Genomic DNA, 43,249 nt, shown 5'->3' on the forward strand with positions numbered 1-43,249 from the left:
ACACGCGGTGTGACAATAAGTGAATGACTATTACGTTGCAGGGCATTTCCCTGCAACGCGTTATTTCATCGAGGCAGAAATGATGTAACCAAACATTATTTATTTTACATTTAGAATTATCCGCACCGATAAATACCGGTCCTTTCCGGGAAAAATAACCAGTACGAAATCAACCAGATAACTATTTCATTATGCTCTGATGAATTTTTCGCTGCGCTTCACTGTCCAAGTTCAATCCCCTTTCGTACGTACCTTAAAATAAGCTTAAGAAGCTCCCGCAAACCCCGCCATCTTATTTACATAGCGTTTAGCTTTCTGTGCCTAAAATCCGCCAAATCGACCATGATGAGATAGCACTCGTGAATACATTATTGATAACAGGCGTGACCGGGTTTCTTGGCGGGGCAGTATTAGAAAAAATCCTTAATGGCAATGAAGCAATGCATTTGCTGCTGCTGGTTCGGGCGGATAACGCCGCAGCCGGTATTGAGCGCGTTAAGTCTAATATGCGTAAATTTAACCTCAGCGAAGAGACATTGCAGCGACTGACCGCTGAGCAGGTTCTGCTTGGCGATCTGGGCGAACCGGAGGGATTTCTTGACGATCCGCGACTGGAGTCGGTCACGCATGTGCTGAACTGCGCCGCGGTCGCCTCATTCGGTAATAACCCACTGGTGTGGAAAGTGAATGTCGAAGGCACGCTGACTTTTGCCCGCCGCATGTCTCAGGTCACAGGATTACAACGTTTTCTGCATGTAGGTACGGCAATGTCATGCACACCGGAGCCCGACTCCCTGGTGCCGGAAAGCGCAGAATTTCGCGAGAATGCTGAACACCTGGTCACCTATACCCGCTCGAAGTCCACCATCGAACAGTTGATGCGTACAGAATGCCCGCAGTTGCCGCTGGTCATTGCGCGCCCGTCTATCGTCGTCGGTCACACCAGCCATGGTTGCCAGCCTTCCACCAGTATTTTCTGGGTGTTTAGCATGGGGCTGATGCTGCAAAAATTTATCTGCTCGCTGGAAGATCGCATCGATGTTATCCCTGTCGATTATTGCGCCGATGCGCTGCTGATGCTGCTTAAAGGCCAGATTGCTAACGGCGAAGTAGTGCACATTTCCGCAGGGGAAGAGAACAGCGTGCGCTTTGCGGATATCGACCGCGCGATGGCAAACGCACTGGAGAAAGCCCCGGTTGGCGATAAGTACGCCCAGGTGAGCTATGAAACCTTAGTGAAAATGCGCCGCGAGCTGAAAAATATCTTCGGGCCGTGTAATGAACGCCTGATGCTGAAAGCCATGCGTCTGTATGGTGCTTTTGCCGGTCTGAACGTGCGTTTCAGCAATGATAAGCTGCTGAGCCTGGGGATGCCGAAACCGCCGCGCTTTACCGATTATATCGCCCGCTGTGTACAGACGACGCACGGTCTGTCTATTCCGCAACAGATGGAAGTCGATTTCAAATAATCGCGGTCAAAAAGCCAAAAAAAATGCCAGTCAATCGACTGGCATTTTTCATTTAAGGCTGAGGCAATTATGCCTGGCCTTTGATCTCTTTACGACCGTTGTACGGAGCTTGTTCGCCCAGCGCTTCTTCGATACGAATCAGCTGGTTGTATTTAGCAACGCGGTCAGAACGGCTCATAGAACCGGTTTTGATCTGGCCAGCCGCAGTACCTACCGCCAGGTCAGCGATGGTTGCGTCTTCAGTTTCGCCAGAACGGTGAGAAATGACAGCGGTGTAGCCTGCGTCTTTCGCCATTTTGATTGCAGCCAGAGTTTCGGTCAGAGAACCGATCTGGTTGAATTTGATCAGAATGGAGTTAACGATGCCTTTCTCGATACCTTCTTTCAGGATTTTGGTGTTGGTTACGAACAGATCGTCGCCAACCAGCTGGATTTTGTCGCCCAGCACTTTAGTCTGGTATGCGAAGCCAGCCCAGTCAGATTCGTCCAGACCATCTTCGATGGACACGATCGGATACTGTTTGGTCAGATCTTCCAGGAAGTGGGTGAACTCTTCAGAGGTGAACGCTTTGTTGCCTTCGCCAGCCAGAACGTATTTACCGTCTTTGTAGAACTCAGACGCTGCGCAGTCCATCGCCAGGGTGATATCTTTACCCAGCTCGTAACCTGCTGCTTTAACCGCTTCAGCGATAACAGCCAGCGCTTCTGCGTTGGAACCCAGGTTCGGCGCATAGCCGCCTTCGTCACCCACAGCAGTGTTCATGCCTTTGGATTTCAGCACTTTAGCCAGGTTGTGGAACACTTCTGAACCCATACGTACTGCTTCTTTCAGGGATTTCGCGCCAACCGGCTGAATCATGAATTCCTGAATGTCGACGTTGTTGTCAGCGTGCTCACCACCGTTGATGATGTTCATCATCGGAACCGGCATGGAGTATTTGCCCGGAGTGCCGTTCAGTTCAGCGATGTGTGCGTACAGCGGCAGGCCTTTAGAAGCAGCAGCAGCTTTAGCAGCAGCCAGAGAAACAGCCAGGATTGCGTTCGCGCCGAAGTTGGATTTGTTTTCGGTGCCGTCCAGGTCGATCATGATCTTGTCGATGCCAGCCTGATCTTTGGCGTCTTTGCCAAGGATAGCCTGAGCAATCGGGCCGTTAACCGCGCCAACCGCTTTCAGTACGCCTTTACCCATGAAACGGGATTTGTCGCCATCACGCAGTTCCAGCGCTTCGCGGGAACCCGTGGAAGCACCTGACGGCGCAGCAGCCAGACCGACGAAACCACCTTCCAGGTGTACTTCGGCTTCAACAGTCGGGTTACCACGGGAGTCGATGATTTCACGACCGATGACTTTAACGATTTTGGACATTAGGTTTTCCTCAGTACAAGTTAAACTAAAACTCCAGACAAACAACGCGTACCCTGGGGTACGCGTTGCTGTTGTAACTTTTTTTACTTCGCCTGACGCTTCTGGTACTCGCTGGCGGCTTTCACAAAGCCTGCAAACAGCGGATGCCCATCACGCGGCGTAGATGTAAATTCCGGATGGAACTGACAAGCGACGAACCACGGATGATTCGGCACCTCGATGATCTCGACCAACTGATCATCACCGGAACGGCCCGCAACGCGCAGACCTGCAGCTTCAATTTGTTTCAACAGCATGTTGTTGACTTCGTAACGATGGCGATGACGCTCGACGATAGTCGGCTCACCGTACAGCTGGCGAACCAGGCTGCCATCGTCAAGCTGGCACTGCTGTGCGCCGAGGCGCATGGTGCCACCGAGATCGCTCTTCTCCGAACGGACTTCGACGTTGCCGTCTTCATCACGCCATTCGGTAATAAGCGCCACAACCGGGTACTTACAGTCTGGCACAAATTCCGTCGAGTTGGCGTTCTCCATCCCGACCACATTACGAGCAAATTCAATCAACGCCACCTGCATACCCAGGCAAATACCCAGGTAAGGAATCTGGTTTTCACGCGCATAGCGTGCGGTGGCGATCTTGCCTTCCACACCGCGGTAGCCGAAGCCGCCAGGAATGAGGATAGCATCCAGACCTTTCAGAATTTCGACACCGCGCGTTTCCACATCCTGCGAATCAATCAGCTTGATGTTGACGGTCACGCGGTTTTTCAGGCCACCGTGTTTCAGTGCTTCAATCACCGATTTGTAGGCGTCCGGCAGTTCAATATACTTGCCGACCATACCGATGGTGACTTCCCCTGACGGATTCGCTTCTTCGTAGATCACCTGTTCCCATTCGGCCAGGTTTGCTTCCGGACAGTGCAAGCTGAATCGTTTACAAATATAATCGTCCAGCCCCTGGGATTTCAACAGGCCCGGGATTTTATAAATGGAATCGACGTCTTTCAGAGAAATCACAGCTTTTTCTGGAACGTTACAGAACAAAGCAATTTTCGCACGTTCGTTAGCAGGAACCGCGCGATCGGAACGGCAAATCAGAATATCCGGCTGGATGCCGATAGACAGCAGCTCTTTTACAGAATGCTGTGTTGGTTTGGTTTTGACTTCCCCGGAAGCCGCCATGTACGGCACCAGCGTCAGGTGCATGTAGAGTGTGCGCTCACGGCCCACTTCTACTGCCATCTGACGAATGGCTTCGAGGAACGGCAGTGATTCGATATCGCCAACGGTGCCGCCGATTTCCACCAGCGCCACGTCATGGCCTTCACCGCCTGCGATGATGCGTTCTTTAATCGCATTGGTGATATGCGGAATAACCTGTACGGTCGCGCCCAGATAGTCGCCACGACGTTCTTTACGCAGAACCTCGGAGTAGATGCGGCCAGTAGTGAAGTTGTTACGACGGGTCATCTTGGTGCGAATGAAGCGCTCGTAGTGACCCAAATCCAGATCGGTTTCAGCGCCATCTTCGGTAACGAACACTTCGCCATGCTGGATAGGACTCATTGTACCCGGATCGACGTTGATATACGGATCGAGTTTCATCATGGTGACGTTGAGGCCACGGGCTTCAAGAATGGCTGCCAGGGAGGCTGCGGCAATGCCTTTACCCAGAGAGGATACGACCCCGCCGGTCACAAAAATATAGTTCGTTGTCATGCTGAACCTGAGAAGTTAGGTTTAAAAGACGATGGAATAACCAGGACGGGAAAGCAGTATACCCGATCATGGCTTGTGCCACAAACTTTCATTAACCCTCTCCTTCGTTCTTCAGGCCGCATCTGCGTTGGCTTCTTTCGCTTACCCCGTTCACGGAGTCTTTCTCTGTGCCCGGGGATTCGCTCAGTTGCCGCCTTGCTGCGACCCGAATGACTCGAAGAGGCGATTCTCAAGGCGTTTCAACAAATATAAGGAGTGTGAAAATAGCCACTTTCAGGTAAATGTTTTTGACGTAAATCAAGCGCTTGTTATTTTAAAAATCACACAAATAGCGCTTACTGGAACAAATCCGTTAAAGATCATATTCCTGGCGTTTTACCTGCTGCCAGACATTTTCCATTGTTTCCAGATCCACGCCTGTCATTTCCAGCCCGCGCTCGCGGACAATACGCTCAACTTCGCGGAAACGGCGCTCAAACTTGAGGTTGGCTTTTTGCAGCGCGGTTTCGGCTTTTACCCCAAGATGACGGGAAAGATTGACCGTGGCGAACAACAAATCGCCCATTTCCTCTTCCAGTTTTGCCTCGTCCACAACGGCCTGTTTCGCCTCGTGCATCACTTCATCAATCTCTTCGTAGACTTTGTCGAGCACCGGACCGAGGGTCGTCCAGTCAAAACCGACGGTAGAGCAGCGTTTCTGGATTTTATGCGCGCGCATCAACGCCGGCAGGCTGTGGGGAATATCATCCAGCGCCGAATGTTGCGCCTTTTCCGCCCGCTCTTCGCTTTTGATTTGCTCCCAGCGAGTCAGCACTTCCGTGCTGGTTTCCGCATGCGCATCGCCAAAGATATGCGGGTGGCGGCGCTCCAGTTTGTCGCTGATAGCGGCGCAAATGTCGTTAAAATCAAAACGCCCCTCTTCCTGCGCCATTTGCGCGTAAAACACCACCTGGAACAGCAGGTCGCCCAGTTCACCGCGTAAATCGTCAAAATCCTCGCGGGAAATGGCGTCCAGCACTTCATACGTCTCTTCCAGCGTGTACGGCGCGATGGTGGCGAAGGTTTGTTCTTTGTCCCACGGGCAGCCGGTTTCCGGGTCGCGCAGGCGTTGCATAATCCCGAGCAAACGGTCGATTTGAGTCATGAGAAATCCCTGATCATAAAACGTTGCTCCTCTCCCCGCAGGGAGAGGATTTGAGTGAAGAGAAAATCAGCCGCCGTGCAGACGACGGGCGTCGATCACATCCGGCACCTGGTTAAGTTTACCCAGCACGCGGCCCAGTACCTGCAGGTTATAGATTTCGATATTCATGTCGATGGTGGCCAGTTGCTGCTTGGTGTCGCTGCGGCTGGCGACCCCCAGCACGTTCACCTTCTCGTTGGCGAGGATGGTGGTGATATCTCGCAGTAAGCCGCTGCGATCGTTGGCGGTAACGCGCACCACCAGCGAGTAGCCAGCCGAGTAGCTTTCGCCCCAGACGGCCTCCACGATGCGCTCCGGCGCGACCGTGCGCAGCTCTTCAAGCTGATCGCAGTCGGCGCGGTGAATCGAGATCCCGCGCCCCTGGGTGATAAAACCAACGATCTCATCCCCCGGGATCGGCTGGCAGCACCGTGCAATGTGGTGCATCAGATTACCCACGCCTTCCACCACCACGCGGCCGTTATCTTTACTGCGGGTTTGCGGCGTATAGGTTTTCTGCTGCAGTTGCTTCAGTGCAGCGGCATCCTGCTCAGCAGCGCTCGGTTTATTGAACTGCGATTGCAGGAAATTCACCATCTGGTTAAGACGGATATCCCCACCGCCAATCGCCGCCAGCAACTCTTCCATTTCATTAAAGTTGTAGCGCGGCAGCAGATGTTTTTCCGCCTCTTTCAGACTGATGCCCAGATGCGCCAGCTCATCGTCGAGGATCTGCCGCCCGGCCAGGATGTTTTTGTCGCGATCCTGTTTACGGAACCAGGCGTGGATCTTCGAACGCCCGCGACTGGTGGTCACATAGCCGAGGTTCGGGTTCAGCCAGTCGCGGCTCGGGTTCGGCTGCTTCTGAGTGATGATTTCAATCTGATCACCCATCTGCAACTGGTACGTAAAGGGCACAATGCGCCCGCCAATTTTCGCGCCGATGCAGCGGTGACCCACGTCGCTGTGAATATGGTAAGCGAAGTCCAGCGGCGTGGAGCCTGCCGGTAAGTCCACCACATCCCCTTTCGGCGTAAACACATACACCCGATCGTCGAACACCTGGCTGCGCACTTCGTCGAGCATCTCGCCGGAATCGGCCATCTCTTCTTGCCAGGCGATCAGTTTACGCAGCCAGGCAATACGGTCTTCATGAGCGGAACGTGGGCTGCCTGCAACCGCCGTCCCCTCTTTGTACTTCCAGTGTGCCGCCACGCCCAGTTCAGCGTCTTCATGCATCTGACGGGTACGGATCTGGATCTCCACCGTTTTTCCGCCCGGCCCCAGCACCACGGTATGGATCGACTGATAGCCGTTCGGTTTCGGGTTGGCGACATAGTCGTCAAACTCATCCGGCAAATGGCGGTAATGGGTGTGGACAATCCCTAACGCCGCGTAACAATCCTGCAGGCGTTCGGCGACAATACGCACGGCGCGCACATCAAACAGCTCGTCAAAGGCGAGGTGTTTCTTCTGCATTTTGCGCCAGATACTGTAAATGTGCTTCGGACGGCCATACACCTCAGCTTTAACGCCTTCGGTTTTCATCTCCGAACGCAAATGGCCGACGAACTCGTCAATATAGTGTTCACGATCGATACGCCGCTCGTGCAGCAGTTTGGCGATGCGTTTGTATTCCGCCGGGTGCAAATAGCGGAAGCAGTAATCTTCCAGCTCCCATTTCAGTTGCCCGATCCCGAGGCGGTTCGCCAGTGGCGCATAGATATTCGTACACTCTTTGGCCGCCAGTACGCGTTCATCTTCCGGCGCATCTTTCACTTCGCGCAGGTGCGCGATACGTTCAGCCAGCTTGATAACCACGCAGCGGAAATCATCCACCATCGCCAGCAGCATACGGCGGACGTTATCCACCTGTTCGGAGGAGACGGAATCGGTGTGGGTGGCTTTCAACTGGCGAATGGCGGCCATATCGCGTACGCCATGAATCAGGTTAACGACGGAAGCGCCCACGCTTTCACGCAACACCTCTTCGCTGACCACTTCGGCATCTGCCAGCGGGAACAGGAGCGCCGCACGCAATGTGTCCGTATCCATGCTCAGCATGGAGAGGATTTCAACCATCTCGATACCGCGCGACAGCAGTATTTCCGCATTGGGATGCCCTTGCGTCTGGCGCAGACAATATTCCCAGGTTTCGGTTAAGCGTTCACACGACGGCTGACTGGTGATCCCCAGACTCGCGATCCATTTTCCCGGATCGAATTCACCCGCTTTGTTCAAATGCGCACTGCGTACCGCAACCATTGTCCTCTCCTTTCAGGGACCGGGCCTGTCGAACTCGACAAGCCGAAATTAATCATTTGTGATTCACAAACAACACCATCGATTCCAGGTGGCCTGTGTGCGGGAACATGTCCAGCATCGCCAACTGCTGAATCTGGTAACCCGCCTGTAAAAGCGCTTCACTGTCGCGGGCAAGGGTGGCGGGATTACAGGAAACGTACACCACCCGCTGCGGCGACAATTTTATAATATGTTGCATCACGCCTGCAGCACCTGCGCGCGCCGGATCGAGCAACACTTTGTCAAAACCCTGTCTGGCCCACGGCTGTGTTGTGACATCGTCCTCCAGATTTTCATGAAAGAATGTCACATTGTGCAAGCCATTCTGTTGCGCGTTTTGCTGCGCTTTCGCCACCAGCCCGGCAACGCCTTCTACGCCGACGACGCTGCCCGCCCGTTTCGCCAGCGGCAGCGTGAAATTGCCCATTCCGCAGAACAGATCCAGTACGCGATCGCCTGGCTGCACATCCAGCCACGCCAGCGCACGGGCGACCATCTGTTGGTTCACACCGTCGTTCACCTGGATAAAATCCCGCGGACTGAACGTTAAGCGTAGCCCTTCCGAGCTGTACCAGGGAACTTCTCCACGCACATGTTCCAGTATCTCGCTTTGCGGCGCCAGATACAGCGCCAGGTCATGAGAATGCGAAAACTGTTCCAGTTTTTCTTTATCATCAGCCGCTAACGGGCCGGTATGGCGCAAAACCATCAGCGGACCGTTGTCTGCGTCAACCAGTTCAACATGCCCAAGATGACGCACCGCTTTCAATTGCGCCAGACATTCACGCAGCGGCGTGAGCAATGCTTCAAGGCGGTGCACCAACACCGGGCAACGCGTGATAGCGACGATGTCACTGTCGCCGGCTTTACGAAAGCCCATCGCCAGCTGCTGTGTTTTTGGCTGCCAGCTCAGGCTTAAGCGTGCGCGTCGGCGATACCCCCACGGCTGAGCGGCAATCACCTCTTCGACATCGTGTTTCATCAAACGTGCCAACGCAGCGCTTTTACTGCGCTGTTGCAGTGCAACGCTGGCATGCTGCTGCTGGCAACCCCCGCAAACGCCAAAATGCGGGCATGCGGGCGCAACACGCTCCGGGCTGTCGTTCAGGCGGCGTTTTACCTCACCGCGCGCAAATTGCCGTTTGTCCTCTTTCAGGTCGATTTCTGCCGTCTCGCCAGGCAAAAGTCCGGGAACAAACAACGCCTTACCATTATGGCGCGCAACCCCCTGCCCAAAGGGATCAAGGTCGTTTACGGTTACCGTTAGTGTTTGACGAGTCGTCACGCGTCGTTTTGCAGAGTAGAATTGCGCCATTGCCTGGAAATATCTCATTACCGATTAATGACCTTATTCTCCCATAACGGAATTCCATGACCAACTACAGCTTGCGCGCACGCATGATGATTCTGATCCTGGCCCCCACCGTACTAATCGGTGTGCTGCTCAGCATCTTTTTTGTTGTTCACCGCTACAACGACTTACAGCGTCAGCTGGAAGATGCCGGCGCCAGCATTATTGAACCGCTGGCGGTCTCCAGCGAATACAGTATGGCATTGCAGGACAGAGAGGCTATTGGTCAGCTTATTAGCGTTCTGCACCGCCGTCATTCGGATATTGTGCGGGCCATCTCTATTTATGACGGCAAGAACGATGTGTTTGTTTCATCGAATTTCCAGCTCGATGGCGACGACCTGAAACTGGCGGAGGGGCAACCTTTCCCGCGCAAATTAAGCGTGACCCGCCGCGGCGATGTGATGGTACTGCGCACGCCAATCCTTTCTGAAGGCTACGCGCCAGCGAATACCTCGCTTCCGGCCGATAAAATTACCGGCAATATGCTCGGTTATGTCGCGCTGGAGCTGGATCTGAAATCCGTGCGCTTACAGCAGTACAAAGAGATTTTTATCTCCAGCCTGATGATCTTGTTCTGTATCGGCATTGCACTGATTTTCGGCTGGCGTCTGATGCGCGATGTCACCAGTCCGATCCGTAATATGGTGAACACCGTAGACCGTATTCGTCGCGGGCAGCTGGATAGCCGTGTCGAAGGCTTTATGCTCGGCGAACTGGATATGTTGAAAAACGGCATCAACTCGATGGCCATGTCGCTGGCGGCCTACCACGAAGAGATGCAGCACAATATTGATCAGTCCACCTCCGATCTGCGAGAAACGCTGGAGCAGATGGAGATCCAGAACGTTGAGCTGGACCTGGCCAAAAAACGTGCGCAGGAAGCCGCGCGCATCAAGTCAGAGTTCCTAGCCAACATGTCTCATGAGCTGCGTACACCGCTGAATGGGGTGATTGGCTTTACCCGCCTGACGCTGAAGTCGGAGCTGAACCCGACACAACGCGATCACCTGCTCACGATTGAGCGCTCGGCCAACAACCTGCTGGCCATCATCAACGACGTGCTCGACTTCTCCAAACTGGAAGCGGGCAAACTGATCCTTGAGAGCATCCCTTTCCCGCTGCGCAATACGCTGGATGAAGTGGTGATCCTGCTGGCGCACTCCGCCCACGATAAAGGGCTGGAGCTGACGCTGAATATCAAAAACGATGTGCCGGATAACGTAATTGGCGATCCGCTGCGTTTACAGCAGGTCATTACCAATCTGGTGGGAAATGCCATCAAGTTCACCGAAAATGGCAACATTGATGTGGTCGTGGAGAAACGCGCGATCAGCAATAACAAAGTGCAGGTTGAGGTGCAGATCCGGGATACCGGCATCGGTATCCCGGAACGTGACCAGTCGCGTTTGTTCCAGGCGTTTCGTCAGGCCGACGCCAGTATTTCCCGTCGCCATGGCGGTACCGGTCTGGGGCTGGTGATCACGCAGAAACTGGTTAATGAGATGGGTGGCGATATTTCGTTCCACAGCCAGCCGAACCGCGGCTCCACCTTCTGGTTCCATATCAATCTCGATCTCAACCCGAATGCCATTACCGAAGCACCTGCAACAGGCTGCCTGGCGGGCAAACGGCTGGCCTATGTTGAACCCAACGCCACCGCAGCGCAAAGTACGCTGGATGTACTGAGCGAAACGCCGCTGGAGGTGATTTACAGTCCGTCTTTCTCCGCATTGCCGCAGGATCATTACGATATTTTGCTGATGGCGATTCCGGTCACCGTTCGCGAACCGCTAAGTATGCAGCATGACCGCCTCGCGCGGGCGGCGGCCATGACGGATTATCTCTTGCTGGCGCTCCCTTGCCATGCGCAAGTGAACGCGGAAGAGCTCAAGCAGGATGGCGCAGCGGCTTGTCTGCTGAAACCGCTGACGCCCACGCGTCTGCTGCCTGCGCTCACGGAATATTGCCGTTCCACACGCTTAGCCCAAACCTTTGTACCTGACGAAAGCAAGCTGCCGATGTCGGTGATGGCGGTAGATGACAACCCGGCAAACCTGAAATTAATCGGCGCGCTGCTTGAGGATCAGGTTCAGCACGTTGAGCTATGCGACAGCGGTATACAAGCCCTTGAGCGCGCCAGACAGTTGCAATTCGATCTGATCCTGATGGATATCCAGATGCCGGATATGGACGGCATCCGCGCCTGTGAGCTGATCCGCCAGTTACCCCACCAGCAGCAAACGCCGGTGATTGCCGTAACCGCGCATGCCATGGCGGGGCAAAAAGAGAAATTACTGAGCGCCGGCATGAACGACTATCTGGCGAAACCGATTGAAGAAGACAAGCTGCACAACCTGCTGCTGCGCTATAAACCCGGCCCGGACATCAGCACCTGGTTAACGCCGCCGGAGCCAGAGACGCCCCATGCAGAACCGGTGGTCAATGCGGATGTGACGCTCGACTGGCCGTTGGCCTTGCGCCAGGCGGCGGGTAAAACCGATCTGGCGCGCGAGATGCTGCAAATGCTGGTGGAGTTTCTGCCGGAAATCCGCAATCAGGTGGAAGAGCAACTGGTGGGAGAGTCGCCTCAGGGGCTGTCGGAAGGGATCCATAAACTGCATGGCAGCTGCGGTTATAGCGGCGTTCCGCGCCTGAAAAACCTCTGTCAGCTTATCGAGCATCAGCTTCGCAGCGGCGTACCGGCCGAGGAGCTGGAGCCGGAGTTTCTTGAACTACTGGATGAAATGGACAATGTGGTGCGCGAGGCGCGCAGATTGATTGGGTAGTGAGGTTGCCGGATCGGCGTTTTCGCGCCCTCCGGCAAACAAAGGCTACAATGTCTGACCCGCTTTCAGCACCGCCGCCACGTTACGCGCCGTCATGCGCACGTTTTCTCTGGCATTGGCCAGCGCATCGTCCAACGAACAGATCCGGTAGATGACGCTGAAAACCGCATCAATACCGTGACTGTGCACCACACCCACATCGGCGGTCAGGCTACCGGCGATACCAATGACCGGGATCCGGTAACGTTTTGCGACTTTCGCCACCCCCACCGGCACTTTGCCGTGCACGGTCTGGCTGTCTATCCGCCCCTCCCCGGTGATCACCAGGTCCGCATCCGCAACGTACTTATCCAGCTCAAGCGCATCGGTAACGATCTCAATTCCGTGACGCAGTTCCGCACCGCAAAACGCGTACAGTGCCGCGCCCATTCCCCCGGCTGCGCCGCCGCCAGCCAGATTCAAGACATCCAGATCCAGATCGCGGGCGATGATCTTCGCATAACGCCCCAGCGCATCGTCCAGCCGGGTGATCATCTCAGGCGTGGCCCCTTTCTGGGGACCAAATACCGCCGACGCGCCCTCTTTGCCGGTGAGTGGGTTGGTCACGTCGCAAGCCACTTCGATACGGCACTCCGCCAGGCGTTTATCCAGTTCGCTGATATCAATACGTTCCAGCGTCTCCAGCGCCGCGCCGCCCAAAGCAATCTGCTCGCCCTGGCCGTTCAGCAATTTTGCGCCCAGCGCCTGCACCATCCCTGCACCACCGTCATTCGTGGCGCTACCGCCAATGCCAATGATGATGTGTTTCACGCCCGCATCCAACGCGTGGCGGATCAATTCGCCGGTTCCCCAGGAGGTGGTCACCAACGGATCGCGTTTCGCCGGAGGCACTTTTTCCAGCCCGCTGGCCGCCGCCATTTCAATAAAGGCAGATTTTTCATCGCCGGAAAGACCATAAAAACCGTTAGCCTGCTCGCCAAGTGGGCCCTTCACCGTCACGTTAACGATGCGCCCTTCGGTCGCGGCAACCATGGCTTCAACTGTCCCTTCTCCGCCATCTGCAACCGGTATTTTTACATATTCCGCTGAGGGAAAAATCTCGCGAAAGCCACTCTCTATGGCGGTCGCTACATCCAGAGCACTCAAACTTTCTTTATAAGAGTCAGGTGCGATAACAATTTTCATAAGCCATCCTTACGCATATTCACTGCCGCAAGCATACACCCGGAAGCCTGAGGAAAATGCCAGCCCCCGCAAGGACTGGCGATCCCCGTTAACGCACCATGCACGGACGTTTGTTATCAAACTTCCAGTCCGGGATCAGGTACTGCATCCCCATGGCATCATCACGCGCGCCGAGGCCGTGTTTCTGGTACAGCTCATTCGCTTTCATCACCTGGTCCATATCCAGCTCAACGCCCAGACCCGGTTTCTGTGGTACCTGCACCATGCCGCCTTTGATTTCAAACGGCGCTTTGGTCAGACGCTGGTTGCCTTCCTGCCAGATCCAGTGTGTATCGATAGCGGTGATTTTGCCCGGCGCTGCCGCTGCAACATGGGTAAACATCGCCAGCGAAATATCGAAGTGGTTATTGGAGTGTGAGCCCCAGGTCAGGCCGAACTCGTGGCACATCTGGGCGACGCGTACAGACCCCTGCATGGTCCAGAAATGCGGATCCGCCAGCGGAATATCCACAGATTGCAGCGACAGGGTGTGCCCCATCTGACGCCAGTCGGTAGCAATCATGTTGGTGGCGGTCGGCAGACCGGTTGCGCGGCGGAATTCCGCCATCACTTCACGCCCGGAGAAGCCCTGCTCCGCGCCACACGGATCTTCCGCATAGGCCAGCACGCCTTTCAGGTGCTTACCGATTTTAATGGCTTCATCCAGCGACCAGGCGCCGTTTGGATCCAGCGTCACACGCGCCTGTGGGAAGCGTTTCGCCAGCGCGGAAATGGCTTCCGCTTCTTCCATGCCAGCCAGTACGCCACCTTTCAGTTTGAAATCGTTAAAGCCGTATTTCTCGTAAGCGGCTTCCGCCAGGCGCACAACCCGATCCGGGGTCATCGCGGCTTCATGGCGTACACGATACCAGTCGCATTTGTCATCCGGCTGGCTCTGGTAAGGCAGCGGCGTTTTTTTGCTGTCGCCAACGAAGAACAGGTAGCCAAGCATTTCCACTTCGCTGCGCTGCTGGCCTTCGCCGAGCAGAGAAGCCACGTTCACGCCAAGGTGCTGCCCGAGCAGGTCGAGCATCGCCGCTTCAATACCGGTCACCACGTGGATGGTGGTGCGCAGGTCAAAGGTTTGCAGGCCACGGCCACCGGCATCGCGATCGGCAAAGGTGCTGCGAACGGTATTGAGCACGTTTTTGTACTCACCCAGCGTTTTCCCGACCACCAGTGGAATGGCGTCTTCCAGCGTTTTACGGATTTTCTCGCCGCCGGGAATTTCACCCACGCCCGTATGTCCTGAGTTGTCTTTGATCACCACGATATTGCGGGTGAAGAACGGGGCGTGTGCGCCGCTCAGGTTCATCAGCATGCTGTCATGACCGGCAACCGGAATAACCTGCATGGAGGAGACAACGGGAGTAGAAGTATGTGTGCTCATTTTTTATCCTTTTGGTCTATCAATGACGTCCAAAAACGGGGCGTTTTTTGTCAAACGTCCAGCCAGGGATGAGGTACTGCATTGGGCCTGCGTCATTGCGCGCGCCGCCAGGCAGTTTTTTGTATGCTGCGTGCGCTTTCTCGATTTGCTGCCAGTCGATTTCCACACCCAGGCCAGGCGCATCCGGTACGGCGATTTTGCCCTGGCGGATTTGCAGCGGTTCTTTAGTCAGGCGGGCATCGCCCTCCTGCCAGATCCAGTGCGTGTCGATGGCGGTCGGCGTCCCCGGCGCGGCGGCACCAACATGGGTGAACATCGCCAGAGAGATATCGAAATGGTTGTTGGAGTGGCAACCCCAGGTTAATCCCCAGTCGTCGCAAAGCTGGGCCACGCGCACCGCGCCAGAGAGCGTCCAGAAGTGCGGATCGGCCAGCGGAATGTCCACCGCATTCAGCATTACTGAATGCCCCATTTCACGCCAGTTGGTGGCGATCATATTGGTGGCAACCGGCAAACCGGTGGCGCGGCGGAATTCCGCCATCACTTCACGCCCGGAGAAGCCCTGCTCCGCACCGCATGGATCTTCTGCATAGGTCAGCACATCATTCAGGCCTTTGCACAGGCTGATAGCTTCGTCGAGCAACCAGGCGCCGTTGGGATCGACGGTGATACGCGCATCCGGGAACCGTTTTTTCAGCGCCCGTACGGTGTCGATCTCTTTTTCACCCGGCAGAACACCGCCTTTCAGTTTGAAATCTTTAAAGCCGTAACGATCCTGCGATGCTTCCGCCAGACGCACCACCGCGTCGCTGTTCATCGCTTCCTGATGGCGCAGGCGATACCACTCGTGGCTGCCCGGCGTGGCGTCGAGGTACGGCAGATCGGTTTTGGTACGATCGCCGATATAGAACAGGTAACCCAGCACCGTTACCGCATCGCGCTGTTTTCCCGGACCGAGCAGTTCGCATACCGGCACATTCAGCGCCTTACCTAACAGGTCGAGCAGTGCAGCTTCCAGCGCCGCTACGGCGTTAACACGCAGTTCAAACGTCCACGCGCCTTTACCGAAGGTATCGAAGTCTGCGGCCTGGTTGCCCTTATGCACACGCTGAACCACTTTGTTCAGTCGCGCCACTTCCTGCCCCACCACCATCGGCGTGGCATCAACCAGGGTTTTATAGATAACCTCGCCGCCAGGGGCTTCACCGACGCCGGTGTTACCGGCGTTATCGGTGAGGACCACAATATTGCGGGTAAAATATGCGTTATGCGCGCCGCCGATGTTCATCAGCATGCTGTCATGCCCGGCTACGGGAATGACTTTCATCTCTGTGATAATGGGGCTTGCTTGTGTGTTCATCATTAACGTCCTGTCACAGGTTTCAGTACAATACGTTTGATATCACCGACCACCACCAGGTAGCTCAGTACCGCCACCAGCGCATGGATCCCAACATAAATCAGCGCGCCATTGAACGAACCGGTGGTGCCCACGATGTAGCCAATCGCAATCGGCGTAACAATGCCGGAAATGTTACCGAACATATTGAACAGACCGCCGCTCAGGCCGCTGATCTCTTTCGGCGCAGTATCCGCCATCACTGCCCAGCCCAGCGCACCGATGCCCTTGCCGAAGAACGCCAGCGACATAAAGGCGATAATCAGCATTTCTGAATCAGTGTAGTTACAGAACACCATGCTCATCGAGAGCAGCATACCCAGTACGATTGGCGTTTTGCGGGCAAGGTTCAGCGAGCCATAGCGACGCATTAACCAGTCAGAAATGATCCCGCCAAGTACCCCGCCGGTGAAACCGCAAATCGCCGGAATCGATGCAATAAAGCCAGCTTTCAGAATCGACATCCCCCGCGCCTGCACCAGATACACCGGGAACCAGGTGATAAAGAAGTATGTCAGGGCGTTAATGCAGTACTGACCCAGATACACGCCGATCATCATGCGCGACCCCAGCAACTGTTTGATCTGTCCCCATTTCTCAGAGAACGGAACACTCTCTTTGTTGCTTTTCTGATCCATATTGATCAGCGCGCCGCCTTCAGCAATGTACTCCAGCTCTTTCTTGTTCACGCCTGGGTGTTGGTTCGGCTCGTGGATCATTTTCTGCCACAGCAGGCTTATCAAAATGCCCAGACCGCCCATAAAGAAGAACACATGTGACCAGCCCACTTCATGTGTCAGCCAGCCCATGATCGGCGCGAAAATAACGGTGGCAAAGTATTGCGCAGAGTTAAAAATCGCCACTGCCGTGCCCCTTTCCTGCGCCGGGAACCAGGCCGCAACGATGCGACTGTTGCCAGGGAAGGAAGGCGATTCCGCCAGGCCCACCATAAAGCGCAGGGTGAAGAGCGCAACGATGATGCCAAAGCCGTTGAAGACGTCGACGAAACCCTGTAACAGGGTAAACAGCGACCAGGTGAAGATAGACCAGAAATAGACGCGTTTAGAGCCAAAGCGGTCCAGCAACCAGCCGCCCGGGATCTGACCAATCACATAGGCCCATGAAAACGCAGAGAAGACGTACCCCATTCCGACCGGGTCCAAACCAATGGCTTTGGACATCTCCGAACCGGCAATCGACAACGTGGCGCGGTCGCCGTAGTTGAAGGATGTGACGATAAACAGCATCACCACTATCCAGTAGCGTGCGTTCGTGCGCTTTTCAGCGCCGCTCGCCGCCTGGCTAAATGTACTCATGGTTGTACTCCCGAAGCATAAATGTTCATGTACATTCATCCTGTACGGCACAACCTGTAGGGGTAGACAGGATGATGTAGTTGTGTTTTTTGCAGTTTCCCTGCCTGGGTCGCTATCCCCTGCGGACTGCATTTTTTTAACTGGCGAGAAAAGTATAAAAAGCGCCTTACCAACACTCACCGTGCAACAACACAACATTCGTTACCCTGCACCCGGCGGTTTATTGCATTAGCCCAGGCGCGTGGGGAGTACCTCACGGAAATGAAAACCAATAGCCGCCGCAGAAGGGCAAAAGCCGGGCGGTTTTAAATAATGTGAAACAGGTCGCTTGACCCCGTGGAGATGCACTTTTTATCCCTGCAAATTCGCCGGGCATTAAGGGCAATTGCCAGAAGCTTACTCGATTCAGTCGGAACATAATGGGCGGTCGCTATCGTCATGCGGATTGCATCACGGCGAACCATCAAGACAGGTTCAAAAGGGGTTTCCCTCCCTGTAGGGGGGAGGGAAAATTCTTATTTGAGGAGGGTCGCCCAGTGTTCGACCCACGGGTTGGAGACGCTTTCCGGTTCCGGATCTTCGCTGGCATCAATCAATAACATGTCGCCAATGCGCTGAGCGCCCTGCTCCTGCAACAGCGCATCGAACTGCTTACCGCCGCCACAGAAATGGGTATATGTGCTGTCGCCCAGGGCAATCACGCCATAACGTAGTGCCGGCTGATAGCCTACGGTATCACGCAGATAGTGAAAGAGCGGCGCGATGCTGTCCGGTAAATCCCCCTGCCCGGTTGTCGATGTCACCACCAGCGCATACCGATCTTTGTTGCCGTCCCAATCTGCGACGTCGGGATCTTCAAACACGGTAGCTTTATGACCGTGCGCCGTGAGGATCGCCTGCGCTTCTTCCGCCACTAACAGCGAATTACCGTACATGGTGCCAACAAAAATTCCGATCTCCGCCATGCTCTTCACTCCTTGGGTGATGTCTGATTTTCCTCATCGTGACCGCTCAGACTGGAGAACTCAACCCTTTCATTATCAGGGAGAAGTCCTTGCCAGCCGAACTGCGACAATGCGCGCATCCAGACATCATCCAGCCCGGCGCGCAGCGTTAATGCTTCGCCGGTAAACGGATGCGTTAGCGTCAACTGACTGGCGTGCAGCATTAACCGGTTGCAACCGAAGTGCTCCGCTGCGCTGCGGTTTTGCCGCAAATCCCCGTGCTTGCTGTCACCGATAATCGGATGGCGCAGATGCGCTAAATGGCGACGCAACTGATGTTTACGGCCGGTTTTCGGCTCAAGTTCAACCAGCCCATAGCGGGTGGTCGGGAACTTGCCGGTGGCAACGGGCATCTCGGTGGTCGCCAGCCCGCGATAATGCGTCACCGCAGGTTGCGGGCCTTTATCGGTGCGGGCGAATTTATCCGCAACTTTATCGAGTTCTTCAACCAATGGATAATCAAGCAACGCTTCCTCCATCAGCCAGCCGCGCACCACCGCGTGATAACGCTTCTGGATCTGGTGTTGCTCAAACTGCTGTGCAAGCAGACGACCCGCTTCACTGGATAATCCCATTAGCAAAACGCCGGAAGTCGGCCTGTCGAGACGGTGCGCGGTGAAAACGTGCTGACCGATTTGGTCACGCACCGTTTGCATCACCACGACTTTTTCGTCGCGATCCAGCCAGCTACGGTGCACCAGCCAACCCGATGGCTTGTTGACCGCAACCAGCCATTCATCCTGGTAAATAATCTCCAGCATCAGTTACCGTCGCCGGTAAACAGTGCATCGAGCTGCTGTAAATGCAACAGCACTCTCTCGCGGTGAGGATGGGCCGCGTCCAGCGCCATTTCATAATAGGGCGCAACGGCGAAAGCCTGAGGAAGCGGCTGCCCGCTATCCAGCAGCGCGTGCATACGCGGGATCAACACCCATTGCAGCCATTCGAATGGCTCGAGCGTATCCATACAAAAAGGTTGAGTGCTTTCAAAAGCGCTGGCTTGCGGAACCGTAGTTTGCCAAAGCTGGCGTTCGCGCAGCAGGGCTTCGAGAAGCTCAAGCTGCTGACGCACGCGAAGATGAAGCGTCATAAAAACCCCGAAATAAAACAGACTGGCGCGCAGGATACCAAAGAGATGAGCAAATAAAAAAAGGGAGCACTGTAAAACAGTGCTCCCGGTTCGTTTTGCAGCAATCCAGCTACCTATTGTGCTCCCTGCTCGTCCGTGACAACTTTTCCTGCGGTCTCCTGACCTGTTCATCCTTAAACATCGCATCATGCTCACACCACCCCGATGTGACATAGCTTTATCCTTAAAGCGTGTCCTTGATCATCCTGATCCGCCGACCATCCCTACCGGCTCACGTTCTCCGTCCTGGAGGTGTCCCTTAACGCGTTCCTGCGTTTTCCTCTCGCTTCATCATGAAGCCTTCCTTGCAGCACCCTCCGGTGTGTCCATGAAGCAACATCATCCTGATGTACGCTTCGTTGTCAGACTCCGTGTCGACAGAGATAGAATCACCCATTCTGTTTCGTCTTACAAGAAGACTTAATGCAAATAATCTTTTGAATGAAAGCATGCAACATCAAGAATTACTAATTAAATTATTAATTAATAATGGATTTATTAGAAATGTCGTAAAGATGTTAAGGAATTAGAACAGGCGATCTCCTACAGGTCATGTAAGAGATCTCTTACAACAAGAGTAGTATAGTGGATTACACAACGGGTTCGAGATGGTTCAGAAATGCGGCAAGATCCGGCGCCAGAACAACCCGCTGACGCGTTCCCAGCGTCTCTTTAATGACTTCCCCGCTCAGATTGCACAGCGAAATCACATCCAGCTCACTGTCGAGCGTGGCAATAAAAAGTGTAGGAGAAAGCTTCAATCTTCTCTGCGTGAGCAGATGACCAATCAGGTTTTCCTGCACACGCCGGAAGTCATCTTCACTCCAGGTTTGCAGTAAGGTCAGGGTCTCAGAAGCAAAACGCGCCGTCATATCACCGGCAAATTGTGTGGTATAGAACGCGTGGAGCGCAGGTTGTACCACAATATCCATCGCCTGTTCAACGGGGTTTACATTTCGTTCGGGCAGGAACGGTTTAGGCTGCCAGAAAACGCTATTATCAGTTGAAGAAATAATGCACGGCGAAGGCACGCCATAAAGCGCTTCACTCTCAGGCCAACTGCCGCGTTGCGCATGCCATGCATCGCAATAACGTTGGGTAAAGGCTTCCAGAGCCAGAGCCGTTTCTTTTTCCACCGATTTCTCTCTTCACATAAGCCAGGATACACTTTGCGGCATAGTCTACCTGCAAAATGGCGATGAAACATGTCTTCTTATGATAACCATCAGGCGCTCTCTGGCCTGACGCTGGGCAAAACCACCTCTTACCGCGACACCTACGACGCCACGCTGCTTCAGGGCGTTCCCCGGTCATTAAACCGCGATCCACTCGGGCTAACGGCCAATAATCTGCCGTTTCGCGGAGCAGATATCTGGACGCTGTATGAACTCTCCTGGCTGAATGCTAAAGGCCTGCCGCAGGTCGCCGTAGGCCACGTGGAGCTGGACTACGCCAGCCTGAACCTGGTGGAATCAAAGAGCTTCAAACTCTATCTCAACAGCTTTAACCAGACGCGTTTCGCCAGTTGGGACGATGTGCGCGCCACGCTGGAGCGCGATCTGAGCGCCTGCGCGCAGGGCCAGGTTACCGTTGCGCTCTATCGCCTTGATGAACTTGAAGGCCAGCCTGTCGCCCATTTTCACGGCACCTGCATCGACGATCAGGATATTGACGTAGATAACTACGCTTTTGATGCGGCGTTACTCACCGATGCCGCCAGTGGAAAAGTGGTGGAAGAGACGCTGGTCAGCCATCTGTTGAAATCTAACTGCTTGATCACCCACCAGCCGGACTGGGGATCGGTGCAGATCCAGTATCGAGGGCCGAAGATCGACCGTGAAAAACTGCTGCGCTATCTGGTCTCATTCCGCCATCACAACGAATTCCACGAACAATGCGTCGAGCGCATTTTTACCGACATTCAGCGTTTCTGCCAGCCGGAAAAACTGAGCGTTTATGCGCGTTACACGCGTCGCGGCGGGCTGGATATCAATCCATGGCGCACCAATACCGATTTCGTTCCGGCAACGGGTCGCCTGGTGCGCCAGTAAAACTTCGCGCGCGGGTTGTTAAACGTCATAAGCCAGGGCTATTGTAATCAAGAGGGAATATAAAATTTTCGTCCCGTAAGGAGTTCACTTGATTACACATATTAGCCCGCTTGGCTCCATGGATATGCTGTCGCAGCTGGAAGTCGATATGCTTAAACGCACGGCCAGCAGCGACTTGTACCAACTGTTTCGTAACTGTTCGCTCGCTGTGCTGAACTCAGGGAGCCTGACGGACAACAGCAAAGAGCTGCTTTCTCGCTACGAAAGTTTTGATATCAACGTGTTACGCCGTGAACGCGGCGTAAAGCTGGAACTGATAAACCCACCGGAAGAGGCCTTTGTTGACGGGCGGATTATCCGTTCGTTGCAGGCTAACCTGTTCGCCGTGCTGCGCGATATTCTGTTCGTCAACGGGCAGATTAATAACGCCGGGCGTTTCCAGCATCTGGATCTGGAAAGCTCCATCCACATCACCAACCTGGTCTTTTCTATTTTACGTAACGCCCGTGCGCTGCACGTGGGCGAAGCGCCGAGTATGGTGGTCTGCTGGGGCGGTCACTCAATCAATGAAACCGAATACCTCTACGCCCGCCGTGTGGGAACCCAGCTTGGTCTGCGCGAACTGAATATCTGCACCGGCTGCGGGCCAGGCGCCATGGAAGCGCCAATGAAAGGCGCCGCCGTAGGCCACGCGCAACAACGCTATAAAGAAGGTCGCTTTATCGGGATGACCGAACCGTCGATCATCGCCGCCGAGCCGCCAAACCCGCTGGTCAACGAATTGATCATCATGCCGGACATTGAAAAACGGCTGGAAGCCTTTGTCCGTATCGCGCATGGCATCATCATCTTCCCGGGCGGCGTGGGCACAGCAGAAGAGTTGCTCTATCTGTTGGGGATCCTGATGAATCCGGCCAACAAAGATCAGGTGCTGCCGCTGATCCTGACCGGGCCGAAAGAGAGTGCGGATTACTTCCGCGTACTGGATGAATTCATTGTCAATACGCTGGGTGAAGCCGCGCGCCGCCACTACACCATCATTATTAATGATGCCGCTGAAGTGGCCCGCCAGATGAAAAAAGCGATGCCGCTGGTGAAAGAGAACCGCCGCAATACCGGCGATGCCTACAGTTTCAACTGGTCAATACGTGTTGCGCCGGACCTGCAAGTACCGTTCGAGCCAACCCATGAAAATATGGCGAATCTCAAACTTTATCCGGATCAACCGGTAGAAGTGCTGGCAGCGGATCTGCGTCGCGCTTTCTCCGGCATTGTGGCGGGTAACGTGAAAGAGATGGGTATCCGGGCGATTGAAGAGTTCGGACCCTATAAAATTCATGGTGATAGCGAAATGATGCGCCGCATGGACGATCTGCTGCAAGGTTTTGTCGCCCAACACCGTATGAAATTGCCAGGCTCCGCCTACATCCCCTGCTACGAAATCTGCTCCTGATCGTGAAGGGCGACCAATAAGTCGCCCTTATACCTAAAACACCTCTTTTCAGTAACGCCGTTTACTCCACCAATAATTAATACAATCCAATTGCTTTTATCGTCGATAAATCACTGTAATTGATGCGGTTAACAGCGATTTTATCCTCTTTCAACTCTGTGGGTTTGATCGCAAATCTTGCCAGTGATAGCCTTCGCGCCCATAAATCTCACATCATGATCGTTAAGCAGCGATATGGTCTAAATATACACACATAAAAAGTAGATTATTGCAATTGCGATCCCGATCACTGATAGAGTCATAACATAAATGTATCTTTCCGCCGCAAATAATTGCGGAAAGAAATTATAAAAAAACCGTGATTGACCGGATTTAATATTACCGCTGGCGTTTCGGGCATGGTTTTTACCCGTAATGGCAGCATTTTGCTTTTCCCAGGAGATTTATCAATGGAAACGACTCAAACCAGCACGTTGGCCTCGACCGAAACGCGCAGTTCATGGCGTAAGACCGACACCATGTGGATGCTGGGCCTCTACGGCACCGCCATCGGCGCGGGTGTATTATTCCTGCCAATTAACGCCGGCGTTGGCGGACTTATCCCGCTGATCATCATGGCGATCATTGCCTTCCCTATGACCTTCTTCGCACACCGCGGCCTGACCCGTTTTGTGCTGTCCGGTAAAAACCCGGGCGAAGACATCACCGAAGTGGTGGAAGAACACTTTGGTATTGGCGCAGGTAAACTGATTACCCTGCTCTACTTCTTTGCTATCTACCCGATCCTGCTGGTTTATAGCGTGGCGATCACCAATACCGTCGACAGCTTTATGACCCACCAGTTGGGCATGACGCCGCCGCCGCGCGCGATTCTCTCCCTGATCCTGATTGTCGGCATGATGACTATCGTGCGTTTTGGCGAGCAGATGATCGTAAAAGCGATGAGTATTCTGGTGTTCCCGTTTGTTATCGCCCTGATGCTGCTGGCGGTATACCTGATCCCGCAGTGGAACGGCGCCGCACTGGAAACCATGTCTTTCAGCAGCGCGTCTGCAACCGGTCACGGCCTGTGGATGACCCTGTGGCTGGCCATTCCGGTTATGGTGTTCTCGTTTAACCACTCACCGATCATCTCCTCTTTTGCCGTGGCGAAACGTGAAGAGTACGGCGTAGAAGCAGAACGTAAATGCTCCCGCATTCTGGCGTTCGCGCACATCATGATGGTGCTGACCGTGATGTTCTTCGTGTTCAGCTGCGTGCTGAGCCTCTCTCCGGCAGATCTGGCCTCCGCGAAAGAGCAGAACATTTCTATCCTCTCTTACCTGGCGAACCACTTTAATGTGGAACTGATTGCCTGGATGGCGCCGATCATTGCGATGATCGCCATCACCAAATCCTTCCTCGGCCACTATCTGGGCGCGCGTGAAGGTTTCAACGGTATGGTTATTAAGTCTCTGCGCAGCAAAGGCAAAACCATCGAAATCAACAAGCTGAACCGCATTACCGCGCTGTTTATGCTGGTGACCACCTGGGCGGTGGCCACGCTGAACCCGAGCATCCTGGGCATGATCGAAACCCTGGGCGGCCCGATCATCGCGATGATCCTGTTCCTGATGCCGATGTACGCCATCGCCAAAGTACCGGCTATGCGTAAATACAGCGGCAGCATCAGCAACATCTTCATTGTTATCATGGGTCTTATCGCTATCTCCGCGATCTTCTTCTCCCTGTTCAGCTAATCTTTTCGCGCCGTCCGTCATGGACGGCGCGTTCCTCTTTGCAATGGATAATGCGTTATGATCAGCGTATTCGACATTTTTAAAATCGGTATTGGTCCCTCCAGTTCACACACCGTGGGCCCAATGAAAGCCGGTAAACAATTCACAGACGACCTGATTGCCCGCAACATGTTGCATGATGTAACCCGCGTGGTCGTGGACGTTTACGGTTCTCTCTCCCTGACAGGGAAAGGCCACCACACCGATATCGCCATTATTATGGGCCTGGCGGGTAACCTGCCGGACAGCGTCGATATCGACACCATTCCGGGATTTATTCAGGATGTTAATACCCATGGCCGTCTGCTGCTGGCAAACGGTGAACATGAAGTGGAGTTCCCGGTCGATCAGTGCATGAACTTCCATGCCGATAACCTCTCTCTGCATGAAAACGGTATGCGCATCACTGCACTGGCGGGCGATAACGTCCTCTACAGCCAGACGTACTACTCCATCGGCGGCGGCTTTATCGTCGATGAAGAGCACTTCGGCCAGACCAACAGTGCACCGGTCGCGGTTCCGTACCCCTACAAAACCGCAGCAGATTTACAGCAGCACTGCCGCGATACCGGCTTGTCGCTCTCCGGCCTGATGATGCAAAACGAACTGGCGCTGCATAGCAAACAAGAGCTGGAACAGCACCTTGCCCGCGTGTGGGATGTGATGAGCGGCGGGATTGAGCGCGGCATCGTCACCGAAGGCGTGTTGCCGGGTAAATTGCGTGTACCGCGCCGTGCCGCAGCACTGCGCCGCATGCTGGTCAGCAGCGACAAAACCACCACCGATCCGATGGCGGTCGTTGACTGGATCAATATGTTCGCCCTGGCGGTTAACGAAGAGAACGCCGCCGGTGGCCGCGTGGTTACCGCCCCGACCAATGGTGCCTGTGGGATTGTTCCTGCAGTGCTGGCTTACTATGACAAGTTTATCCGCCAGGTGAACGCCAACTCGCTGGCACGTTACCTGCTGGTCGCCAGCGCGATAGGCTCGCTGTATAAAATGAACGCGTCCATTTCCGGTGCGGAAGTGGGCTGTCAGGGCGAAGTGGGCGTTGCCTGCTCAATGGCGGCGGCAGGTCTGGCGGAACTGCTCGGTGGCAGCCCGGCACAGGTTTGCATCGCAGCGGAGATCGGGATGGAGCACAACCTCGGTTTGACCTGCGACCCGGTAGCCGGACAGGTGCAGGTGCCCTGCATCGAGCGTAACGCCATTGCTTCCGTGAAAGCGGTCAACGCGGCCCGTATGGCGCTGCGCCGCACCAGTGAACCGCGCGTCTGTCTCGATAAAGTCATCGAAACCATGTATGAAACCGGTAAAGATATGAATGCCAAATACCGCGAAACTTCACGCGGTGGCCTGGCCATGAAGATCGTTACCTGCGACTAACCCCCGCACAGGATGCCTCGTTTTGCGAGGCATCTTCCTGATTGTTCCCCGTTTCATAGCCTCGCAGTGCCTGCGATGTTACCCTTAGCGCACGATTTCAAGGAGGGTATCTGTGGCTCATCTGTTAATTGTCGACGCACTCAATCTGATCCGCCGGATCCATGCGGTACAGGGATCGCCCTGCGTGGATACCTGTCTGCATGCGCTGGAGCAATTGATTGTGCACAGTCAGCCCACTCATGCGGTGGCGGTATTCGATGATGAAGCCCGCGCGCAGAGCTGGCGTCACCAGCGATTGCCGGATTACAAAGCAGGCCGCCCGCCGATGCCGGACACATTACACAACGAGATGCCCGCATTGCGCGCCGCCTTTGAACAACGCGGTATTCGTTGCTGGGCGACGCCGGGTAACGAAGCGGACGATCTTGCCGCTACGCTGGCAGTAAAAATGGCGCAAGCCGGGCAACAGGCGACCATCGTTTCCACCGACAAGGGTTACTGCCAGCTACTCTCACCGACAATCCGCATCCGCGACTATTTCCAGAAACGCTGGCTGGATGCGCCCTTCATTGCGCAGGAGTATGGCGTCACGCCACAGCAGTTACCGGATTACTGGGGGCTGGCGGGCATCAGCAGCTCGAAAGTACCGGGGGTCGCCGGGATTGGCCCGAAGAGCGCCACTCAGCTACTCACTGCCTTTCCTACTCTCGAAGCCCTGTATGACAATCTGCATGAGGTGCCGGAGAAGTGGCGGCAGAAGTTGCAGGCACACAAAGAGATGGCGTTTATCTGCCGGGACGTGGCGCGGCTGCAAACCGATTTACAGCTGGATGGCAACCTGCAACAGCTACGACTGACACGTCAACCGGGCCCACCGGGTGGCGGGCCTTAGCGGATTATTGCCCTCTGAACGGATGATGTTTCACCCAGTGTTCAGCAATATCCTGGCGTCGGCAGATCCACACATCATCATGGCTCTGCACATAATCAAGAAACCGCTGTAACGCGCGAAAGCGCCCCGGTCGCCCCAGCAAACGGCAATGCATGCCAATCGACATCATCTTTGGTGCGGTTTCGCCCTCTTCATACAGCACATCAAAGCTGTCTTTCAGATAGGTGTAAAACTGCTCGGCGGTGTTGAACCCCTGCGCGGTGGCAAAGCGCATATCGTTGGCATCCAGCGTATAGGGCACGATCAGGTGCGGCTTGCCCGCCTCTGTCGTCCAGAACGGTAGATCATCGCCGTAATAATCGCTGTCATAGAGAAAGTCCCCTTGCTCCACCACCAGCTTGCGGGTGTTCGGACTGTCGCGCCCGGTATACCAGCCAAGCGGCTTTTTGCCGAACAGGGCGTGCAGGATCTCAATGGCCTGCTGCATATGCTGACGCTCAGTCTGGATATCCAGATCCTGATAATGGATCCAGCGCCAGCCGTGACTAACGACATCGTAATCGGCTTCTTTTATCGCATCGACGATAGCCGGGTTACGCGCCAGCGCCATTGCCACGCCGAAGACCGTTAGCGGCAGACCGCGTTTCTGAAACTCCTGATGGATACGCCAGAAACCCGCGCGCGACCCGTACTCATAGAGCGAATCCATCGACATATGACGCGCCGGGTAGCTGGCCGCGCCAATAATGTCAGACAAAAACTGCTCCGAGCCGCTGTCGCCGTGCAGCACATGGTTTTCGCCGCCTTCTTCGAAATTAAGGACAAACTGAACCGCAATACGCGCTCCACCCGGCCACTGTGCGTGAGGCGGTTTTCCCGCGTAACCTGCCATATCGCGCGGATAATCGGCGGTAAAGTGCCAGAAAGGTTTGTCCGTTGCTGATTGCATACTGATTTCGACCTCTTTATTCAGTGCCGCTTTCAGCAAAGCTGTTCGAAATATCCTGAAAGCGGCTTTTTATTGGGATACGCGAGATCGCCGTATTTACTGGTGCCAAGCCCAAGAGCGAGGAGAGATTCCACCATCTTCACCGCTGCGGTGACGCCATCAATCACCGGAATACCCAGTTCCTGGGTTAGCGCCCCCGCAAGATCGGCCATACCGCCGCAACCCAGCACGATTGCGCCGCTGTTATCCTCGCGTTTTGCTTGTATACAACGCTCGCGTACCTTTTGTTGAGCAAGACCCGTGCCATCTTCCAGCGCCAGCACCGGTAAATCGATCGCATGCAGCGCTGCGCAGTGGTGTTCAAAGCCATACTGGCGCAATAAATGGCGGGCAATGATCACCGTGCGCGGCAGCGTGGTGACGATCGAAAAGCGCGTCGCCACCAGCGTTGCCATATGCATTGCCGCTTCGGCGATGCCAACCACCGGGCCAGCGGCCAGCTCACGCGCCGCCAGCAGTCCCGGATCGCCAAAACAGGCAATCACATGTCCCTGAGCGCCCTGCGCTTTGCCCTGTTTAATCTGCTCCAGCACCCCCAGCGCGGCGATGGCTTCATCAAAATGCCCCTCGATAGATGCCACCCCTTGCGATGGACAGCTGGCAAGAATGGTTGTCCCGGACGACGCCACGTTGCGGGCCGCCATCGCAATGGTGTGGGTCATCTCCGGGCTGGTATTAGGATTGATAACTTGTATACAAAATTCGCTCATCGGTGTTCTCCGCTGGCGCCAAACAGGCGGGCAAAATCAGGCAACGTTTCGCCGCTGCGTTCGAAACGCAAGCTGGAAACAATATGATCAAAGTGATGGGCCATGGCGTCACTCAGCGCGGGCAGTGCTTTTTTACGCAGCAGCGCAATCAACTGGTCATGGTCGTCGCAGCGGCACCCGCGCTGCCAGGGCGCGCCCCAGGCGGCAATCACCAGCGACGAACGCTGTGCAAGGGTGGTGATAATGTCGGTCACCACCGCATTGCCGGAAATCGCCTGCAACTGGATATGAAAAGCGGCCGAGTGGCGGATCGCCGCCGCGCCATCGTGGCACTGGTGCGCCTCTTCTTCCAGCGCGACAATTTTTTCCAGTCCCGCCAGATGCGGCGGCTGTAAATGTTCCAGTACCTGCGGCAGGTTGGCGCACTCAATCATTTTGCGGGTGGTGAAGATGGCCTTTGACTCTTCAACGCCCGGATGCGCCACAAATGCACCACGTCTGGGCGTCATGGTGATCATTTGCACTGTTGCAAGGCGCGTCAGCACCTTGCGGATCCCTGTGCGACTTACCCCAAAGACCTCCGCCAGCGCCTCTTCCGGCAGCTTGCTGCCGGGCGGTAATTGATGTTCAACAATCGCGGTCATCAACGACTGCCAGATGAAATTCTCTTTATCTTCCAGATCCGAAGGGGTCTGCAGCCCCATCTGATGATTCATGTTGACGTTCCTTTGTTACTTAGCCTTTCTATTTTTGTATACATCATTAATTTATTTTGTATACAAAAAATTAAAACCTGGCCTGGTTAATGCAACGTGAGCGTACAGACAACACGTCACTATCTGTATGCAGAGGAGCAGAATCCATGCCAAATGTTGAACCTAATTACGATGCACGTTACAGCCCACGCCTCACCAATGAGGATTTGGCCCCCACCCGCGACCAGAACTGGAGCTGGTACAATATTTTCTCTTTCTGGATGTCCGATGTGCATAGCATGGGCGGGTATGTGGTCGCCGCCAGCTTCTTTGCCCTGGGTCTTGCAAGCTGGCAGGTCTTACTTTGCCTGCTGCTGGGAATTTGTATTGTGCAGTTGTGCGCAAACCTCGTTGCCAAGCCCAGCCAAATGGCGGGCGTACCGTATGCGGTGATTTGTCGCCAGGCGTTTGGCGTCTTTGGCGCGAATATTCCGGCGGTGATCCGTGGACTTATCGCCTTTGCCTGGTACGGTATTCAGACCTACCTGGCCGCCAATGCCCTGATGCTGGTGCTCCTGAAGTTCTGGCCCGAACTTGCCCCGATGACAACCGGCCATTTTCTTGGTCTCTCTCACCTTGGCTGGGTCTGCTTCGGCATTATGTGGGTATTGCAGGCGCTGGTGTTCTGGCATGGAATGAGTGCAATCAAACGCTTTATTGATGTTGCCGGTCCGGCAGTGTATGTGGTGATGATGGCGCTGGCCGGCTGGATCCTCTACCAGACGGGCTTCGAGGGGATCTCCTTTACGCTTGCCAGCAAACAACTGACCGCAGGAGAGCAAACCTGGCAGATGATCACCGCCACGGCATTGGTGGTCTCTTACTTCTCCGGCCCGCTGCTGAACTTTGGCGACTTCTCACGCTATGGCAAAAGCATGCAGGAGATCCGCCGCGGCAACCGCTGGGGCCTGCCGTTCAACTTTCTGCTGTTCTCGATTGTGACCGTGGTGATCGTTTCCGGTACGCAGTCTCTGTTCGGCAAAATGATCACCGATCCGATTGAGACCGTCAGCCATGTGGGCAACAGCCTGGCGATGGCAATTGGCCTGCTGACGATGATCACCGCCACTATCGGCATCAATATCGTGGCGAACTTCGTCTCCCCGGCGTTCGATTTCTCCAACTGTTCACCACAGAAAATCAGCTTCCGCGCAGGTGGCATGATTGCCGCTGTTGGCTCAGTACTGTTGACACCGTGGAACCTGTTCCAGTCACCGGAACTCATTCATTACACGCTGGATGTGCTGGGTGCGTTTATCGGGCCGTTGTTTGGCATCCTGCTGGCGGACTTTTACCTGATCAAACGCGGGAAGGTGTTTGTCGACGATCTGTTCAGCGTGTCACCGCAGGGACGTTACTGGTACAACAATGGTTTTAACCCGAAAGCGATTGCCGCACTGGTGCCTTCGGTGGCGGTTGGTCTGATTATCAGCTTTATTCCGGCGCTGCATGAAGTGGCCAACTTTAGCTGGTTTATCGGTGCGTTCCTGGGGGCGGGTTGCTATCGCTGGCTGGCACGCCATGAACGTGAAGACGTTAGCCACGGATTCAGTACACAGCGCGTGACGGCGAAAGAGTAAAAACGACGAAGGCCTGAATCATTGCTGATTCAGGCCTTCTGAATAGTGGCGGAACGGACGGGACTCGAACCCGCGACCCCCTGCGTGACAGGCAGGTATTCTAACCGACTGAACTACCGCTCCGCGTTGTGTTCCCTTCAGGGAACGAGGCGCATATTACGGATTGCACCTGACGCCGTCAACGCTTTTTCCGGCGTTTTGAATCGTTTGCTGCAAAAATCGCCCGCAATAATGTTTTTGCAGAAATTACAATGTGATTCAGCTACGCCACAGGCAGCTTCCACCTTTTTTCTGCACCAAATCGAGGCGGGATTCATGGGCCATCACCTCCTCATCACTGGCTAAAACAACCCGCAGCTTACTTGCCTGACGCACAACACGCTGGATCCCAATTTCCCCGGTCTGCGACTGCCCTTCGCCTTCCATCGAGAACTTCATCGATGTCTGGCCGCCGGTCATCATCAAATAGACATCAGCAAGGATTTGGGAGTCGAGTAACGCCCCGTGCAATGTACGTTTACTGTTGTCGATTTCGTAACGCGAGCAGAGCGCATCAAGGCTGTTGCGCTTGCCAGGGAACATCTTACGTGCCAGCGCCAGGCTATCGGTTACTTTACAGAAGGTTTCCGTTTTCGGAATACCGCGATTCAGCTTGCTGAACTCGTAGTCCATAAAGCCGATATCAAACGATGCGTTATGGATCACCAGCTCCGCGCCGCGGATATAATCAATAAACTCATCGGCAATATCGCCAAACGTCGGTTTATCCAGCAGGAATTCGTCGGCGATGCCGTGAACGCCGAACGCTTCCGGATCCACCAGCCGGTCGGGCTTGAGGTAGATATGGAAGTTGTTCCCGGTCAGGCGGCGGTTCACCACCTCTACCGCGCCGATTTCAATAATCTTGTGCCCTTCATAGTGGGCGCCGATCTGGTTCATACCGGTGGTTTCGGTATCGAGGACGATCTGTCGTGTAATTGCAGTGCTCATAGCGGCCATTTATGTCAGACTTGTCGTTTTAAACACAGGAAGTCTACCAGAGATGCTTAAACAGGTAGAAATTTTCACCGACGGATCTTGCCTTGGCAATCCAGGCCCCGGTGGCTACGGTGCGATTTTACGCTATCGCCAGCATGAGAGAACCTTCAGCGAAGGCTACCGTCTCACCACCAATAATCGCATGGAACTGATGGCGGCGATTGTTGCACTGGAAGGGTTAAAAGAGCATTGCGAAGTGGTGCTGAGCACGGACAGCCAGTATGTGCGCCAGGGGATCACGCAGTGGATCCACAACTGGAAAAAACGCGGCTGGAAAACCGCAGAAAAAAAACCCGTGAAGAATGTCGATCTCTGGAAACGCCTGGATGCCGCACTCAGCCAGCATCAAATCCGCTGGGAGTGGGTCAAAGGTCATGCAGGTCACCCGGAAAACGAACGCTGCGATGAACTGGCGAGAAACGCGGCCATGAACCCCACTCAGGAAGATGTCGGGTATCAACCTGAGAGTTAAGACTGGCGCGTTGCGCCAACCGTCTGACGAACCCGGGGTTTATTACGGCTCTGCTTCATCGGGTTAAGCGTTAAAGGGATGGTGCGTTTGCGCGCGACAATCAGTTGCATACACCCCAGCGCCGGTAAGTGCGTGCTGAGCAGTTTCCCACCCTGTTTTGTCCAGGGCAGCACGCGAAAACCGCTATAATGTAAGACTTCGAAATTGAGCAGCGACAGCCAGTCGAGCTGGCGCATCAGGGTAAACATCCGGCTTCTGACTACCGGGTTGCGGCGAACAAACGGCACGGCTTTACATAGCCCAAGCAGGCTAATCGGGTTAAACCCGCTCATCACCAGCCAACCGTCGTCAATCAATACGCGGTCAACCTCCTGCAGCAGGCGATGCGGATCGGTGCACCAGGGGAGTGTATGCGCCAGCAGGCAAGCATCTACCGATTTCTCCGCAAAGGGTAAATGCAAAGGGTCGGCTCTGACCTGAGCAGGCTCGCCGCTCAGTGACACGTTGACCTGATGGGAAATAGCGCAACTTTCGACATTGATTTCCGCGCTGAGATTACCGATCTTAAGCAAATGAAATCCATACATTTTTGCCAGCCACGGTTTAAGTTCTCCCTCCAGCGCCTCACGATAATATGCGCCTTTGGGTAGCTCGCCCCAGCCTGCAGGTGCTACGAATGTTTGAGGAGTCCTTGCCGGTTTCATCACAACCTTCCGCTACGCTTTGAGAGGTAATTTATGAATCTTAACAGTATTCCCGCGTTTCAGGATAACTACATCTGGGTGCTGAACAACGATGACGGGCGCTGCCTGATTGTCGATCCAGGCGAAGCCGCACCGGTACTGAGCGCCATTCAACAGCATAACTGGCAACCGGAAGCGATCCTGCTGACCCACCATCACAACGACCACGTTGGCGGCGTGAAAGAACTGCGCCAGCATTTTCCCGACATAGTGGTATATGGGCCAGCAGAGACACAAGATAAGGGAACGACCCGGATCGTCGCTGAAGGCGATACGGTTACAATTTTGGGCCATGAATTTTCTGTGTTCGCCACGCCGGGTCACACTTTAGGACATATCTGTTTCTTCAGTTTTCCTTATCTGTTTTGCGGAGACACGCTGTTTTCAGGTGGATGTGGAAGACTCTTCGAAGGGACGGCAAAGCAGATGTATCAATCCTTTTGCAAAATTAATGCACTTCCGGATGATACGGTCATTTGTTGCGCACACGAATACACTTTAACAAATATGAAGTTTGCGGTGAGCATTCTTCCGCAGGATAGTGCACTTAACGAATACTATCGAAAAGTTAAGGAGTTACGTGCAAAAAATCAAAATACACTCCCCGTAATTCTTAAAAATGAACGGCGAATTAATTTATTTTTACGCACAGAAGATGATGATTTAATTGAGATAATTAACAGAGAAACAAATTTGCAACACCCTGAGGAACGTTTTGCATGGTTAAGGTCAAAGAAAGATAACTTCTGACATTTCCGGGTTGCCTTTTGAAAACTTCGCCGTTATGATCGCTCGTCTTTTAAGCAACTACTATTGACACACACATGAAGGCAAAAGCGATATTATTCGCCTCTGTCCTGCTCGTGGGGTGCCAGGCCTCAAAACACGATGGCACGGTCCAACAGCACGCACAGAGCCTTTCTGCAGCTGGTCAAGGGGAAGCAGGAAAGTTTACCAGTCAGGCGCGGTGGATGGACGATGGAACATTCGCCGCCCAAAGCAACAGTGACTTGTGGGCTTTCATTAGCGACGAGCTAAAGATGGGAATTCCGGAAAATGGCCGGATTCGCGAACAGAAACTAAGGTACTTAAGCAATAAGAGCTATCTCCACGATGTAACTTTACGGGCAGAGCCGTATATGTACTGGATAGCAGGGCAAGTTAAAAAACGTAACATGCCCATGGAACTGGTACTACTACCCATAGTGGAGAGCGCTTTTAACCCACACGCGACGTCTGGCGCCAATGCCGCAGGCATTTGGCAGATCATACCGAGCACCGGGCGTAATTATGGTTTAAAGCAGACACGCAGCTACGATGCGCGTCGTGATGTTGTGGCGTCGACTACCGCCGCCCTCGACATGATGCAGCGTCTTAACCGTATGTTTGACGGCGACTGGTTATTAACCGTCGCCGCGTACAACAGCGGTGAAGGTCGCGTACTGAAGGCAATAAAAGCGAACAAAGCGCGGGGTAAACCCACGGACTTCTGGTCGCTCTCGTTGCCGCAGGAAACCCGGATTTACGTGCCAAAAATGCTGGCCCTGAGCGATATTCTCAAGAACAGCAAACGCTATGGCGTGAGTCTGCCAACACCAGACGAAAGCCGTGCGCTGGCGCGCGTCAGACTGAGCAGCCCGGTTGAGGTTGAACAGCTGGCGGAAATGGCGGGTATTTCAGTGAACAAGTTAAAAACCTTTAACGCAGGCGTTAAAGGCACAACGTTAGGTTCAGCAGGGCCACAGTACGTGATGGTGCCGCAGAAACATGCAGATCAGTTGCGTGAATCGCTGGCATCCGGCGAAATCGCCGCCGTACAACCGACGCTGGTCGCGGATAACACACCGTTAACCAGTCGGAGTTACAAGGTTCGCTCAGGCGACACGCTTTCCGCTATCGCATCACGCCTTGGCGTGACCGCAAAGGATCTCCAGCAATGGAATAACCTTCGCGGGGCGAATCTGAAAGTGGGTCAGAACCTGACGGTTGGCGCAGGCAGCAGTGCACAGCGTCTTGCCAGCAACGGCGATAGCATTACCTATCGCGTGCGTAAAGGTGATTCGTTGTCCAGTATTGCAAAACGTCACGGCGTGAACATTAAAGATGTGATGCGCTGGAACAGCGATACTGACAATCTGCAGCCTGGCGATCAACTGACGCTTTTCGTGAAGAACAGCGCCACGCCGGACTCCTGATATAAGCCAATAAAAAAAGCACCGATCCCCCGGTGCTTTTTTTTCGCCCCTCGCCTGTCGCTACTTCTCTGTTTTCCCCGGGCTGAACTCCACCAGCAGCGGATTATGGTCGGAAGCACGGGTCACCAGCACCGATGCCTCTTGCACATTCAAACCGCGGTAGAATACAAAATCCAGCGGACGACCAAACGCCCGGCGGCGGTTGTCATCGGTAAATCGCACCTGGCGCAGGGACATATCCCGCGAGAAGCGATAGAGCGCATTCATTCGCGGGCGGCTCCAGGCGTTGAAATCACCCGCCATGATCACCGGCCCGACATGGCGCATGATCTGATCGCCAATCGGCAGCAATTGCTTGCTATACACATCAACGCCGAGGCTGAAGTTTACCGCATGCACATTCACCACCATCAGGTTGCGCGCATCCGGTAATGGGTAAACCGTCACCAATGCTGATTTTGCCAGCCGTAAAATCGGCTCACGCTCGCGCAATGGGCAACAGTAAACCGGGTGGGCAGCCGAGAGTGTCATCACACCAGACGGATGCTGCGGCAAAACAAAAGCGGGAACCTGATCGGCGGCAAGATAGTGAGTGGTCGCAAACCGAACCAGTTCCGGCGTGGTCTGCGCTTCCTGTAACAGGACAAGATGGGCGTCTTTACCAAAATTCTGCAATACCGACAGCCATTCAGCGCGTTGCTGTTTAAAGATATTCCACACCAGCACACGGATTTTTTCATCGCTGCTGAGAGGCACGCCAGCAGGCTGCGCTTTACCAATACTGGCGAAGGACCCTGGCGGTAAAATGCGCTCCGCAGGCTGTCCGGCAACATATCGCATGGCATAGGTATTCTTTGGCACTTTCGGCTTAAAACCTCGTTGATTTTCGCACCCGGTTCCCTGGTGCTCATTCTGTTATAGGGATTTTAACGCACAGTTTCAACGCCAATAGGCAGAAAAACCATCAGTTAAGGTGAGTGAGTACTTAATAACTTTTTCGCCCACAGGCGGCATGGCATCACAGCAGGCAACATGATTTAATAGCAAAGGAATGAATAATATCGCTGAAATATTGCTACAGAGGCAAAAATGAAAACGACTTCGGAAGAACTCGCGATCTTTGTCGCGGTTGTCGAAAGTGGCAGCTTCAGCCGGGCAGCGGAACGCCTGGGGCAGGCAAATTCGGCGATCAGCCGTGCAGTCAAAAAGCTGGAGAACAAGCTCGGTGTAAACCTGCTTAATCGCACCACCCGTCAGCTCAGCCTGACAGAAGAAGGCGAACGCTATTTCCGTCGTGTGCAAAATGTATTGCAGGAGATGGCGGCGGCGGAAACGGAAGTGATGGAAACCACATCCATTCCACGCGGTACACTACGAATTGATGCTGCAACTCCCGTGGTGTTGCATTTCCTGATGCCGCTGATTAAGCCCTTCCGCGAACGCTATCCTGAAATTACCCTCTCGCTGGTCTCCAGCGAAACGTTTATCAATCTGATTGAACGCAAAGTCGATGTCGCGATCCGGGTGGGCAAACTCACCGACTCAAGCCTGCGCGCCCGGCCTTTGTTCAAAAGCTACCGTAAAATTATTGCCTCACCCGAATATATTGCCCGTTACGGCGTGCCGGAATCCGTAGACGCGCTGAGCGGTCACACCTGCCTGGGGTTTACCGAACCGGCCTCGCTTAACACCTGGCCTGTCGCCTCGGCGGATGGTCAACTGTACGAGGTGACACCGGATATTTCGTCCAACAGCGGAGAGACGCTCAAACATCTGTGCCTGAGTGGCAATGGCATCGCCAGTTTATCGGACTATATGATCGACAAGGAGTTGGCCAGCGGGGAGCTGGTGGAGGTGTTAGCGGATAAACGCCTGCCAGTAGAGATGCCCTTCAGCGCGGTGTATTACAGCGACCGGGCGGTCAGCACACGTATTCGCGCCTTTATCGATTTTATTAGCGAGCATGTGCCGCGCTAACAGTAACGGGAGCAAACGCTCCCGTTGTTTTATGCCTCAATCCCACTGAGGCGCCAGCCCTTCCGGGCTAACCAGACGATCGTTGCACTCCAATTCGGCGATAGCCGCGTTGTCTGCCGCATCCAGTTTCAGCGACTGCGACAGCAGGTTGCTCGCCAGATTTTCGCGTCGGGTGGAAGACGGGATCACCGCATAACCTTTGCCCATCGCCCAGGCCAGAATCACCTGTGCCGGCGTGGCGTTGTGTTTCTGCGCAATCCGGCCAATCACGTCATCCTTCAGCGCTTTGCCATAAGCCAGCGTCATGTAAGAGGTAATGTGAATGCCATGCTGGCTCGCCCAGTCAACCACTTTACGGTTTTGCAGATAGGGGGAGAGTTCTATCTGATTGGTGGCGATATTTTCTACACCAACGGCCGCAATCGCCTGCTCCATTAACGGGATAGTGAAATTCGATACCCCAATCTGGCGAGTCAGTCCCTGCGCTTTCGCTTTCATCAACTGCTGCATTGAAACGGCAACCGGTACCGCCGCGCCCGGAGAAGGCCAGTGGATCAGCGTCAGGTCAACATAATCGGTGCCCAGTTTTTGCAGGCTCTCTTGCAGGCTGGGGATCAGCTTGTCTTCGCCCAGATTTTCCGTCCAGATTTTAGTGGTGATAAACAACTCTTCACGCGGGATGCCACACTGAGCCAGCGCTTTACCAATCGCCGCTTCGTTACCATAAATCTGTGCGGTATCAATCACACGATAACCCAGTTCCAGTGCCTGGGTGACGGAGGCAATTACCGCTTCATCCGTTAACCGGAAGGTACCCAGACCAAATGCAGGGATAGACATAAGAATTCCTCTTTTCATCACTTTCCAAAATTGTGTGCAGATTATTACCAGCCGATTCACCGGGAAAAAGAGCCAAAAAAGCAGAGGATTTTTGCGTCAGCAGCAATAGTATTCAATGCAGAGCACTATAGTAACTTGCATTTTGAAAGTCACTATGTCACCGTGAGGACAAATCCTGAACTGTTCTCTGGTCTGAAGATGAAAAATGAACCCCTTTGCCATGCCCCTTGCCCTATCGCCCGCAGCCTGGGCCGCATTGGCGACAGTTGGAGCATCATTATCCTGCGCGACGCGTTTGCCGGTTTTACCCGCTTTGATGAGTTTCAAAAAAGCACCAATGTCGCGCCGAATATCCTCTCCCGTCGCCTGAAAGAGTTGGTTGAAGACGGCCTGCTGGAAAAAGTGTGCTACAGCAGTACCCCACCGCGTTATGAATACCATTTGACCGAGCGCGGTCGCGATTTTCGCCCCGTATTGCTGGCGCTGGCGCAATGGGGCAACCGTTATTTCTCCCCGGAAGGACCGCAGATTCAACTCGTTGAGAATGCAACTCAGCGCCCGGTAGAAGCCATCCTGGTTGATAAAACCACCGGAGATCCTATTACACCGGAGAAATACACGTTGGTCCCCGGCCCCGCCGCTTCGCCGGTTATTCACTATCGCCATGGTTATTTGCAACGCAAACGCACAGGTGATACAGGGCAAAAATTCTTACCGCAGCAGCATATGGGTGACCATCATGACCCAGAGGAGTAAGAAAAAAGCGCTAATGCTGGCGCTTATTGCCGCAGCATTACTGACAACAGCGGGTTATGGCGCGTACTGGTGGCATAGCGGGCGTTTTATGCAATCCACTGACGATGCCTACGTCGGCGGTGACATCAGCGCCATTTCCACGAAGGTCTCCGGCTATATCCAGCGTATTGCCGTGCAGGACAATATGGCGGTCAGGAAAGGTGACCTGCTGGTGCAACTCGACGATCGTGATTACCAGGCTGCGCTGGCAAAAGCGCTTGGCGAAGTAGCCGCCCAGCAGGCAGCGCTGGCAGATGTGGCAGCCTCCCGGCAATTACAACGGGCGGCAATAGAAGGAGCCACTGCATCGCTGGCAGCCGCCCGGGCAGCAACAGAAAAATCCGCTAACGATAACCGGCGCTATGGCGCGCTGGTCATGTCCAGTGCAGTCTCCGCTCAGGTGCGGGAAAACGCAGCGGCGGATTATCGTCAGGCTCGGGCGCAAGAGAGTAAAGCCCAGGCTGACCAGAGGGTGGCAGAGCGCCAGTTGAGCGTGCTGGATGCGCGCGAGAAACAGACGCTGGCAGCGTTGATGCAGGCACAAGCCAGTCTTGATATGGCGCGGCTGAACCTCAGTTATACCGAAATCCGTGCGCCGTTTGATGGTGTGATTGGTAACCGACGGGCGTGGTCAGGATCGTATGTCAACAGCGGCACCCAGTTGCTTTCCCTCGTACCGGCGCAGGGCCTGTGGATCGATGCCAATTTTAAAGAGAGCCAACTGGCGCACATGCTCCCCGGGCAAAGAGCGACTGTTGTTGCAGATGTCTTGCCAGGCCATACCTTTAGCGGGCGCGTCGCCAGCGTCTCCCCGGCGACAGGATCGCGCTTTAGTATTCTTCCCGCTGAAAATGCCACAGGCAATTTCACCAGGATCGTCCAGCGGGTTCCGGTGCGTATAGCACTGGACGGTGAAGCCGCCACGCTCAATGTGCTGCGCCCGGGTTTATCGGTGATCGTCACCGTTGATGAAAAGAGCGCACAATGAGCATCAGCGATGCCTTGCACCGGCAGCATGAAATGCCATTGTCGGTCAGCAAGAAGGTGTTTGCCTTCGCCACAATGTGCATCGGGATGTTTATCGCGCTTATCGACATTCAGATAGTCTCCGCCTCTTTACGGGATATCGGCGGCGGACTTTCGGCAGGAGACGATGAAACTGTCTGGGTACAGACCAGTTACCTGATAGCCGAGATCATCATCATTCCTCTCTCAGGCTGGCTGGCAAGAGTGATGTCCACTCGCTGGTTGTTTGCCACGTCTGCTGCTGGGTTTACCGTGATGAGTGTGCTGTGCGGCTGGGCGTGGAATATTCAGAGCATGATCGTTTTTCGGGGTCTGCAAGGACTGGCGGGCGGGTCGATGATCCCGTTGGTCTTCACCACCGCTTTTGCTTTTTTCCAGGGTAAGCAGCGGGTAATCGCGGCAGCAACAATTGGTGGGTTGGCCTCGCTGGCACCCACGCTTGGCCCGACAGTAGGTGGCTGGATCACGGAAAACTTCAACTGGCACTGGTTATTCTTCGTCAATATCGTGCCGGGTATTTACATCACCCTCGCCGTGCCGCTGCTGGTCAAAATCGACACGCCCAACCCCTCGTTATTGCGCGGTGCGGATTATCTCAGCATTTTGTTGCTGGCAGTTTCCCTTGGCAGCCTGGAGTACACACTGGAGGAAGGCCCGCGCTGGGGCTGGTTTGATGACAATACCCTGGCGTTGACTGGCTGGATCGCCCTGTTGTGCGGCATCGCGTTTATTGTGCGGACATTACGTCATCCCCAACCGGTCATGGATCTGCGCGCGCTGCAAGACCGGACGTTTACCCTTGGCTGCTACTTCTCGTTTATGGCAGGCGTAGGCATCTTTGCTACGATCTATTTAACTCCGCTGTTTTTGGGTACGGTGCGCGGTTTCAGTGCACTGGAAATTGGTCTGGCCGTTTTCTCGACCGGCTTGTTTCAGGTGCTTTCCATTCCCTTCTACGCATGGCTGGCTAACCGCATCGATCTGCGCTGGTTGCTGATGGCCGGGTTGCTGGGTTTTGCTGCATCAATGTACAGCTTCATCCCAATCACGCATGAGTGGGGTGCAAGCGAATTACTGCTACCACAGGCCTTTAGAGGCATTTCGCAGCAGTTCGCCGTTGCGCCAACGGTCACGCTGACCCTCGGTAGCCTGCCACCTGTAAGGCTGAAATTGGCGTCCGGACTGTTTAATTTGATGCGTAATCTGGGCGGCGCCATCGGTATTGCCCTGTGCGGGACAGTGCTCAATAACCGTACCAATTTGCACTACAATCGTCTTGCCGATCATCTGAATAACACCAATCTTTCACTGACTGATTTTCTTCAGGGAAGCATCTCAAGGCTTATGGGGATGGGTATTTCTCCCGATCTTGCCGACAGCGTCACGCTGAAAAACCTTTCAGCACTCACGTTGCGAGAAGCGCGAACAGAAGCGTTCGCGGATACGTTCTATTTGATCATGGCTGGTTTTTTGATTGCCACGCTGCTTGTGCCATTCATGAAAAAGCCGCAGGCGTAGTAATAACGAAGGAGAATCGAGTATGAGCGTTTCGCAAAAACGCATCGTCGTGACGGGAATGGGCATTGTCAGCCCACTGGGGTGCGGCGTGTCGCATGTCTGGCAATCACTGCTGCAGGGAAATTCGGGGATTTCTCGTCTGCTTGAAGATATCGTTGACGATATTCCCTGCAAAGTCGCGGGCCAGGTTCCTTCTGTCGAACAGGATCCGCAGCATGGGTTCGATCCACTGTCGGTTATTCCCGCAAAAGAACGCAAAAAGATGGATCGCTTTATCGAGTTTGCGCTGGTTGCTGCGCATGAGGCGCTGAGCCAGGCAGGATGGTTTCCCGAAGATCAGGCGGCAAAGGATCGCACTGCCACGGTGATCGCCACCGGTATTGGTGGATTTAACGAGATTGCGAATGCGGTACGAATCACGGATTCACGCGGGCCTCGCCGCCTCTCTCCGTTCACCATTCCCTCTTTTCTGGCTAATCTGGCGGCAGGACACGTCTCTATTGCGCACGGTTTTCGCGGCCCTATTGGCGCGCCGGTTACCGCCTGTGCCGCAGGTGCGCAGGCAATAGGTGACGCCGCGCGGATGATCCGTAGCGGTGAAGCAGATATCGCATTATGTGGTGGCAGTGAAGCGGCTATCCACCGGGTTAGCCTCGCCGGGTTTGCCGCAGCCAAAGCGCTTTCTAGCGGATTTAATGACTTTCCGACGGCCGCATCCCGCCCCTTTGATCGCGATCGTGATGGTTTTGTAATGGGAGAAGGCGCCGGATTATTGGTCATTGAATCGCTGGAACATGCACAGGCGCGTGGGGCAATGCCGCTGGCCGAGTTGGTGGGATATGGAACCAGTGCGGATGCTTATCATCTGACCGCCGGCCCCGAAGATGGGAATGGCGCACGTCGGGCAATGGAAGCCGCGATCCGTCAGGCAGGCATCAAGGCAGAGGATATCCAGCATATCAACGCGCATGCAACGTCAACACAGGTGGGTGACAAAGGTGAGCTGGCTGCAATCAAAAGCGTTTTTGGCTCAACCTCAGTGGCAGTAACGTCAACAAAATCCGCGACAGGCCACCTGCTCGGCGCAGCCGGCGGGATCGAGGCGATTTTTACCATTCAGGCTTTACGCGAACAGATTGTTCCACCGACATTGAATCTGCACAATCCCGATGATGAAGCGGATGGCGTTAATCTGGTGGCGCTGAAAGCGCGTCCGCTCGGCATGCGCTACGCGTTATCGAATGGTTTTGGATTCGGTGGTGTTAACGCCAGTTTGTTGTTGAAACGCTGGGAGTGATCGACAAAAGGGGCTTAATTACCCTTTTATTTTATAAGTTACAGACGAAAAAAAACCGTATCTCGCGAGAGATACGGTTCTTAAAATGA

The 43,249-nt window shown here is 54.5% G+C and carries 36 protein-coding genes and 1 tRNA gene; 16 read left to right on the plus strand and 21 right to left on the minus strand.

Annotated features, from left to right (window positions below):
• Positions 1-359 precede the first annotated feature (359 nt).
• On the plus strand, positions 360-1,469 hold the full coding sequence (locus ACQ3G7_RS06965) for an SDR family oxidoreductase (RefSeq protein ID WP_430889311.1): 1,110 nt from the start codon (positions 360-362) through the stop codon (positions 1,467-1,469).
• Between the two features lie 67 nt (positions 1,470-1,536).
• On the opposite strand, the gene eno is transcribed toward ACQ3G7_RS06965, so the two are convergent.
• The 5 genes from eno to rlmD form a co-directional block, all read right to left on the minus strand.
• Complete coding sequence (gene eno, locus ACQ3G7_RS06970; protein WP_263097949.1) at positions 1,537-2,835, minus strand: phosphopyruvate hydratase; 1,299 nt, start codon at positions 2,833-2,835, stop codon at positions 1,537-1,539.
• 83 nt (positions 2,836-2,918) lie between these two features.
• Positions 2,919-4,556 (minus strand): glutamine hydrolyzing CTP synthase, encoded by a 1,638-nt coding sequence (gene pyrG / locus ACQ3G7_RS06975; RefSeq protein WP_430889312.1) that lies wholly within the window; start codon positions 4,554-4,556, stop codon positions 2,919-2,921.
• 352 nt (positions 4,557-4,908) lie between these two features.
• A complete protein-coding gene (gene mazG / locus ACQ3G7_RS06980) occupies positions 4,909-5,700 on the minus strand; it encodes a nucleoside triphosphate pyrophosphohydrolase (protein WP_263097950.1) in 792 nt (263 codons plus the stop codon).
• 66 nt (positions 5,701-5,766) lie between these two features.
• Entirely contained in the window at positions 5,767-8,004 is a 2,238-nt protein-coding gene (gene relA, locus ACQ3G7_RS06985; protein ID WP_263097951.1) for a GTP diphosphokinase, read from the minus strand.
• Between the two features lie 52 nt (positions 8,005-8,056).
• Positions 8,057-9,358, minus strand: coding sequence for a 23S rRNA (uracil(1939)-C(5))-methyltransferase RlmD (rlmD, locus tag ACQ3G7_RS06990; protein WP_430889351.1), 1,302 nt, complete (start codon positions 9,356-9,358; stop codon positions 8,057-8,059).
• A gap of 56 nt (positions 9,359-9,414) precedes the next feature.
• Between rlmD and barA the strand changes: the two genes are divergently transcribed.
• The gene (barA, locus tag ACQ3G7_RS06995; RefSeq protein WP_430889313.1) at positions 9,415-12,183 is read left to right on the plus strand and encodes a two-component sensor histidine kinase BarA; all 2,769 of its coding nucleotides are present in this window, start codon (positions 9,415-9,417) and stop codon (positions 12,181-12,183) included.
• A gap of 45 nt (positions 12,184-12,228) precedes the next feature.
• Here the strand turns inward: barA and ACQ3G7_RS07000 are convergent, their stop codons facing one another.
• The 8 genes from ACQ3G7_RS07000 to syd form a co-directional block, all read right to left on the minus strand.
• The gene (locus tag ACQ3G7_RS07000; RefSeq protein ID WP_430889314.1) at positions 12,229-13,368 is read right to left on the minus strand and encodes a glycerate kinase; all 1,140 of its coding nucleotides are present in this window, start codon (positions 13,366-13,368) and stop codon (positions 12,229-12,231) included.
• Positions 13,369-13,456: 88 nt separating this feature from the next.
• A complete protein-coding gene (gene gudD / locus ACQ3G7_RS07005) occupies positions 13,457-14,797 on the minus strand; it encodes a glucarate dehydratase (protein WP_430889315.1) in 1,341 nt (446 codons plus the stop codon).
• A gap of 19 nt (positions 14,798-14,816) precedes the next feature.
• Positions 14,817-16,157 (minus strand): enolase C-terminal domain-like protein, encoded by a 1,341-nt coding sequence (locus tag ACQ3G7_RS07010; protein ID WP_263100966.1) that lies wholly within the window; start codon positions 16,155-16,157, stop codon positions 14,817-14,819.
• A gap of 2 nt (positions 16,158-16,159) precedes the next feature.
• Positions 16,160-17,512, minus strand: a complete 1,353-nt coding sequence (locus ACQ3G7_RS07015) for an MFS transporter (protein WP_430889316.1) — start codon at positions 17,510-17,512, stop codon at positions 16,160-16,162.
• A 515-nt stretch (positions 17,513-18,027) separates the two neighbouring features.
• Positions 18,028-18,477, minus strand: a complete 450-nt coding sequence (locus ACQ3G7_RS07020; RefSeq protein WP_430889317.1) for a flavodoxin — start codon at positions 18,475-18,477, stop codon at positions 18,028-18,030.
• A gap of 5 nt (positions 18,478-18,482) precedes the next feature.
• A complete protein-coding gene (truC, locus tag ACQ3G7_RS07025; protein WP_430889318.1) occupies positions 18,483-19,277 on the minus strand; it encodes a tRNA pseudouridine(65) synthase TruC in 795 nt (264 codons plus the stop codon).
• Positions 19,277-19,606, minus strand: a complete 330-nt coding sequence (locus ACQ3G7_RS07030) for a YqcC family protein (protein WP_263097958.1) — start codon at positions 19,604-19,606, stop codon at positions 19,277-19,279. Before ACQ3G7_RS07030 ends, truC begins: the two co-directional genes overlap by 1 nt.
• Before the next feature lie 629 nt (positions 19,607-20,235).
• Positions 20,236-20,781 (minus strand): SecY-interacting protein, encoded by a 546-nt coding sequence (gene syd, locus ACQ3G7_RS07035; RefSeq protein ID WP_430889319.1) that lies wholly within the window; start codon positions 20,779-20,781, stop codon positions 20,236-20,238.
• A 69-nt stretch (positions 20,782-20,850) separates the two neighbouring features.
• Between syd and queF the strand changes: the two genes are divergently transcribed.
• From queF to xni, 5 genes are all read left to right on the plus strand, one after another.
• Complete coding sequence (gene queF, locus ACQ3G7_RS07040; protein ID WP_430889320.1) at positions 20,851-21,696, plus strand: NADPH-dependent 7-cyano-7-deazaguanine reductase QueF; 846 nt, start codon at positions 20,851-20,853, stop codon at positions 21,694-21,696.
• An 88-nt stretch (positions 21,697-21,784) separates the two neighbouring features.
• On the plus strand, positions 21,785-23,149 hold the full coding sequence (gene ppnN, locus ACQ3G7_RS07045) for a nucleotide 5'-monophosphate nucleosidase PpnN (RefSeq protein WP_263097961.1): 1,365 nt from the start codon (positions 21,785-21,787) through the stop codon (positions 23,147-23,149).
• A 449-nt stretch (positions 23,150-23,598) separates the two neighbouring features.
• Positions 23,599-24,888 carry an HAAAP family serine/threonine permease gene (locus ACQ3G7_RS07050; RefSeq protein ID WP_430889321.1) on the plus strand — a complete coding sequence of 430 codons (1,290 nt, stop codon included), beginning with the start codon at positions 23,599-23,601 and terminating at the stop codon, positions 24,886-24,888.
• A 57-nt stretch (positions 24,889-24,945) separates the two neighbouring features.
• A complete protein-coding gene (locus tag ACQ3G7_RS07055; RefSeq protein ID WP_430889322.1) occupies positions 24,946-26,313 on the plus strand; it encodes an L-serine ammonia-lyase in 1,368 nt (455 codons plus the stop codon).
• 112 nt (positions 26,314-26,425) lie between these two features.
• A complete protein-coding gene (gene xni, locus ACQ3G7_RS07060; protein WP_430889323.1) occupies positions 26,426-27,205 on the plus strand; it encodes a flap endonuclease Xni in 780 nt (259 codons plus the stop codon).
• A 4-nt stretch (positions 27,206-27,209) separates the two neighbouring features.
• Here the strand turns inward: xni and puuE are convergent, their stop codons facing one another.
• Genes puuE through ACQ3G7_RS07075 form a run of 3 tightly spaced genes read right to left on the minus strand, consistent with a single transcriptional unit; the run spans position 27,210 to position 29,640 of the window.
• Positions 27,210-28,154: an allantoinase PuuE gene (puuE, locus tag ACQ3G7_RS07065; RefSeq protein WP_430889324.1), complete on the minus strand. Its 945-nt coding sequence runs from the start codon at positions 28,152-28,154 to the stop codon at positions 27,210-27,212.
• A 32-nt stretch (positions 28,155-28,186) separates the two neighbouring features.
• Positions 28,187-28,924, minus strand: coding sequence for an aspartate/glutamate racemase family protein (locus ACQ3G7_RS07070; RefSeq protein ID WP_430889325.1), 738 nt, complete (start codon positions 28,922-28,924; stop codon positions 28,187-28,189).
• On the minus strand, positions 28,921-29,640 hold the full coding sequence (locus ACQ3G7_RS07075; protein WP_263097967.1) for a GntR family transcriptional regulator: 720 nt from the start codon (positions 29,638-29,640) through the stop codon (positions 28,921-28,923). The genes ACQ3G7_RS07070 and ACQ3G7_RS07075 overlap by 4 nt, the downstream gene beginning before the upstream one ends.
• A 146-nt stretch (positions 29,641-29,786) precedes the next feature.
• Here ACQ3G7_RS07075 and ACQ3G7_RS07080 point away from each other — a divergent pair, with 146 nt between their 5' ends.
• Positions 29,787-31,259, plus strand: a complete 1,473-nt coding sequence (locus ACQ3G7_RS07080; protein WP_263097968.1) for an NCS1 family nucleobase:cation symporter-1 — start codon at positions 29,787-29,789, stop codon at positions 31,257-31,259.
• Positions 31,260-31,305: 46 nt separating this feature from the next.
• On the opposite strand, the gene ACQ3G7_RS07085 is transcribed toward ACQ3G7_RS07080, so the two are convergent.
• Together ACQ3G7_RS07085 and dnaQ are read right to left on the minus strand one after the other, a co-directional pair.
• Positions 31,306-31,382: transfer RNA gene (locus ACQ3G7_RS07085), tRNA-Asp, on the minus strand.
• Between the two features lie 135 nt (positions 31,383-31,517).
• Complete coding sequence (gene dnaQ, locus ACQ3G7_RS07090) at positions 31,518-32,249, minus strand: DNA polymerase III subunit epsilon (protein ID WP_430889326.1); 732 nt, start codon at positions 32,247-32,249, stop codon at positions 31,518-31,520.
• Here dnaQ and rnhA point away from each other — a divergent pair.
• Positions 32,203-32,769, plus strand: a complete 567-nt coding sequence (rnhA, locus tag ACQ3G7_RS07095) for a ribonuclease HI (RefSeq protein WP_197058861.1) — start codon at positions 32,203-32,205, stop codon at positions 32,767-32,769. The two genes, dnaQ and rnhA, sit on opposite strands and share 47 nt — an antisense overlap.
• Here the strand turns inward: rnhA and ACQ3G7_RS07100 are convergent.
• Complete coding sequence (locus ACQ3G7_RS07100) at positions 32,766-33,473, minus strand: class I SAM-dependent methyltransferase (protein WP_263097970.1); 708 nt, start codon at positions 33,471-33,473, stop codon at positions 32,766-32,768. The genes rnhA and ACQ3G7_RS07100 overlap by 4 nt on opposite strands.
• 33 nt (positions 33,474-33,506) lie before the next feature.
• On the opposite strand from ACQ3G7_RS07100, the gene gloB reads away from it, so the two are divergent.
• Both gloB and mltD read left to right on the plus strand, forming a co-directional pair.
• On the plus strand, positions 33,507-34,262 hold the full coding sequence (gene gloB, locus ACQ3G7_RS07105) for a hydroxyacylglutathione hydrolase (RefSeq protein WP_430889327.1): 756 nt from the start codon (positions 33,507-33,509) through the stop codon (positions 34,260-34,262).
• Positions 34,263-34,336: 74 nt separating this feature from the next.
• Positions 34,337-35,707, plus strand: coding sequence for a murein transglycosylase D (gene mltD, locus ACQ3G7_RS07110; RefSeq protein WP_263097972.1), 1,371 nt, complete (start codon positions 34,337-34,339; stop codon positions 35,705-35,707).
• Positions 35,708-35,767: 60 nt separating this feature from the next.
• Here the strand turns inward: mltD and ACQ3G7_RS07115 are convergent, their stop codons facing one another.
• Positions 35,768-36,568: an endonuclease/exonuclease/phosphatase family protein gene (locus ACQ3G7_RS07115; protein ID WP_430889328.1), complete on the minus strand. Its 801-nt coding sequence runs from the start codon at positions 36,566-36,568 to the stop codon at positions 35,768-35,770.
• 228 nt (positions 36,569-36,796) lie between these two features.
• On the opposite strand from ACQ3G7_RS07115, the gene yafC reads away from it, so the two are divergent.
• Positions 36,797-37,684 carry a DNA-binding transcriptional regulator YafC gene (yafC, locus tag ACQ3G7_RS07120; RefSeq protein WP_263097974.1) on the plus strand — a complete coding sequence of 296 codons (888 nt, stop codon included), beginning with the start codon at positions 36,797-36,799 and terminating at the stop codon, positions 37,682-37,684.
• 36 nt (positions 37,685-37,720) lie between these two features.
• On the opposite strand, the gene dkgB is transcribed toward yafC, so the two are convergent.
• Entirely contained in the window at positions 37,721-38,524 is an 804-nt protein-coding gene (dkgB, locus tag ACQ3G7_RS07125) for a 2,5-didehydrogluconate reductase DkgB (protein WP_263097975.1), read from the minus strand.
• Between the two features lie 198 nt (positions 38,525-38,722).
• On the opposite strand from dkgB, the gene ACQ3G7_RS07130 reads away from it, so the two are divergent.
• The 4 genes from ACQ3G7_RS07130 to fabF are packed head-to-tail and all read left to right on the plus strand — an operon-like array spanning position 38,723 to position 43,160.
• Complete coding sequence (locus tag ACQ3G7_RS07130; RefSeq protein WP_263097976.1) at positions 38,723-39,280, plus strand: winged helix-turn-helix transcriptional regulator; 558 nt, start codon at positions 38,723-38,725, stop codon at positions 39,278-39,280.
• Positions 39,264-40,307 (plus strand): HlyD family secretion protein, encoded by a 1,044-nt coding sequence (locus ACQ3G7_RS07135; protein ID WP_263097977.1) that lies wholly within the window; start codon positions 39,264-39,266, stop codon positions 40,305-40,307. The genes ACQ3G7_RS07130 and ACQ3G7_RS07135 overlap by 17 nt, the downstream gene beginning before the upstream one ends.
• On the plus strand, positions 40,304-41,863 hold the full coding sequence (locus tag ACQ3G7_RS07140) for a DHA2 family efflux MFS transporter permease subunit (protein WP_430889329.1): 1,560 nt from the start codon (positions 40,304-40,306) through the stop codon (positions 41,861-41,863). Before ACQ3G7_RS07135 ends, ACQ3G7_RS07140 begins: the two co-directional genes overlap by 4 nt.
• 22 nt (positions 41,864-41,885) lie before the next feature.
• Positions 41,886-43,160, plus strand: coding sequence for a beta-ketoacyl-ACP synthase II (gene fabF, locus ACQ3G7_RS07145; RefSeq protein ID WP_430889330.1), 1,275 nt, complete (start codon positions 41,886-41,888; stop codon positions 43,158-43,160).
• Positions 43,161-43,249 lie beyond the last annotated feature (89 nt).

This window comes from Kosakonia sp. N21, from assembly GCF_050587465.1.
GTDB lineage: Bacteria > Pseudomonadota > Gammaproteobacteria > Enterobacterales > Enterobacteriaceae.

Coding starts and splice junctions, on each gene's coding strand:
- gudD (WP_430889315.1), bottom strand. CDS start 14,797: ATGAGCACACATACTTCTACTCCCGTTGTCTCCTCCATGCAGGTTATT.
- ACQ3G7_RS07055 (WP_430889322.1), top strand. CDS start 24,946: ATGATCAGCGTATTCGACATTTTTAAAATCGGTATTGGTCCCTCCAGT.
- eno (WP_263097949.1), bottom strand. CDS start 2,835: ATGTCCAAAATCGTTAAAGTCATCGGTCGTGAAATCATCGACTCCCGT.
- ACQ3G7_RS07020 (WP_430889317.1), bottom strand. CDS start 18,477: ATGGCGGAGATCGGAATTTTTGTTGGCACCATGTACGGTAATTCGCTG.
- pyrG (WP_430889312.1), bottom strand. CDS start 4,556: ATGACAACGAACTATATTTTTGTGACCGGCGGGGTCGTATCCTCTCTG.
- queF (WP_430889320.1), top strand. CDS start 20,851: ATGTCTTCTTATGATAACCATCAGGCGCTCTCTGGCCTGACGCTGGGC.
- ACQ3G7_RS07080 (WP_263097968.1), top strand. CDS start 29,787: ATGCCAAATGTTGAACCTAATTACGATGCACGTTACAGCCCACGCCTC.
- ACQ3G7_RS07070 (WP_430889325.1), bottom strand. CDS start 28,924: ATGAGCGAATTTTGTATACAAGTTATCAATCCTAATACCAGCCCGGAG.
- ACQ3G7_RS07050 (WP_430889321.1), top strand. CDS start 23,599: ATGGAAACGACTCAAACCAGCACGTTGGCCTCGACCGAAACGCGCAGT.
- mltD (WP_263097972.1), top strand. CDS start 34,337: ATGAAGGCAAAAGCGATATTATTCGCCTCTGTCCTGCTCGTGGGGTGC.
- mazG (WP_263097950.1), bottom strand. CDS start 5,700: ATGACTCAAATCGACCGTTTGCTCGGGATTATGCAACGCCTGCGCGAC.
- barA (WP_430889313.1), top strand. CDS start 9,415: ATGACCAACTACAGCTTGCGCGCACGCATGATGATTCTGATCCTGGCC.
- gloB (WP_430889327.1), top strand. CDS start 33,507: ATGAATCTTAACAGTATTCCCGCGTTTCAGGATAACTACATCTGGGTG.
- ACQ3G7_RS07030 (WP_263097958.1), bottom strand. CDS start 19,606: ATGACGCTTCATCTTCGCGTGCGTCAGCAGCTTGAGCTTCTCGAAGCC.
- fabF (WP_430889330.1), top strand. CDS start 41,886: ATGAGCGTTTCGCAAAAACGCATCGTCGTGACGGGAATGGGCATTGTC.
- truC (WP_430889318.1), bottom strand. CDS start 19,277: ATGCTGGAGATTATTTACCAGGATGAATGGCTGGTTGCGGTCAACAAG.
- dnaQ (WP_430889326.1), bottom strand. CDS start 32,249: ATGAGCACTGCAATTACACGACAGATCGTCCTCGATACCGAAACCACC.
- yafC (WP_263097974.1), top strand. CDS start 36,797: ATGAAAACGACTTCGGAAGAACTCGCGATCTTTGTCGCGGTTGTCGAA.
- rlmD (WP_430889351.1), bottom strand. CDS start 9,358: ATGGCGCAATTCTACTCTGCAAAACGACGCGTGACGACTCGTCAAACA.
- dkgB (WP_263097975.1), bottom strand. CDS start 38,524: ATGTCTATCCCTGCATTTGGTCTGGGTACCTTCCGGTTAACGGATGAA.
- ACQ3G7_RS07135 (WP_263097977.1), top strand. CDS start 39,264: ATGACCCAGAGGAGTAAGAAAAAAGCGCTAATGCTGGCGCTTATTGCC.
- ACQ3G7_RS07075 (WP_263097967.1), bottom strand. CDS start 29,640: ATGAATCATCAGATGGGGCTGCAGACCCCTTCGGATCTGGAAGATAAA.
- ACQ3G7_RS07010 (WP_263100966.1), bottom strand. CDS start 16,157: ATGAACACACAAGCAAGCCCCATTATCACAGAGATGAAAGTCATTCCC.
- relA (WP_263097951.1), bottom strand. CDS start 8,004: ATGGTTGCGGTACGCAGTGCGCATTTGAACAAAGCGGGTGAATTCGAT.
- ACQ3G7_RS07100 (WP_263097970.1), bottom strand. CDS start 33,473: ATGAAACCGGCAAGGACTCCTCAAACATTCGTAGCACCTGCAGGCTGG.
- ACQ3G7_RS07000 (WP_430889314.1), bottom strand. CDS start 13,368: ATGAAAATTGTTATCGCACCTGACTCTTATAAAGAAAGTTTGAGTGCT.
- puuE (WP_430889324.1), bottom strand. CDS start 28,154: ATGCAATCAGCAACGGACAAACCTTTCTGGCACTTTACCGCCGATTAT.
- ACQ3G7_RS07130 (WP_263097976.1), top strand. CDS start 38,723: ATGAAAAATGAACCCCTTTGCCATGCCCCTTGCCCTATCGCCCGCAGC.
- ACQ3G7_RS07015 (WP_430889316.1), bottom strand. CDS start 17,512: ATGAGTACATTTAGCCAGGCGGCGAGCGGCGCTGAAAAGCGCACGAAC.
- ACQ3G7_RS07140 (WP_430889329.1), top strand. CDS start 40,304: ATGAGCATCAGCGATGCCTTGCACCGGCAGCATGAAATGCCATTGTCG.